Origin of the sequence: Phyllobacterium sp., assembly GCF_037994425.1 — a bacterium.
In the GTDB taxonomy this organism is placed as follows: domain Bacteria; phylum Pseudomonadota; class Alphaproteobacteria; order Rhizobiales; family Rhizobiaceae; genus Phyllobacterium.
Window position 1 is genome coordinate 1 of record NZ_JBBNAM010000105.1, and the last position, 55,768, is coordinate 55,768.

The following is a 55,768-nucleotide window of genomic DNA, read 5'->3' on the forward strand; positions in this document are numbered from 1 at the left end:
GTCTTCATGAGGTAGGTCTTCCCGCCGAGCCGCAATGTCATCTCGCCCGCGAGGACGAAGGCCTGCTCTTCTTCGAGCATGTGATAGTGGTTGAGGCTCGACTCCATTCGGGGCTCGAGCTCTTCAAGCGCCACGCCAACATGGGTCGCGCCGCCATGTCCCGAAAGATAGCGGAAGCGCGTGCCGTATCGGCTACCTTCGGACCACCCCTCCCAGGGAACGTCTTCAGCTGCAAACGGCTCGGAAACACCGTCCGCGTTCATCGCCGCTGGTTTCTCGCTCATGGTTCTCTCCCTGCCTATGTTCTTCCGCCAACCCGTAGGCCTGCCACACTCCGCTCTTCGAGGACATTGTGCCGGAAGCGGTAGAGGGCTGCAGGCCGTCCTCGTGGTTGCGATTGCTCGGCGCCGGTCGGCTCCACCAGTTCCGTGGTTTCGACCAGGCGACGGAAATTCTGCTTGTGCAGGTGGCGGCCGGAAATCGCCTCGACCGTCTCCTGCAATGCGGTCAGTGTAAAGGTGGAGGGCATCAGTTCGAAGACGACCGGCCGGTATTTCAGCTTTGCCCGGAGCCGCGCAATGGCTGTTGCGAGGATACGCCGGTGATCAAAGCTCATCGGAACTCCAAGTGGGCGCGACAGGCCGGTATCGTTGGTACGGCCATCACGGACAACTTCCTCGATCAAACCCGCTTCGTAGAGAAGTTCATACCGCTCGAGCACGCGCTCCTCGTCCCAAGCTATGCCATCTTCACCAAAGGCGAGCCGCAGCCGGCTCAGGCGCGCGGGAATGCCGCCGCTTTCAGCCCAGCTGCGCAGGGCGGGCCGAATGGTCTCGTCGATTAATGCAGGCTTCCCGACGCGCCAATCTTCCCAGGGGAGAAACGAATACCAGCTGCGCCAGCGCGCGCCGGACTTGCGCAAGGCTTCCTTGTTGTCGCCGGTAATTCGCGTGAGGGCGAGATAGCCTACGGAAACGATGTGAAGATGCCGATCTTCGGCGGTTTTGTTCCGGCCCCGATCGCCAAACGTATAGAGTTGCTCGACATAACCAAGCCGCAATGGAGTCAGCTCTGCAACCCAGGCGCGCAGCCCCGTCTCAAGGGTCCGGTGCTCCAAGGGATTGAAGGGGCCGAATGGCAGTTCATCGCGTTCCACGTCGTCGCTGGACGGTGTGGTGAGGATCAATGGGTCGTTTTTTGCGACGGCCGCAATCGCCGCGCTTAAATTGATCTCGACCGCGTTGGGTGTGCCCGTCATATGGTATTGCTCAATGGAAGGATGAAAGGGGTACCCTCGAACGCTTCTTCGCCGCGCCCAATCGCCTTGACGGCATCGACCATGCGGCCCCTGCGTCCGAGCATGTCGTCGGCAAGTGCGATGAGGCGGCTGTTCGGCGTCGCTGAAGGCGCGTTGCGGCGCAGCGTCTGCGCCAACTTCACCTCGTCCAGCGCCGGGTTGAGCGCCAGCGCCGTGATGTATGCGGCAGCAGTCGAGCGCGAGATGCCGGCAAAGCAATGAATAAGCAGCGGCGCCTTCCGATCCCATCGTTTGCCGAACACCAGGAGCTGGTCGACATGGTCGACTGCAGGCAAGGTCATTCCCTCGGCCGGCTCTATAATGTCGTTGAAGCCGAGGAAGAGATGCCGAGCTTCTTCGATCTCGGTGGGGCGCATCACTGGAGTGCCGGTATTGATCAGCGTGACCATATCGCGCGCACCGAATCGGATTGCAGACTCGGCGATGCGGGATAGGGGCGAAACAACAATATGCGGCATTTTATTAACCTCGGTCTTGTGAACGTTGCCCGTCAAGTTCGGCAAAACGTTGCAGAAAAGCATCTTGAACATTTTCCGTCGCCAGTGCCGTCACATCGATGCCCTGTGGGTTGATACCGCGCGGCCGACCGAAGAATTGCACGGCCTCTTTCTCAGCAAATCCGGCAAGCCGCGTCGCCTCGAAATACGCGGCAACCGCATCGGCGCGCTTGATCAGCAAACGTAGATTCTGATGAATGACCGGCGCAAGCGCAAAACGTACGTGAATGGCATGCTGCAGGCGAAGCTCGACGCTCTTGTAATCGCCGCCGACCACCGCCTTGAAAGGTGAGATCATGTCGCCGATCACATATTCGGGTGCATCGTGCAGAAGCGCGATTAGACGCTGTTCCGTCGTCGCCTCCGGCATGATTCTCCCGAAAAGCTCTTCGACCAGCAGCGAGTGCTGCGCTACCGAAAATGCATGGTCGCCGACCGTCTGCCCATTCCATCTGGCAACGCGCGCCAATCCTTGGGCAATGTCCTCGATTTCGATGTCAAGCGGGGATGGATCGAGCAGATCAAGCCTGCGCCCCGACAGCATGCGTTGCCAGGCCCTGAGTTCGGTTCGCTTTGCGCTCTCTGTTTGCGGCTTCGCCGGCATCAAAAAATTCCCGATCACGCTTCCTGCGTCGTTACGGGAAATGTAAAGCGGTGTTCGGGGGGAATGGCAAGGTCGAGAGCAACATCTCCTGCCATTATGGGCGTGCCTTTATCCATCGCATCCTTGACCCGGTCGATGCGGACGAGCGCGAGCCCGATGCTATCCACCACACTGCCCAATGTTCCTATCTCGCGGCCATCCGCCGTAACAGAAGTGCCTGGCACGGGAAGCGCCGCTGCTCCGGTAGCAACCAGAACTCGCCGCCGGGCGGTACCGCGATGCTGCATGCGGGAGACGACTTCCTGACCGACGAAACAACCCTTCTTGAACGAAACGCCGCCCGTCTGGTCGAAATTGATATCGTGGGGAAATGCATCGCCGAGCGAATAGTCGATTGGCGCCTCCGCGACGCCGTAAGCGATACGCAGCGCGTCCCATGCGTCGTTATTGGCGCTAACATCCGATGTGCTGCCATAGTGGCGGCTCACCTTTAGCTCCGCGGGGAAACGCCGGTCAGCCAGCGTTGAATCGAGTTCGGAGGCAACTGAATCACCGTCCCAGGAAACCGCGACAAACGACTCTGTATCCACGGCAAACTGCACCTTGGCCCGCAACCGATAGAGGATGAGGCGTTTCAAAAGTTCGTCAACCGACGACGCATTAAGATCAAGCCGCAGGCCGTTGCCGGTTCGCGAGACAAGGAATTCGAAGAGGATTTTTCCCTGGGGGCTGAGCAGTGCGCCCGGCCTCAAATCGCCTCGATCGAGCATATCTAGATCGGTCGTGATAATGTTCTGGAGAAAATCTTCCGCGTCATCGCCGGTAACCTTGAGGAGGGCGCGTCCATTTAATCTTGCCGATGGCATTGTATTATCCTTGCCTTTCGCATCCCTGTTACCTAATTCGCTGGGAACAGGTTCGCAAGGCTGGATTGGAAAGCAAATGGTGCAGACGTTCGACACGATTTATCGAAGCGGTTTTGTGGTGAACCAGGATGGCGTCGGCCTGCGCGATATCGGCGTTACCAATGGACGGATTGCCGGCATCGGTAATCTCGGCCATGCGTCCGCAGGTGAGATCGTCGACGCGACCGGGCTGCATATTCTCCCCGGTGTCGTCGACAGCCAGGTGCACTTCCGCGAACCGGGTCTCGAGCACAAGGAGGATCTGGAAAGTGGCTCGCGCTCCGCTGTCCTTGGCGGCGTCACGGCGGTGTTCGAAATGCCGAACACCAAGCCGCTGACGACGTCGACCGAGACGCTCGAGGACAAGGTCAGGCGCGGCCATCATCGCATGCATTGCGATTTCGCCTTCTGGGTCGGGGGTACGCGCGACAACGCCGACCATGTGCCCGAGTTGGAGCGCCTGCCGGGTGCGGCCGGCATCAAGGTTTTCATGGGCTCGTCAACCGGCGACCTCTTGGTCGAAGACGACGAAGGCGTTCGCTCGATCCTCAGGAATACCCGCCGGCGCGCCGCTTTTCATTCCGAGGACGAGTTCCGCCTGCGCGAGCGTGAAAACCTGCGCATTCCTGGCGATCCCGCGTCCCATCCAGTATGGCGTGACGAAATTGCAGCGCTCAAGTGCACGGAACGTCTGGTGCGCATTGCGCGGGAAACGCGGGCGCGTATCCACGTATTGCACATTTCGACGGCCGAAGAGATCGAGTTCCTCAAGGATCACAAGGATGTGGCAAGCTGCGAGGCGACGCCGCACCACCTGACCCTTGATGCGAGCCAGTACGCGACGCTCGGAACACTTCTGCAGATGAATCCGCCGGTACGCGACGCGCGCCACCGTGACGGCGTCTGGTCAGGCATCACGCAGGGGATCGTCGATGTCCTCGGCTCCGACCATGCGCCGCACACGCTGGACGAGAAGTTGAAGCCCTATCCGGCCTCGCCATCCGGCATGACCGGCGTTCAGACGCTGGTGCCAATCATGCTCGATCACGTGAATGAAGGCAGGATGTCCATCGAGCGTTTCGTCGATCTGACCTCGCACGGTCCTAACAGGCTGTTTGGCATGGCGAGAAAAGGCCGCATCGCCGTCGGCTACGACGCTGACCTCACCATTGTCGACATGAAGCGGCGCGAAACGATCACCAATGCGATCGTAGGCTCCAAGGCGGGCTGGACGCCCTATGATGGCAAGATCGTTACCGGCTGGCCGGTCGGCACGATCGTGCGTGGCAACAGGGTTATGTGGGAAGGCGAAATCGTCAATCCATCAATGGGCGAACCCGTCCTCTTCGGGGAGGCGTTGCCTCAGGGCAGATAAATCCCAGGCAATCGTGGTAGCAGCGTCAAGCGCTACCGCCGGGTGTTGATTGTGCGAACTGCAGGTGGCGAAGTTTCTCCGGATTGCGGACAATATAGATCGTCTTGATCTTGCCGTCCTCGATTTCGAGCGCCGTCGTTTGCGGAAGGCCATCGAACTCGGTTGTTACGAATCCGGGAAGACCGTCAATCATCCCTTCATACAAGAGAGGCGGAAACTTATAGCTGGCACGGCGGCCAATACCATCGAAGAAGCGCCAGACCTTCGCCATCGTATAGATGGGATTGATCGTAGAGGTACGGTTGCCCCCGCCATCGGCATACATGACGACATCGTCCGCAAGGAGCGCCTGCAATGCCTGCATGTCACCGCTGCGCGATGCGTTGTAAAACGCCTGGGCGATGTTTTTGCCCTGTTCGTCGGAGACCGGGAAACGGGGCTTTGCCTGCTGGACATGGGTACGGGCGCGGCTCGCAAGCTGGCGACACGTTGCCGGGTCGCGGCCGATCGCTTCCGCCACCTGATTGAAGTCCTGGCCGAAAACGTCGTGAAGCAGAAACGCCGCCCGCTCGAGCGGCGATAGCCGTTCCAGCGCCATCATCAACGTCATCGTGATATCGGCGTCCGTTTCTTCCTCGCTCGGATCGAATATGGGTTCAGGCAACCAACTCCCCACGTAGGTCTCCCTTCGAACGCGTGCCGACTTAAGGTGGTCGAGGCAAAGTCTGGTGACAATGCGAACCAGAAAGGCTTCTTCGCTGCGCACTTCAGAACGATCCGCCTGGTGCCAGCGAATGAAGCCCTCCTGCACAATATCCTCCGCCTCCGCGACCGATCCGAGCATGCGATAGGCGATGCGGATCAGTCGCGGCCGAAGGCGGTTGAACGTTGTGGTCGCGTTGTCAGGCTGCTGCGGCACTATCTTTCGATACCGGATGCACCGAGCGGAAGCCGATGGCGAGCCGGTTCCAGCCGTTGATGGTCACGATCAACATGCTCAGTTTGACGATCTCCTCTTCGGTGAACTGGGTCTTCAATTCTTCGTAGACACTATCCGGCGCGTGGGTCTTGGCAATCAACGTCAAGGCCTCGGTCCAGGCGAGGGCAGCACGCTCGCGCTCGCTGTAGAGCGGCGATTCCCGCCATGCGTCCAGCAAATAGAGGCGCTGTTCGGTCTCACCCCGCTTGCGCGCGTCCTTCGAATGCATATCGAGGCAGAAAGCACAGCCATTGATCTGCGATGCGCGCATCTTCACGAGCTCGATGAGGCTCATTTCAAGCCCGCTGCTGACGACGCTTTTCTCCATCTCGAGCATAGGCTTGATCGCGTCGTGATTATAAGGGTTCAGTCTCGGTTTCATCATTGATCTCCTTGTGCGGCATTCCGTTGCTTGAACACAAGACGAGACGGCGTCGTCCCGTGTGACATCAGTCTGATTTTTTTTCGCGGACAGGCGAATCATTGGCGGCAGGAACGTGCAAGGTGCCGATTGATGGCATCCGAAACCTGATTGCCGGCCCTTCTTGACGCGTGCAATCGGCCACCTTACCTTGGCTTTGCTGCTGTAGGACGCGTCGGCTCATGGGGTCGGAGGGGCATTGCCCGCCTACGATCATCTCAACCGTAGCGCGCCCATGCCGAATATCGAGAATCTCAAAAAGCAAGCCAAGCTTTACCTGCGCTGGCATCGGGAGAAGTACTATCCCGTCGCAGCGCAGATCAGATTGTTCCTGCAGCGGCTCAGCAACCTGTCGGACAGAGAAATCCTGGAGCTGGACTTCAAGCTCAGCGATGCTCAGGAACTCGTCGCCAGGCGATCCGGATTTGAGAATTGGCCGGCGCTGATCAAAGGAATCAACACCATGGCAGCATCAGCAAATTCGCCCAGAGCATCCATCATCGTCGCGGCGGAACCGCAACTCTTCGTTTCCGACGTTGAGGCATCCTGCGCCTTCTACGTCCAGAAATTGGGATTTGCCGTTGCATTCATTTACGGAGAGCCAGCGTTCTACGCACAGGTTTTCCGAGATGCAGGCCGCTTGAATCTGCGAAAGGTCGACGGGCCGGTGTTGGATCACGCCTTTCGAGCGAGGGAACACGATGCGCTTTCGGCAACTTTCGTGCTCGACGACGCGAAGCCGCTGTATCTTGAGTTCCAGCAAGCGGGCGTCACGTTCCACCAGACATTGAAATCCGAGCCATGGGGCGCCCGCGCGTTCATCGTTGAAGATCCGGATGGGAACCTGATTGCATTTGCCGGCGAGGGCTAACGCTACCGTTTCCCTTTCGTCTGCACGGCCGTCATCCTCGGGCTTGGTCCGAGGGATCTAGTGCGGCTGCCATTCCAAATTGGATCCCCCGGTCAAACCCGGGTACGGCGATAAAAAAGTTTGGGAGATAAAGGCTTCAGTCGCCCGTGACAAAGAAGCGCCAGCGGCCTTTGGGTGTGATTCCAAGGCGGTAGAACACATAGGTCCCGAACTGCTTCATCTCGTCATAGTCGCCCGCCGTGACGATCTGGAAGAGTTCGACCTTCTGCTTCGCATCTAGCTTGTCGAGCGGATAGGCGAAGAAATAAGGCCAGACATAGAGCTCGTCAGGCGTACCGGCATCAAGATGGACATAGCCGGACTCGAGCACATCGACGAGGATGGCAAGTATCTCCATGCCGTCGGGATCGCCCGCTAGAGACTTCAGATATGCGAGCGGATCACCTTCGACCTCGGTCAGCGAGAGCATGGTGACGTCATCGCCCGAGCCGATCAGCGGCCGCAGCGCCTCGATATTGCCGGACTTCGCCGCGGTCAGAATAAGTTCGTGCATTTTGCGGACAGGGAAGGGCAGCTTGCTGAGGTCGTATTCGACCTGCGCGGCGGCGGCTCCTTCCTTGGCGTTCGGCATGGCGATACTGCTGTCGGGGACAACCGCACCGTCATTGGCGGAAGGGGGTTCCGTATCGCCGTCATCCGGAGTCGCCGGTTTATCAGTCGCGGCAGGCGGGGCCGGCGTCTCGCCAGCCGGCTTTTGCGCCGCGTCGGGGCTGGCATGCTCCGGAGGCTTTGGAAGCTCTTCTTTTTTCAGTTCGCTCAAGGCAAGCTGGATAGGTTCGCGACTGGCGGCTGCAACGGGAAGGCTGAAAGCACAGGAAGCGGCGGCGATAACAAATGCGCGGGCAATCGCGGGCGCGGAAAAGTGCTTCTCAAGCATTGGATCACCGGGCGTTACTGGAGAACGCGATTCGTGGAAAATTCACCCGCGGAAATACGTTCACGCAGCGCGTCAAGCAAGGTCAGAGCGGTGGTTTCGCCATTGTCGCGGATCAATTCCGTCAAAGCGGTTGCGAATGCTGCCTCGGCCATGATTTCCGGTTCGATACCCTCAAGCGTGCCATCTGCCCAGACTTCATTCTGATATTCGATCGCAACCAGTTTTTTTTCTTCTGCAACCAACCTATCAAGGTCCGTCGATGTCATGTTCATGATATACCGTCCTTGGCCGGAGCCAATTCTTAAAACGCCGCTAAACAATATCATAGGTTTTGTCTAAAAAGCGGCCGATCGGCTTCAACAGTTAAAGCATAGTTAATTTAAGGCACTATTGTGCCCTTATTGCCACTACGAGTTCCAGCGCTACTAGCGCAACGGCAAGGAAAATACGTGTTTACAGCAACTTAGAACACGCTTTTGCGAGCAACACCTACCTATGCCTACGAATTTGTTCCGGGATGTACGCTGGACAAGCGAGAAAGGGAGCATGTCACATCGTCGCAGCCTGACTCAAGTTCGTTTCTGTAGCCCGCCAGACCACACGGGGCGGCGCCTGGTTTCAAGCGATTGATTGATTTCTATCGGATATCCAAGGTCATCAACGAATGCTAGTTTCCATAACCGGACACGATTTCGGCTGAGAGTTTCATTCCTTCGGCCTGGTAGCGGTCAATCGCCGCAATCGCCTGGCTGGTGCAAGTCGAATAAGTCTCGTTGAACGTACGGTAACCGCGGTTGAAACTGGCGATGAGACGCGCCCTGCGCGCCGGATCGGGATTCTCTGCCAGAAGCAGCGAATCCATGCGATCTCGCCATTGGCTACTGTTTTCACCGCAGAGATTGCGCAGCGAATGGATCGATCCAAGCACCTCGGCAAGACGCAGGAGCTTCGCCTCATAAAGCGGGTCGACGGCATGGGCAGGCGTAGCATTGGCAAGGGCCGCAAGAAACGCTGTGATCAATGCTGCTCGCCGCACGAAATGTCCCCAAGCCCCTGTTCGCCTTCGCGAACATGTTGCCCGAAAGCAAGGCGCCTTCAAGGCGCTAACGCTGATACCCTCAACTTTCAAAGGAGGAGGCGAGGGCATGTACAACCTCAAGTACACTTTCGGTTACATCGTAAGCGGCCATCTCGTCGGCACGCAGCCAGTGCACTGATGCAGCGTCGTCTGCGGCGATTGCCTCGCCGGTTGCGTCATGCGCAAGGAACACCGCGAGGCGGAACGCTTTTGGCGACGGAAACTCGGGCGTCGAATAGTCGAACGTGTACGTCGTTAAGTAGGTGACGTCGTGCGCGATCATGCCGGTCTCTTCGAAGAGCTCGCGGATCGCGGCTGCTTGCGGCGTCTCGCCTTCCTCACGGCGACCGCCCGGAAAGGCGAGCCAGCCCTTCGATGGCTCGCGGCCGCGCTCGACGAGCAGGAACGCCTTGTCGCGTATGCAAACTGCAGAAACGCCGTCGACGGTCGCGGAAAGGGGAACTTGATCCATATTTCAGGGGTAAGCGGCGACGATGCCTTTGGCAAGGTCGCCTTGACGGCTGCCCGCAAATCGGGAAGATCGCCGCTGTCATTGAAGGCCTCTTGCATGTGCGGACGTTTTTCGCTCCTCGGTACACCTGACGAGATCGAAGCATGGTTCGATCTGATGGAGCTTGAGGATTTTCCGCCGCGCTACAACATCGCGCCGACCCAAGCTATCCTCATGGTCGTCAGTGGAGAGACGCCGCCGCCCGGCAGCAACCGACCGAACCGGCGCGCCCTTCTGGTGCGATGGGGATTTATACCGGGCTGGGTCAAAGACACGGCAAATTATCCTCTGATGATCAATGCCCGCGCCGAGACGGCAATCGAAAAAGCGTCGTTCAAGGCTGCGATGCGCCACCGCCGTGCGCTGATCCCGGCTTCAGGCTTCTACGAGTGGCGCCGCAGCGGCGACCGGAAGGCGCAAGCCTATTGGGTGCGACCCCGCGACGGCGGCATCGTCGCTTTTGCCGGTCTCTACGAACCCTGGGCGAACGCCGAAGGTTCGGAGATGGATACTGGCGCGATCCTCACGACCGACGCCAGCGAAAATCTGCGGTTCATCCACGACCGCATGCCGGTTGTGATCGAACAGAAGGATTTTTCCCGCTGGCTGGATTGCAAGACGCAGGAACCGCGCCATGTTGCGGACCTGCTCAAGCCGGCACCGGAGGACCTTTTCGAGGCAATCCCCATATCCGACAAAGTCAACAAGTTCGAAAATACGGGGCCGGAAATTCAGGATCGCGTTGAAGAGGCGTCGGAAGGCGAACGCAAGAAACCGGCGCGTTCGAAACCGCCGCAGTCAGACGCCCAGATGAAACTCTTTTAGGGCAAACGCCCAAGCGCACTTCAGGACACCGACCAAATGTTTTCAGCCGCTCTTTCCGGTTTTCTCCTTGGCGCGTCGCTTATCATCGCGATCGGCGCGCAAAACGCCTATATCCTGCGGCAGGGTCTTCTGCGCGAACATGTTTTTATCCTCACCTTCATTTGCGCTTTGTCGGATGCGCTGCTCATTGCGGCGGGCGTTGCCGGTCTCGGCACACTGATTGCGCAGTCGCCAAAGCTGATTTCCTTCGTCACGCTCGGCGGCGCGGCGTTCCTCTTCTGGTACGCTTCCGTTGCATTCCGGCGCGCCTTTCATCCTGAGGCTTTGCGCGCGGAGGGTTCTGGTGGAAGCTCGCTAAAGGCTGCCGTCGGCACTGTGCTCGCGCTGACCTTCCTCAATCCGCACGTCTATCTCGACACCGTGGTCCTACTCGGAGGGCTGTCGGCCCGCTTCGAGGGCGTCAACCGCGCGGCCTATGGCATCGGCGCGGCGCTCGCTTCCTTCATCTGGTTCTTCAGCCTCGGCTATGGCGCGAGGCTGCTGCAACCGATCTTCGCCAAACCTGCTGCCTGGCGGGTACTCGATGTACTCATCGGCCTGGTCATGGCCGGCATTGCAACGAGTCTGTTAGTCCGTTTCCTGCACAATTGAAGCAAGCTTCAGCTGTGGGCGCTTGCGGACCGTGCTGAGCACTGCTGCGAGGATCGCAGCCGGGCCGATTGCGTTGTATTTGGAGACGAGGTTCTCGGCACGGGCGTTTTCGCGCGGTGTTGCCGTTTGCTTGACGTTGTTCATGGGTCTGGTCCTGTTACGCGGGGCCTATTCCCCTTTAGTTTAAGAACACAGGATTCCCGGTCAAATGGGCCGGAAAAAAGGCACTTTCCGGGAGGATTTTGGGCTATTCGGTTAATTTGGATTAACCACGAGGAAGCAGGCAATAATGCAACACTCTGGTTTTGCCGCGATGCGCTTGACGATTGGCCCGCAGTCGACCATAAATGCCGCCATGAAAACGTTGCCCGCCATGATCATTATTAGCTGTCGGATCATTATCAGCTAGCACTGTGCTGGCCCGGCCGTTTTCGTCTCAAAATTCAGTAAAGATGTGAAACGCTCCGGTCGCCAGACCAGTGGATGATATGCGTTTGATGTCGAAACCCGAATTTTTGAGCAGACCGCCATGCCGCACCCACTGAGCCTCTACAATACGCTCACCCGCACGAAGGAAGTCTTCGTGCCGATCGATCCGATAAACGTGCGCGTGTATGCCTGCGGCCCGACCGTCTACGACTATGCGCATATCGGCAATGCCCGACCGGTGATCGTCTTCGACGTTCTGTTCCGGTTGCTGCGTCACATCTATGGCGAAGACCACGTCACCTATGTGCGCAACATCACCGACGTTGACGACAAGATCAATGCGCGCGCTGCACGGGATTTTCCTGACCTTCCACTTAATGAGGCGATCCGCAGGGTAACCGAAACGACGAACCGCCAGTTTCAGGCCGACGTCGCCGCACTCGGCAATCTGCAGCCCTCGTCGCAGCCGCGGGCAACGGAATATATCGCCGAAATGGTGGCCATGATCGACCGTCTCGTCGAACTTGGCGTTGCCTATGTCGCCGACGGCCATGTCCTGTTTTCACCCTCGGCCATGAACGCCGCCAAGGGGCCGCGTTACGGTATGCTGGCCCGCCGTTCTGCTGACGACATGCTCGCTGGGGCGCGCGTCGACGTTGCGTCCTACAAGCGCGACGAGATGGATTTTGTTCTATGGAAGCCTTCGAAGGAAGGTGAGCCCGGCTGGCCTTCGCCTGCTGGCATCGCCGGTTTTGGCCGCCCCGGCTGGCACATAGAATGCTCCGCCATGTCGATGGCCAAGTTGCTCGAGCCATTCGGCGGCGGGCTGCAATGCGACGATCCGCAGAAGAATGTCTTCGACATTCATGCCGGTGGCATCGACCTCGTTTTTCCGCATCATGAGAACGAGATTGCACAATCCTGCTGCGCTCTCGGCACGGACCGCATGGCCAATGTGTGGATGCACAATGGCTTCCTGCAGGTCGAGGGCCAGAAGATGGCAAAGAGCCTCGGTAACTTCGTCACCATCAACGAACTGCTCGAAACTGAGACATTCGGCGGACGCAAGTGGCCGGGCGACGTTTTGCGCCTTGCCATGCTCATGACCAATTATCGCGAGCCGATCGATTTCAGCGTCAGCCGACTCGAGGAGGCGGAAAACATTCTTGCCAAGGCGCGCGAATTTGTGGGCGATGCCGAATTCGGCACGATCCCGGAGGAGGCGATCGCCCTCTTGTCTGACGATCTTGCAACACCAAGCCTGATCAACTGGCTGTCTTCCGCCAGGCGCTCGCGCTCTGTCGATCCTGCCGATTACCGGGCGACATTCGCGCTGCTCGGCTTCGATTTGAAGGCCGAGACGGTCTCTTCCGAGCTTGCGGGCGAGATCGAGGCCAAGGTCGCCGACCGGCTGGCCTTGCTTGCCACCAAGAGCTTTGCTGAGGCTGACCGCATTCGCGCCGAACTTCTGGAGCAAGGCATTCAGCTCAAGGACGGCAAGGACCCGCAAACGGGCGAGCGGGTCACCACTTGGGAGGTGAAGCGGTGATGGACAACACCCCTCCCCGCTGCTGCGCAGCCACCCTCCCCACAAGGGGGAGGGAAAGGGCGTCCAAATTTGCTGAGCTCTGCCGCTTTGAACGAGAGGCGGCAACGGTTCTTTCCCTCCCCCTTGTGGGGAGGGTGGCTGCGCAGCAGCCGGGAGGGTCATTCATGCCCCATAGCAACATCGAGCCCAAAACACGTACTCGCGCCAAAGCCCTTCGCCGGCAACTGACAAATGCCGAGTATCGTATATGGAACCTGCTCCGTAGTTTTCGTCGTCGTGGCGCGCGGTTTCGCCGCGAGACGCCGGTTGGTCCATACATTGCCGATTTTGCTTGGTTGTCGGCGCGGATTATCGTCGAAGTTGACGGTGACTCGCATGCCTCCGACGCTGGAATGAAACACGACGAGCGGCGGGATTTGTTCCTAAGCGGCCAAGGTTTCCGCATCATGCGCTTCGATAACAATGACGTAATTTTCGCGGAAGAAGCTATCGACGTCGAACTTGTGGAAGCGCTAACGCCGTTCCTTTTACCGGAGTCCCGCCCATGAGCCTCGACAACAAACCGATTTATACCGGGGGGTGTCAGTGCGGCGCGATCCGCTTTCGCGTCGAGGGCAAGGTAGACGATACGTCCATCTGTCATTGCCGGATGTGCCAGAAGGCGTTCGGCAATTTTTCGGCGCCGCTTGCATCCGTGCGGGACACCCATTTCCAATGGACGCGCGGTGAACCCAAGCGCTATCAATCGTCCAATCACGTCAAGCGCGGCTTCTGTGCCGAATGCGGAACGCCGCTTACCTATGAAGCGCCCGACAGTATAGCGCTGGCGATCGGGGCTTTCGATCATCCGGAGGAACTCGCGCCGGTCGTGCAATGGGGTCTCGAAGGCAAGTTGCCCTATGTCGATGACCTTGGCTCTCTCCCTGGCTACACCTCGGAAGGCGATCCGGAATCGGCGGAATTCCTAAAAACAATGATATCCTATCAGCACCCCGACCATGACACTGACCAGTGGCCGCCGGCGGGGCATGGGGAAGCGAGCAAGTGACCAAGGAACGCATCTACCTCTTCGACACGACATTGCGCGACGGCCAGCAGACGCCGGGCATCGATTTTTCCGTCGAAGACAAGAAGGTCATCGCCACCCTGCTCGATGATTTCGGCTTCGACTATGTCGAGGGCGGCTATCCTGGCGCCAACCCGACCGACACGGCATTCTTCAGCGAAAAGCGCACCAAGCGCGCAAAGTTCGCGGCTTTTGGCATGACAAAACGGGCAGGGGTCTCCGCCTCCAACGATCCGGGCGTCACGGCGCTCGTTCGGTCCGCCGCCGATACCGTCTGCTTCGTCGGCAAGAGCTGGGACTATCACGTCCGGGTGGCGCTGGGCTGCACGAACGAGGAAAACCTTGCGAGCATCGACGCGTCCGTTAAAGCAGCGATCGCAGCCGGCAAGGAAGCGATCGTCGACTGCGAGCATTTTTTTGATGGGTACAAGGCCAATCCCGCCTATGCGCTCGCCTGTGCGCAGACGGCATATGAAGCCGGTGCGCGCTGGGTCGTGCTCTGCGATACCAATGGCGGCACGCAACCGGCTGAAGTGGCGACAATCGTGCGCGAGGTAACGAAGTCGATCCCCGGCGATCACCTCGGCATTCACGCGCACAACGACACGGAGCAGGCGGTCGCCAACTCGCTGGCGGCGATCGACGCCGGCGTGCGCCATGTGCAAGGCACGCTCAACGGTATCGGCGAGCGCTGCGGCAATGCCAATCTCGTCACGATCATCCCCACGCTGATGCTGAAGCCCGCCTGGTCGGATCGCTTCGAGACCGGCATAAGCGTGGAAAAGCTGCAGGGACTTTCGCGCCTGTCGCGCAGCTTTGATGAATTGCTCAACCGGGCGCCCAATCCGCAAGGCGCCTTTGTCGGAACCTCCGCCTTTGCGACCAAGGCCGGGATTCACGCTTCGGCGCTGATCAAGGAGCCGGCGACTTACGAACACGTTCCGCCCGAGACAGTCGGTAACCGCCGCAAGGTGATGGTCTCTGACCAGGGTGGTAAATCCAACTTCATCAACGAATTGGAGCGGCGCGGGATCACCGTGGCAAAGTCCGATCCGCGGCTCGATACGCTGATTGCACTCGTCAAGGAACACGAGGCGGAAGGCTATGCCTATGAGGGCGCCGACGCCAGTTTCGAGCTTCTCGCGCGGCGAACGCTCGGGACCATCCCCGAGTTCTTCACCGTCGAATCCTTCCGCTGCATGGTCGAACGCCGCTTCGATGCCAATGGCAATATCAAGACGGTTTCCGAGGCTGTGGTGAAGGTCGAGATCGACGGCGAGGCCCGCATGTCGGTGGCGGAGGGCCATGGTCCTGTCAATGCGCTCGACCTTGCGCTGCGCAAGGATATGGGCCGCTATCAGAATGAGATCGACGATCTGGTGCTGGCCGACTTCAAGGTTCGTATCCTCAATGGCGGCACGGAAGCCATCACGCGAGTTCTGATCGAGTCGACGGATTCGAGCAATGCGCGCTGGTGGACGGTGGGTGTTTCCGACAACATCATCGACGCTTCCTTCCAGGCGCTGATGGATTCCATCGTCTATAAACTGATGAAAAATCGCGATCTGGCCGGCAAAATCGCGGCAGAATAGCCGAAATCGCCCATATTTTGCGCGAAATGCCGCAAAAAACATCAACTGGCTTGATGTATTGATCAGCCGAATTCAATGGACGTGCTGGGAAGCGAGGACTAGGACTTCCCACACCATGACCGAGCAAATCACCACCAATCGCGCCGTGACCGCGGGCCTTGTCACAACAGAAGTTCCCGGCGGCATGTCCGACGGGAAAAAAGGCTTCATCTTTGCGCTCGCGGCCTATCTTCTCTGGGGTATCCTTCCGTTCTACCTGAAGACGGTCGCTCATATGCCGGCGCTCGAAGTCGTGGCGCATCGTATCATCTGGTCGGTGCCCATCGCCGGGCTTCTGCTCTGGTGGCTCGGCTTGTTCGGCGATCTCAAGGTCGCGCTGACGACACCCCGCATGCTTTTGATGGCAATGCTGACGGCCTCCCTCATCACCCTCAATTGGGGGACGTATGTGTGGGCAATCGGCAGTGGTCACGCTATCGACACTGCGCTCGGTTACTACATCAACCCTCTGGTGAATGTCGTTCTTGGAGGCATTTTCCTTGGCGAAAGGCTGTCGAAGCCGCAGGCGGTTGCGGTCGCCCTCGCTGCCTGTGCCGTGATCCTTCTGACAATCTATTTCGGTGGTTTGCCGTGGATCTCGCTCGTCCTTGCCTTCAGCTTTGGTTTCTACGGGTTCTTCCGCAAGACGCTCCCGATCGGACCGACACAAGGCTTCATGCTTGAGGTCCTGCTTCTGTCGGTTCCGTCGCTCGCCTTCATCGCCTGGACGGTTTCGCAGGGCACCAGCCATTTCTTCAACGGCAGCGCCCACGATGTCGGCCTGCTGCTGTTCGCCGGTCCTGCAACAGCGGTTCCCCTGATTCTCTACGCATTTGGCGCAAAGCTCCTGCGCTACACGACGATCGGCCTGATGCAGTATATTGCACCGACGATCGTTTTCCTGAGCGCGATCTTCGTATTTGGCGAACCATTCTCGCATATCCAGTTCATCGCTTTCGCTTTGATCTGGGCGGCCCTCGCCATCTATACCTGGTCCATGCTGCACGAAGCCCGCAAGGTGAGAGCGGCTTAGGTCGCGCTCGCCTAGCTCCTCGTCCCGCCGATCCTGCGCACCACGAGATAGACGATTGCTGAGATCGCAAGCGCGATGAAGGCGATGATCCAGAAACCATGCCCGCTTTCGGCGAGCGGAAGTCCGCCCGTATTCATCCCGAAGAGCCCGCTGATAACTGTGCTTGGCAAAAGCACAGCCGTCATCACCGACAGAACGTAGAGAAACTGGTTCGACTGGTCGGTGAGCTTCGCCATGAGTTCGTCCTGCAACAGCCGTGCACGTTGCTGCAGCTGGTCGCCCTCGGCATGGAGCGTCTCGGCCCGTCGCGAGAGAGCCTCGATGAGGTCGTCCAACTCTTCCGGGAGTGCTCTGCGGTCGGCGTGGTCGATATGGCGAAACAGGCTGATCGCGGCCGTCAAATAGCGGTGAAAGACCACGATTTGCCGGCGAACCGGTACGAGCCGCGCGCGTTCTCCCTGCCAATTCTCGCCGACAATATGGTCTTCGATCGAGTCGAGCGTTTCCGAAAGCTTGGCAATCTCCGCCTTGAGTAGCTCAAGAAATCGTCGGAAGACTGCATTGAACAGGGTGAGAGGCGATGTCAGCCGGATCTTCCCGCGGCCGATCGCCTGGCGCACATCGTCGACGGACTGGAGCGGGTGGCGCCGCGCACTGATGAACAGCCGCTCATTGAAAGCAAAGCGGAAGTAGCCGAGCTCGCGCGGATCACCGTAATGCTCATGCTGAAGATCCGGCAACTCGCCATAGAGCCACCCATCGTCATAGTTGATCTGGCATTGGTCGCCGGAGGCAAGCAACACCTCGCGCACGGTCTCGGGCAGGGTGTTGTCCGCCTCCAGACTGCGCCGCGCTCTCGCATCGGCGAGAGCATAGCTTTTCCATGTCCATATGGCAGGATTAGAAGCGTTGGGATGTTGGATAAGCGCGCCATCGTCACCGAAGGCGTGGCTTATGACAAAGTCATCGCTTGTGAGTTGTCTGCTATTGGGATCCAAGGCTTTCGTGTCCACCTATCGATCCCTTTCGTTTCTACATCCGTTCGATGATCGACTCATCGCCTTGCCGGTCGCCTCGCGCAGCGGCGTTGAGCACCGCGGGCACGATGTCTACGGGGTTTTCTACCACAAGCGGATTGACCAAATGTGACGTATGCACGAACCCTTCGGCCTTCATATGGTCGATCAGCGCCAGCATCGGATTCCAGAAGCCGTTGATATTTGCGAAGACCATTGGCTTGCGGTGACGTCCGAGCTGTGCCCAGGTCATGATCTCGACGATTTCCTCGACCGTCCCAATGCCGCCCGGCAGTGTGACAAAGGCGTCCGAGCGCTCGAACATCTTGTGCTTGCGCTCGTGCATGTCTTCGGTGACAATCAATTCAGAAAGCTGGCCAAGCGCGTGTTCGGTGGCTTCCTTGTTCATCAGGAACTTGGGAATGATGCCGGTTACCCGACCGCCTGCGGACATGACGCCGTCCGCGACCGCGCCCATGATGCCCTTGGTGCCACCGCCATAGACAAGCTCAAGCCCGTGTTCGGCAATCGACTTGCCAAGCAGCTTGCCGCTTTGCTTGTAGATCGGATCACGGCCCGGTGAGGAACCGCAATAGACACAAATGGATCGAATCTTGCTCATGCGACGAGTGGTGCCTCCTGCACTGCCAAAGGTCAAGGCGGTAGTAATGCGACAAAAGTTTCCTACCCCAGATTTGTTCTTGATAAGTCTAAAGACTAGGCCTGAATCTAAAGGGTTTTCTTGTAGCTTAGCCGAAAAGGCGCTAGACCAAATAGAGAACAATAGGAATGGGGAATGATGTTCGAGAATAAAATTGCGGTCTTGGGGCTCGGTACCGTCGTTGCCGCTGGGCTCGTCGCCGCTGTCGTGGCGCTTCTGCCGGGTGAGCCGACTTCAGACAAATCCGTAGCGCTTGCGACCAGTCCTGCAAAGACGCAGCAGCCAGCTCCCGCGCCGACACCGGCACCGCAACAACAGGGCAAGACCGAGAGCGCGAACCTTCCTGCGGCCAATGCCCCCGCGGTCCAACCCGAGCCAACTGCGCCGCAAGGCGAAGCGACGATTACCTCGAGCGGCCCAACCTTTGACGTTCTGCGCGTCGAACCTTCGGGATCGATCGTTGTCGCGGGCAAGTCGGCGAAGAATGCCACTGTCGATCTTTTGTCGGGGTCGAAGATCATTGGCACCGGTAAGGCCACCGATACCGGCGACTTTGTCATTGCACTCGACACGCCGCTGAAACCCGGTGACTATCAGTTGGTGCTGCGTTCGACGTTGCCTGATGGGAGCGCACTGACATCGCTTGAAACCGCCATCGTTTCCATCCCAGAAACCAAGTCCGGGCAGGTTCTGGCTCTTGTTGAACAATCAGGCCAGCCGAGCCGCATGATCACGACGCCGCAGGCGACCGCCCCCGCCCCGGAGGCACCCGCCGAGGCTCAGACCGCGACCGCAGCCGCACCAACGGGGAACAAGCCGGTCGTAGCACCGGCCGAGAAGGCCCTTGTTGCCGTCGAGGCGGTTGAGATCGAGGGCAACAAGGTCTTCATTGCGGGCACAGCGGAGGCGGGGTCCACAGTGAAGCTTTATGCCAATGACGATCCGCTCGGAACGACAAAGACCGCGCCGAATGGCCGGTTCCTCCTGCAGACCGTGCAAGAACTGGCCGTGGGCGATTACATTATCCGCGCCGAAATGATGGGCCGGGATGGCATCACGATTATCGCGCGGGCGGCGGTTCCGTTCAAGCGCGAGGCGGGTGAACGTGTTGCCGCCGTTGCCGATGCAACGATGCCCGGCGAAACCGGAGACAGCTCTACAGGAGCTGTTCCGCAGGGCACGGATTCCACTGCGCAGGAAGCACCTCTGAAGAATGTTGATGGATCGGTCATTATTCGCCGCGGTGACAATCTCTGGCGAATTTCTCGCCGCACCTATGGGGCGGGGATGCGCTATACGACGATTTATCTCGCCAACAAGGAACAGATCCGCAACCCGAACAAGATCTTTCCTGGACAGGTCTTCACTCTGCCGGAGCAGGATAAATCGACGATTGAATGACAATGATTGTGTTATTCCGGCGTCGCGGCCGGAATAACTTTTTGTATTTCGGCTTGCTTTGGAAAATCATATCGTCTATCGCCGATGGACGATGAAATGCGCTAACCAGTTTGAACGATCCCTGTTGGACGCCGAAACAGCTCGAGTCCTTGCCGCACTTGCTCACCCAGCACGCTTGCGTATCGTGCGGCAACTTGCCTGTCTCGAACAATCCTGTTGCAAGGATATCGTTGCGCAGCTCGATCTCGCCCAATCGACCGTTTCTCAACATCTGAAGATTCTCGTTAAAGCCGGGCTCGTCCGTTATCAGCCATCGGGCCAGAACTCGCATTACAGCATCAATCCGGATGCATTCGTCACGTTTGCTGCGTTCGTCAGCGACATGGCAATCCTTTGCTGTCCTCAAGATAGAACGGGTCGGGACCAAGCCTCGCCGCACCCAGCCGTCCACAAGGATTAAAAGTGGCCAACAAGACCGTTTCCGCCGACTCTGGAAAGACGCTCCAGACAATCCGCAATCTCTGGCCCTATATGTGGCCCATGGAGCGACCAGATCTGCGCATGCGGGTTGTATGGGCATCAGTCTACCTCGTCATTTCCAAAGTCGTCCTGATCCTTGTTCCGTACTTTTTCAAATGGGCGACCAACGCGCTCAACGGCAAGTTCGAGCCGTCCGATCTCGTGCCGGCGTTGCTCGTTGGTCCTCTCATGCTGGTTGCCGCCTATAATTTGGCGCGCATCGTCCAGGCAGGCCTCAATCAGTTGCGCGATGCGCTTTTCGCCAGCGTCGGCCAATATGCCGTGCGAAAACTCGCTTATAAGACCTTCGTCCATATGCATGATTTGTCGTTGCGCTTTCACGTCGAACGGCGCACCGGCGGCCTTTCGCGCATCATCGAGCGCGGTACCAAGGGCATCGAAACGATCGTCCGGTTCACAATTCTGAATACGGCGCCCACGATTCTCGAATTCCTCATGACGGCGGTCATCTTCGCCGTGAGCTATGGTTTTTCCTATGTCGCCGTGGTCGTCGTTACCGTCTGGCTTTATACCTGGTTCACTGTCAGGGCGAGCGATTGGCGCATCGGCATACGCCGCGATATGAACGCGTCCGATACGGATGCCAATTCCAAGGCCATCGACTCGCTGCTCAATTTCGAGACCGTCAAGTATTTCGGCAACGAAGCCATGGAGGCCAAGCGTTTCGACTCGGCGATGGCGCGCTACGAAGTATCGGCAACCCGTATCTGGACTTCGCTCGGCTGGCTCAACTTCGGTCAGGCGGTGATCTTCGGCGTCGGCATGGCCGTCATGATGATCATGTCGGGCAGGGAGGTGCTGGCCGGCACCCAGACGCTCGGCGACTTTGTATTCATCAACGCCATGCTGATGCAGCTGTCGATCCCGCTCAATTTCATCGGCTTCATCTATCGCGAGGTGCGCCAGGGTCTGACCGACATCGAGCAGATGTTCGATCTCCTGGACGTGGAACAGGAGGTCCAGGACAAGCCGGACGCCAGACCGCTCGATGTAGCGCGCGGATCCGTGCGCTTCGACAATGTACACTTTGCCTATGATCCGAAGCGCCCAATCCTGAAGGGCGTCAGTTTCGAAGTGCCGGCGGGCAGGACGATCGCGATCGTGGGTCCGTCCGGCGCCGGGAAATCGACACTGTCGCGGCTGCTTTTCCGCTTTTACGATATTCAGGGCGGCTCGATCAGCATCGACGGGCAGGATATCCGCGACGTCACGCAGGAGAGCCTGCGGTCCGCGATCGGCATGGTGCCGCAGGACACGGTCCTCTTCAACGACACCATCGCTTACAATATCCGCTATGGGCGGATGGATGCGAGCGACCAGGAAATGCGCAACGCGGCAGAGCTCGCGCAAATCGGTCCATTTATCCAGACCTTGCCGGACGGCTACGACTCGATGGTAGGCGAGCGCGGTTTGAAACTTTCCGGCGGCGAAAAGCAGCGTGTCGCCATTGCCAGGACGATCCTGAAGGCGCCGCCGATCCTCATTCTCGATGAGGCGACTTCGGCGCTCGACAGTGCGACCGAACATGAAATCCAGTCAGCGCTCGATCTCGTCAGCCGCAATCGCACAACGCTTGTCATTGCACACCGTCTTTCGACGGTCATCGGCGCCGATGAAATCATCGTTCTCAAGGATGGAGTCATTGCCGAGCGCGGCACGCATCTGACGCTGCTGGCACGCAATGGGCTTTATGCTTCCATGTGGAATCGCCAGCGCGAAGCCACCGAGGCCGAGGAGCGGCTGCGCCGAGTGCGGGAGGAAGACGATCTTGGTGTCGTCCTTCGCGGCGAGCCGGCGGCATAGGCGTTTCGATTAAGCTGCGATCGTAGGGTTTGCCCCAGCCATCAATCTCCGATAAGTAACGCGCGAAACGCATTGGCGAGACTTGCGTTTCGTAAAGTGCCGGCCAAAGCAGGAAACAACGAATGAGCCTTGTCGATTCCATCCGCAATACATTGGTGCCGATTCATCGGGAGGGCTATCCGTTCATCGCCGGTTTTGCCGGCGCGACCATCATTCTTGGCTATTTCTGGGAGCCGCTTTTCTGGATCGGCTTCGTCCTGACTGCCTGGTGCATCTATTTCTACCGCGACCCGCAACGCGTGACACCTATCGACGACAAGCTGGTGATAAGCTCCGCGGATGGGATCGTATCGTCGGTGGGGCCCGCTGTTCCGCCGCGCGAACTCGGCCTTGGCGCCAGCGAGATGACGCGCATTTCCGTGTTCATGAATGTTTTCTCCTGCCACATAAACCGGGCACCAGTGCGCGGACGGATCAAGACCATTGTTCACAAGCCCGGCAAGTTTCTCAACGCCGAGCTCGACAAGGCGAGCGCCGAAAACGAGCGCAACAGCCTTTTGATCGAAAGCCCCAATGGCGAGGTGGCCGTGGTCCAAATCGCCGGCCTCGTCGCCCGCCGCATCGTGTGCTGGGCCGACGAAAACAACGCGCTTTCGATCGGTGAACGCTTCGGCCTTATCCGATTCGGCTCGCGTGTGGATGTTTATTTACCCCAAGGCTTCACACCCCGTGTTGCCATCGGGCAGATCGCGGTCGGCGGTGAGACTGTGATCGCGGAATTTGGCGGTGCTGCAAGTGCCCCTCTGGTGCGGATCAGCTGAGGTGGCGGCATGAACGAATCTGAATCCGACCCGCTGTTCGATGAAAAACCTCGGGCAAACGAGCTTCGGGGCAGACGCATTCCGCTGCGCTATCTGGTTCCCAATGTCATTACCGTCCTCGCCATCTGCGCGGGGCTCACCGGGATCAGGCTTGCTTTCGAAAACCGCTTCGAACTTGCTGTCGCCATGGTGCTCCTGGCGGCGTTTCTTGACGGCATCGACGGGCGCATTGCCCGCATGATGAAGGGATCAAGCAATTTCGGCGCGCAGATGGATTCGCTCGCCGACATTGTCAATTTTGGGGTCGCTCCGGCGCTGGTCCTCTACGCCTACATGCTGGACCAGGCTCGCTCCTTCGGCTGGATAGCCGCGCTGCTCTATTGCATCGCGTGCTGCCTGCGCCTGGCGCGCTTCAATGTCATGCTCGACGCTGTCGGGCAGCCCATCTGGCAAAAGAACTTTTTTACCGGCGTGCCCGCGCCCGCAGGCGCGTTATTGGTGATGCTGCCGGTCTATCTGGGTTTTCTCGGCCTTGCTCCTACACGGGCACTCGCATTCGGTGCCGCCGCCTACACGGTCATGGTTGCAAGTCTGATGATCAGCCGCCTTCCGGTCTATAGCGGGAAGGCCGCGGGTACGAAGCTTCGCTCCGACTGGGTCATGCCGATCTTCTTGTTCATAGTTGTCTATGTGGCATTTCTGATGAGCTATACGTGGGAGACGCTGACGCTGACGACGATTGCCTTCTTCATCAGCCTGCCTTTCAGCACACGCGCATGGAAGCGCTTTGAGGCGGCGGACGCACTCAACGCCGCTGCTGTCGAAAAGGAAGGGTCCGAAGCAGCATCTTGATCCAAGGACCGCTAATCGGCCTTGGCGTCGATCAGCTGCTTGCGGATTGGATACGCCTCGTCGTTTAACTCGGATCGTTGTAGCTCAGGAGCTTGCCCTCGCGCACGTCATAGAGCTTGCCGGTATCGTCGATAGCCGGATCGAGCAGAAGCGCTATCTTCGCGGCGACCTCGCCAGGCGTCGGCAACGTCTCAGGATCCTCACCGGGCATCGCCTGGGTGCGCATGGCAGTACGCGTAGGGCCAGGATTGACCGAGTTGATGCGAAGGCGCGTCTGGCGCGTCTCCTCGGCCCAGCTGCGCGCCATCACTTCGACTGCGGCCTTGGAGGCCGCATAAGGACCCCAATAGGCCCGTGCCGAATGGGCGACGCCCGACGACAGGAATATTGCGCGGCCGGCATCGGAAAGCTTTAGCAAGGGATCGGTGGTACGGATCAGGCGCCAGACACTCGATACGTTGATCGACATCAGCTTGTCGAAGACCTTGGCTTCAACATGACCGATAGGCGAGATCGTGCCGAGAACACTGGCATTCGCCACCATGATGTCGAGCTTGCCCCAGCGTTCATAGATTGAGCCGCCGAGCCGGTCGATGGCCGGCATGTCGGCGAGGTCGAGCGGTACCAGTGTCGCCGTACCCCCGGCCGTCTTGATCTCGTCATCGAGATCTTCGAGTCCACCGACCGTCCGGGCGACAGCGATGACATGGGCGCCACGGGCCGCAAGATCCTTGGCGAGAAAATAGCCAATACCCCGGGATGCGCCGGTGACAAGCGCAAGCTTGCCGTCCAGCCGAAAACTGCCGTCAGAAATCATTGTGTCGTGAACTCAACCGTTATTTGCGAGGAGCGAGAGCTTGTGAACATTGCTCGGCCCGGTCTTGTCAAGAAGCCGGGTCGGATAGTCGCCTGTGAAGTAGTGATCCGTAAACAGCGGCGCACGCGGATCGCGCGTCTGTCCACTGACGGCCTTGTAGAGACCATCGATCGACAGGAACGCGAGTGAATCCGCGCCGATGTAACGGCACATCGCCTCAAGGTCTGCGTACTGATTGGCGAGAAGCTTGTCGGCATCAGGCGTGTCGATGCCGTAGAAATCCGGGTGAAAGATCATCGGGCTCGCAACGCGGATATGGACTTCGCGTGCACCTGCATCGCGAATCATCTGCACGATCTTTACCGATGTCGTACCGCGCACGATCGAGTCGTCGATGAGAACGACGCGTTTGCCCTCGATCACGGCACGATTGGCCGAATGCTTGAGCTTCACGCCGAAGGCGCGGATCGACTGGGTCGGCTCGATAAAGGTGCGTCCGACATAATGGTTGCGGATGATGCCGAGCTCGAAGGGTATGCCGCTTGCCTGGGCAAAGCCGATCGCCGCAGGGGTGCCGCCATCCGGGACCGGCACGACGACGTCGGCCTCGAGCGGAGCTTCCTTGGCCAGGTTGATACCCATGTTCTTGCGCGCAGTGTAGACGTTGCGACCACCGACAATGGAATCGGGCCGGGCGAAATACACATATTCGAACAGGCAGAGCCGTTCCTGCTTGGGATTTTGCGGCTTGAAGACATCGATGCTGATGGAGCCGTCCGGCTGAATCTCGCACACCACCACTTCGCCATTTTCAACGTCGCGAATGAATTTCGCGCCAATGATGTCGAGCGCACAGGTTTCGGATGCGAAGATCGGCTTGCCATCGAGTTCGCCCATCACCAGCGGGCGAATGCCGATCGGATCACGTGCGGCGATGAGCTTGGTGCGGGTGAGGGCAAGCATTGCATAGCCGCCTTCCATCTGGCGGATCGCATCGATGAAGCGGTCGCTAGAGGACGCATGGCGGGAACGCGCGATAAGGTGGAGCACGACTTCCGTGTCGGAATTGGACTGGCAGATCGCGCCATCGGCAATCAGCTGGCGGCGCAATGTCAGGCCGTTGGTGAAATTGCCGTTGTGGGCGATGGCTATGCCGCCGACTTCGAGTTCGGCCAGAAGCGGCTGCACGTTGCGCAGGACCGTATCACCGGTCGTCGAGTAGCGTACATGGCCGATTGCCCTGTCGCCCGGGAGCTGGGCAAGCGTGGCCGGGTTGGTGTAATGGTCGCCGACGAGGCCCATACGCCGCTCGGAACAGAACTGGCGGCCATCATAGGAAACGATACCGGCGGCTTCCTGCCCGCGGTGCTGCAGCGCATGCAACCCGAGCGCAGTCAGCGTGGCCGCGTCGGGGTGCCCCAAAATGCCAAACACACCGCACTCTTCATGCAGTGTGTCGTCATCGAGGGACATCAATTGGGTATCGTCACGAGAAATGTCGGTCATCACCGCCAGCCTTTCGCCGCAGATTCAATTGTGCCTAGTCTGTATTATGCCATAGGAGGCAATCGACTAACAGGGTTGGGTCCAAGCCCAAGTGTCAATCGAAGCCCCTATATGGTGCATAAGCACCAAGACTCCAAGTCACTGGTTTGTCGCACCACCTTCCGGTGGGATATCTTCCTTCGGTTCAGGTGCCGTCGTTGCGTCAGGCGATGCTTCCGGAGCAGCAGGCGTGCCGGGCTTCAACCGCTTCAGGATGGTTGATTCGGGGTCCTCTGGCAGGAGGCCGATGAGCTTCGCCCCGAGTTGGTCGATCATTGGCTTCGACTTGGCCTGGCCGACCCAGGCCGGCTGGTTTTCCGGAACGAGCCAATTGAAGAACAGCATCGCAACGACGACGAGAAGAATGCCGCGCGCCGCGCCAAACAGAAAGCCGAGCGTGCGATCAAGCGCACCGATACGGCTGTCGATGATGAAATCGGCAATCTTCATGGTGATGATCGACACCACAATCAGTGTCACGATAAAGACGAGGCCGGCCGCCGCGATCTGCGCGATGGTCTCATTGCTGATATAGGGGGTAAGGAAGGGAACGACGGGCTTATAGAAAAGATACGCGGCTGCCGCCGCCGCTGCCCAGGAAACGACCGAGAGCACTTCGCGCGAGAAGCCGCGCACCATGGCGAGGACCGCCGAAACGAGGGTGATGCCCAGTAGAATTCCGTCAAGCAACGTAATCGGCATTTATTTTCATCCCCATGTCACCCGACCGATGGCCCCCATCTGGTCAGTCTTCGCGTTGTCTTTTTCCCGGTCCCGAGGCCGCGATTCGGGCCACAAGGTCCGGCAGCGACGCCGTTTCGGTCAGACGAGCATTGCCGTTCTTTGCGACGTCATTGCTTCCCTTGGGAAGAACTGCCTGCTTGAACCCAAGCTTATCTGCTTCTTTCAATCTCTGTACAGCATGTGCAACCGGACGCACGGCGCCCGATAGGCTGACTTCGCCGAAATAGACGCAATCCGCCGGAAGGGCAATACCGGCAATGGAGGAAACCAGCGCGGAGGCGACCGCAAGATCGGCGGCCGGCTCGGCAATCCGATACCCGCCGGCCACATTGAGATAGACGTCATGCTGGCCGAAGCGAACCCCGCAGTGGGCTTCGAGGACGGCGAGAATCATCGACAGGCGATTGCCGTCCCAGCCAACGACGGCGCGCCGCGGCGTGCCAAGGGTCGATGGAGCGACCAGGGCCTGTATTTCAACAAGGATGGGGCGGGTGCCTTCCATGCCTGCAAACACTGCCGCGCCCGGCGATTTCTCGTTGCGCTCGCCAAGGAAAAGTTCGGAGGGATTAGCTACCTCGCGCAAGCCGCGATCCGACATTTCGAAAACGCCGATTTCATCGGTCGGACCAAAGCGGTTCTTCACGGTGCGCAGGATACGGTAGTGATGACCGCCTTCCCCTTCGAAATAGAGCACAGCGTCGACCATGTGCTCGACGACGCGGGGCCCGGCAATCTGGCCCTCCTTTGTGACGTGGCCGACGAGCACGACCGCGGCGCCGGTCTGTTTCGCGTAGCGGATCATGGCCTGCGCCCCGGCGCGCACCTGAGTGACCGTACCCGGCGCCGAATCGGCGGCATCGGTCCACAGCGTCTGGATCGAATCGATGATGATGAGGTCCGGGCGCTTCGCATCGGCGATCGTTGCCAGGATGTCTTCGACATTGGTCTCGGCCGCAAGCTGCACGTCGGTGTCAGCGGCGTCGAGCCGTTGGGCGCGCAGCCTGATCTGCGCAACCGCCTCTTCGCCCGACACATAGACGACCCGGTTGCCACGCCGTGCCAGCGCTGCCGCGGCCTGGGTCAACAGGGTGGATTTGCCGATTCCGGGGTCGCCGCCAACAAGAATGGCGGAACCGCGCACGAAGCCGCCGCCGGTGACGCGGTCGAGCTCTCCGATGCCTGAGCGGATGCGTGGCGCATCCTCGATTTCCCCGGAGAGACTGGTCAAAGCGACAGCGCGGCCTTTGCGCGCCGACAGGCGCCCGGGACCACTTCCGATCCCACCGGACGTTCCCTCTTCGACGAGCGTGTTCCACTCGCCGCACTCGTCGCACTTTCCCGCCCAGCGCGAATGCACAGCGCCACAGTTCTGGCAAATGAATTGGACCCGGGGCTTCGCCATCAAGCGTGCTTTCCGGAATAGAGATAGCGCCGGTGAAAGCGGTTGCCGAGGCTGGTCAACAACTCGTAGCCAATGGTACCGGCGGCTCGCGCCGCGTCGTCCAGCGCAATGTTGGGACCGATCAATTCGATGAAGTCGCCGGGCTTGACGGCGTTCTCGGGAAGATCCGTTACATCGAACGAGGTGAGATCCATGGTGACACGGCCTATCACCGGCACTTTTTGGCCGGCAAGGAAGCCTTCGCCGCCCTTGTGGACGACGCTGCGCAGCGGCACGCCGCTTCCGGATGCTGAGCGCAGATAGCCGTCGGCATAGCCGGCCGAGCAGATTGCGATCCTCGTGTCGCGCTCAAGCGTTGTCGTTGCGCCATAGCCGACGGTTTCGCCTTTACGGCCGTTGCGGATCTGCACGACGCGTGCCTCGAGCGTGACGACGGGCCGCATCGGGTTAGCCACGCCGGAGAGCGGCTCGCCGCCATACATGGCAACGCCGGGACGGCTCAGATCAAAGCCGGCATGCAAGGTATGGAAGACGCCCGGCGAGTTGGCGATACTTGATTCGATGCCTTTGAAAGCCGTCAGAAGCTTTTGAAATGATTCAAATTGCTTTCGGGTCAAAGCATGCGCCGCATCGTCGGCGGTCGCAAGATGGGTGATGAGAAGTACCGGCATGGCCGCCTCCGGATCGGACGCGAAGGCGAGCGCCTGCTCCGGGCTGAGCCCGAGCCTGTTCATGCCGGTATCAACGTTCAGAGCAAATGGCAGCGGATCGGCGCGGCCGGAATTCGCGCGCTTCCAAAGATCGATTTCATAGGTCGATCCAAGCACTGGAATGAGGTCCGATTGTTCGTAGAACGGAAATGCGCCCTCGAAAAATCCATTGAGGACAAAGACCCGCGCATCGGGTGCAACGGCTTTGACGCGCAGTCCTTCCTGGGCGAGCGCAGCGAAGAAGGTGCGGCAGCCGGCCTGCCAGAGCGCCGGCACGACATGGATGATACCGAGCCCATAGGCATCCGCCTTGACCACCGCTGCGGTCTGGGCGGGTTTCGACTTTTCGGCGAGCAGCCGCCAGTTGGCGGCGAGGGCATCGAGATCGACGGTCAAACGCCCACCAGCCAGCCGCGGGTCGGCGCCGGTGGTGGTTACATTAGTCTTACTGTTCAAATCATCACTCGAATCGTTCGGGAAGATGCGAGTCTTCGGCAAGGTCGGTGAAGCGGGTGAATTCCGCTTGGAACGCCATCCTTACGGTTCCTGTCGGACCGTGGCGCTGCTTGGCGATGATGACCTCCGCCTTGCCTGCAGCTTCGTTCAAATCGGCCTGCCACTTGAAATGCTCTTCCGTACCTGCCTTCGGCTCCTTGTTCTTGATATAGTACTCATCGCGATAAACGAAAAGGACGACGTCGGCGTCCTGCTCGATCGAGCCGGATTCGCGCAGGTCCGACAACTGCGGGTGCTTGTCTTCCCGGCTTTCCACTTGGCGGGACAGCTGTGAGAGGGCGATGATCGGCGTGTTCAACTCCTTGCCGAGCGCTTTCAGGCCAGTCGTGATCTCGGTGATTTCCTGAACGCGGTTTTCCGAGGCGCGCTTGGACGAGCCCTGCATCAGCTGAATATAGTCGATGACGAGGACATCGAGGCCGCGCTGCCGCTTCAGGCGCCGCGCTCGCGCCGCAAGCTGGGCGATGGATATGCCACCGGTCTGGTCGATGTAAAGCGGTACGCGCTGCATATGCTGCGAGCAGGCGACGAGCTTTTCGAAATCGGCCTCGCTGATTTCGCCGCGGCGAATTTTCGAGGAGCTGATCTCCGATTGCTCAGAGATAATACGCGTTGCCAGCTGTTCGGACGACATTTCGAGCGAGAAGAAACCGACGACGCCGCCATTCTTGGCCTTGAAGCTGCCGTCCGCCTGCTGTTCGGGTTCATAGGCAGCGGCAATGTTGAAGGCGATATTGGTCGCGAGCGAGGTCTTGCCCATGCCGGGACGTCCGGCAAGGACGATAAGATCGGAGGGCTGCAGGCCGCCCATGCGCGCATCAAGGGCGCGAATGCCCGTCGAGATTCCGGAGAGATGGCCGTCACGCATGAAGGCGGCATTGGCCATGTCGACAGCGGTTTTCACCGCGTCGGTGAACGTCTGGAATCCGCCGTCGTAGCGGCCGGTTTCCGCAAGCTCGAAAAGCCGCCGCTCCGCGTCTTCGATCTGCCCTTGCGGCGCCACATCGACGGGCGCGTCATAGGCAATGTTGACCATGTCCTCGCCGATGGTGATCAGCGCGCGGCGTGTCGCGAGATCATAGATGGCGCGACCGTAATCCTCCGCGTTGATGACGGTAACGGCCTCGGCGGCAAGGCGGGCAAGATATTGCATTACGGTCATTTCGCCGACCTTCTCGTCGGCGGGCAGAAATGTCTTCAGCGTGACGGGATTCGCCATCTTGCCCATGCGAATCATGTCGGATGATATCTCGAAAATCCTGCGGTGCAGGGGCTCGCAGAAATGCGTCGGCTTCAGGAAGTCGGAAACGCGATAGAAGGCATCATTGTTGACAAGAATGGCACCGAGAAGCGCCTGTTCCGCTTCTATATTATTTGGAGCCTCCCTGTAGAACGCATCGCGCGCCTCATTGATCTTGCGTACCGTTGCTTCAGCCATTTCGCCTTTTCCTGTTATCCCTTCACTATGGCCACCGGCTATTTGACGGCGCAATGCGCGGTCGAAACATACATTTCAATCCACAACAAAAGCACACTCGGATTGTTTGAAGCTTGACTCAGAGAGGCAGATTCGGGGCCCGATTCGCCTTGCCGAATCTACACCCGGCACAGCAAATTTAGCAAAGCAATACTCTCCGTCGTCCCCGGGCTTGACCCGAGGATCCACCGAAAAGGCCGCCGTCTGACCCCTCAACAAAAGGCGCAGGAAAATGAATCCTCGGGTCAAGCCCCAGGATGATGGCAACGGATCTGGATGGACGGAAAGTACTGCGGAGGTGGAGGAGGGGCAGCTTACCGCCTCGCCACCGACTCCTTCGTGCTCACCTGGCTGTTGGCGGAGCTGCGCTCGCATTCGAGCCGCTTCAGCCGCTTCTCCGCCTCGCCAATGTAGTCGCGCGTCAATGGCACGGCCTCCTGCCGGTGCGCCAGTTGGATCTGGAACACCACGAGGTTCTGCCAGCGGAAAGCCGCTTCCGAGGCGGCGAGATAGAATTCCCACATCCGGCAGAAGCGCTCGTCGTAAATGGCCTTGGCTTGTTCACGGTTGGCCATGAAACGTTCCCGCCAGATGCGCAGCGTATCGGCGTAGTGGAGGCGGAGTATCTCGATATCGGTGATGACCAGACCGGCTTTCTCGATATGGGGAATGACTTCCGACAGCGCCGGAATATAGCCGCCCGGGAAGATGTACTTCTGGATGAACGCATTCGTATAGGAGGGACCGTCGGAACGACCGATGGAATGCAGAAGGAACACGCCATCCTTCTTCAGCAGCCGCGCCGTATGCTGGAAATACTCGGCGAAATGGCCAACGCCGACATGCTCGAACATGCCCACTGAGACTATTCGGTCGAAACCGTCCTCGAGCGTCCGATAGTCGCGCAGGTCGAAGCGCGCTCTTGTTGAAAGCCCCTCGTCAAAGGAGCGCTTGCTGGCAACGCCATGCTGTTCCTGAGACAACGTTACGCCGGTAACGTCGGCTTCGAGGAATTTGGCAAGGTAAAGACCAAGGCCGCCCCAGCCGCAACCGATGTCGAGAACCTTGTGGCCCTTTCCGGCAAGAAGTTTTGCAGCAATATGCCGTTTTTTGGCCAGTTGCGCCTCTTCGAGGGTCGCGTCGGGCCGTTCGAAATAAGCGCATGAATACTGCATGTCGCCATCGAGGAAGAGACGGTAGAGGTCCTCCGACAAGTCGTAATGCCTCTGCACATTGTTCGATGCTCGGGTAAGCGTATTCATCTGGTGCAACCTGCGGGTCGCGCGGCGAATGCCTTCGATTGCCAGCATCCAGGGTTCCCGGGCGACAGTCGCCCCGGTGTTCTCGAAGATGATCTTGAGGACGTCGTAGATATTCCCATCAAGTACGTCGATTTCGCCGTTCATATATGCTTCGGCAAAGTGCAGCGACGGATCGAAAGCGATTTTCCGTTCAGCAGCGGCGCTGTTGATGCGGAAGGTCATCGGTTCGCCCGTTCCATCGCCAAACGTCCGGGATTTGCCCGAGGCGTCCATTATTATCAATGTACCTGTGTGGATCAGCCGCGATAGTGCAGCCTTTAGAATGGCATTCATGAACAATCTCCATCATTGACGATAGAGCTCGGCCATCAGAGCAAAGGATGTCCAAAAGGTATCAATTCTTGGGCGGGAACCCACGATGCCGTCTAGATTCGGAACAATTCCTGCGGGATCAGGCTTGGTCCGAAGTAATATCGGCCTTGCCTGACCCTTCGACCGTATCCCGAATTTCCTCCGGCGGATTGGTGCCATTTGGATATCCTTTGCTCTAGAAGACTCAACCTTGAGTCTAGGTCGGGCATGGGTAGGACAAGTAAATCTACTCAATTTTTTCATTCTGAAAAGCAAAAAAACACCCGGCATCGCTGCAGGGTGTTTTGCTCAACTGGAATGAAGCAGTCACCAAATGGTAACTGAAGTAAGATCAGGCGTTTTCTTCGCCTTCTTCGTCCTCTTCGAAGAATTCATCCGAAAGCGGAGCTTCTTCAATTCCGTAGATCGCCTGTGCGGAGGTAAGGTCTTCACCCTTTACCTGACGCGTGGCTTCGTCGGCTGTACGAGCGATGTTGATCGTAACCGATGCCTCAACCTCAGGATGCAGGGCAAGAATGACATTGTGCAGGCCGATCGTCTTGATCGGGGTGTTGAGCTCAACCTGATTACGGTTAAGCGAAAAGCCCTCGGCCGTGATCAGGTCAGCAATGTCACGCGTCGATACCGAACCGTAAAGCTGGCCGGTCTCGCCAGCGGAGCGGATGGCGACGAAGGTCTTGCCGTCGAGCTTGTCGGCAATGGCCTGAGCTTCAGATTTGCGCTCGAGGTTGCGGGCTTCGAGCTGGGCGCGCTGGCCTTCGAACTTCTTCTTGTTGGCTTCGTTGGCGCGCAGGGCCTTGCCCTGGGGCAGAAGGAAGTTGCGGGCAAAGCCGTCTTTTACCTTTACGGTGTCGCCCATCTGGCCGAGGCGGCTGATACGTTCGAGAAGAATGACTTCCATTTTTGAGTTTCCTTTCAGTTCAATTGTCGTTGTTGGGTGTTGTATTTGCAGCCTTCGAGACCGGAGCACTGCGCGATGTGTCAAACAGTCCGGCGAGAAGGAAGAGGAATAGTACGAAGACAAAGAGCATGACGGCGAAGTAGGCGAACCATAGCGCCACCGGACGCCAGGGCGCGCCGCGCGTCCGTGCATGCATCATGGCAAAACCCGCCATGATGAAGCAGGCGCCGAGGGCGCCGGCAAAAGCTGTTGCGGCATAGCCGATGCCGCCCGGAAGGAAGCAAGCGGCACAAGCGATTGCGAAGACCGCGAGGGCAGGACGCGGCATGCGCAATGCGCGCGGCCAGTCATCTTTCGGGCGCCGCAGTTTGCCCGATGCCGCCGTGAGGCGCAGCGCGAGGTAGAGATTGGCGACGATGATCATGACCCATACGGCCGGCTGCATCGCCGGCAGAACGCGCACGATGAACAGCGCCATATCCTGAACCGCGTCAGCGTTGGCGGCGAGTTCGGGATTGCTGGCTGCAAGTTGCTGTCCGAGCGACTTCGCGAGCTGCATTGCAAAATCATCACCGAAGCCGATCAAAACGCCGATGGCGACGAAGGTGGCGCCAACGATCAGCGCAAGCCGCAACAGCATGTCGGCGATCGGATACCAGACATAGGCATTCTTCGGCCCGCCAATCTCCTCCGCAGGACGGGCGAGGCCGATAAAATAGGCGGCGGCCGCGGCGGGTAGGGCGGTGATCAGCACGACGACGAGGGCAGCAGTGGGGGCGGCGAGCACGGAAACGGCAACCGCCATCGAGAGGGCGCCAATGAAGCCCGCGCCGGTACCCCAGCCAAGGGCGGCAACGAATATAGGAAGGGGCGAAAATAGCAGCAGCGCCATCGCGAGCGTCGACTGCGTGATAACGCCGACCGAGAGCAGCGCGGCACTCAGCCCCGCCAACACTCCAACGCCAATATCTTTTGCAGTCAGTTTCATCTCGCTCGCTGTCCTGCTTTCTCAGCAGTTAGAGGCGGTCCTTCGACCAAAGCCTCAACTTGGGTTTTCAGAGTCTGCCAGGCCCGCGCCCATCGCGGATGGCAAAAAAGGAAGGCGGCGGCAAAGCGCTGCCGCCTTCGGTGTTGTCTTACTTCACCACGTAGGGCAGCAGGCCGAGGAAACGCGCACGCTTGATCGCCTGGGCGAGTTCGCGCTGCTTCTTCTGGCTCACAGCTGTAATACGCGAAGGAACGATCTTGCCACGCTCGGAAATGTAGCGCGACAGGAGCTTGATGTCCTTGTAGTCGATCTTCGGCGCATTCGCACCCGAGAACGGGCAGGTCTTGCGGCGGCGATGGAACGGACGGCGGGTCGGGATCTGATTGATATCAACCATTTATTCTGCTCCTTCACCGGCTTCGTTGTCACGTGGACGACGCGGACGACGCGGACGGTCGTCATCGCGGCCGCCGAACTTGTTGTCGTCACGGTCACGACGATCGTCGCGGCGTGCGAGCATGGCCGACTGGCCTTCCTCGTGTTCTTCGACGCGGATCGTCATGAAGCGCAGGACGTCTTCATTGATGCGCTGCTGGCGCTCGAGTTCTGCTACAGCCGCTGCCGGAGCAGTGATGTTGAGCAGCGAGTAGTACGCCTTGCGGTTCTTGTTGATACGATAGGTGAGGGCACGCAGTCCCCAGCTTTCGATACGCCCGACTGATCCGCCATTGGTCTCGATGATACCCTTGTACTGTTCTACAAGCGCATCGACCTGCTGCTGCGAAATGTCCTGTCGGGCAAGGAACACATGTTCATAAAGAGCCATTGTCTTTGCCTTTCTTCGTTAGTATTGCCCGGTATCAACGGTAAACCTCTGCGAATCTCTCTGCCGGAAGACCGGGGAAGAAAGGACGCTGATGGAGACGATCGAGAGCGGAGACACGGGAGGCTGAAGCTTTACACTTCGACGGATACTCGATCCGGCCCTCCGTTCAGCCCCCAGCTGACGCCGAGCAATGAACGGGGGGCTTATACGGGCAAAAGGTCGAAGAAGCAACCCGCTCGCCAAGAATATTCGACGAGGCGGAATTTGCGGAGCGAAGGCGAAAGCGACCTCCGCAGCAGAACTACTACCCTTTCCGTCAATATAGCAATAGGCCCAATACTGTGGGCTGTCCTGCCACGGCAGTATCAAAGCTTGACTTCGCGCTTGCCGATAGGCACATCGCGCGTCAGATTGACAAGCGAGCCAACCATTGGAGGCCCCTTCCATGTCCATAGCATTCACTTTCCCGGGTCAGGGGAGCCAGGCCGTCGGCATGGGAAAGGCGCTGGCGGAGAATTTCGCCGAGGCGCGTGCCGTATTCGACGAGGTGGATGAAGCGCTCGGCGAGAAGCTCTCGACGATCATCTGGGAAGGTCCCGAAGAGACGTTGACCCTCACGGCCAATGCCCAGCCCGCTTTGATGGCCGTTTCCATCGCGGTCCTGCGCGTCCTTGAGGCAAAAGGTGTTTCGCTGAAGGAGAAGGTCTCATACGTAGCCGGTCATTCGCTCGGCGAATATTCTGCCCTCTGCGCTGCCGGAACCTTCTCGCTTTCCGATACGGCGCGGCTCTTGCGTATCCGCGGCAACGCCATGCAGAAGGCTGTTCCCGCCGGCGAGGGCGCCATGGCTGCCATCATTGGGCTCGAACATGAGGATGTCGAAGCCGTTTGCCGCGAGGCTTCCGCCGAAGGACCCGTGCAGATTGCCAATGACAACGGCGGCGGGCAGCTCGTGATTTCCGGCGCGAAGGCGCCGGTTGAGGCCGCTGCGGCCCTGGCCACGGCAAAGGGGGCGAAACGCGCCATCATGCTGCCTGTCTCCGCGCCCTTCCACTCGGCGCTGATGGCGCCTGCCGCCGAAGCCATGCGCGAAGCGCTGGCCGCTGTGCATAAGAATGATCCGATTGTTCCGCTCATCGCCAATGTGCGCGCGGCGCCAGTCACATCCGCCGATGAGATTGCGCGCCTCCTCGTAGAGCAGGTTACCGGCCAGGTCCGCTGGCGTGAAACCATAGAGTGGTTCGGCGAGAATGGTGTTACCACGCTTTATGAGATCGGCGCGGGCAAGGTGTTGACGGGCCTTGCTCGCCGCATCAACAAGGACATTTCCGGGGTCGCCGTCGGCACGCCGGAAGACATCGATGCGGCGGTCGCCGTGCTTAACGCTTGAGACAAGAGGAACACACGATGTTTGATCTTACCGGCCGCAAGGCGCTCGTGACTGGTGCGACGGGGGGTATCGGCGAGGCGATCGCGCGTGCGCTGCATGCACAGGGCGCGACCGTCGGATTGCATGGCACCCGCGTTGAGAAACTGGAATCGCTCGCTGGCGAATTCAACGACCGCGTCAAGATATTTCCAGCCAATCTTACCAACAGGGATGAGGTCAAGGCGCTCGGCGAGAAGGCAGAGGCCGATCTCGAAGGCGTCGATATCCTCGTCAACAATGCTGGCATCACCAAGGATGGACTGTTCGTCCGTATGAGCGATGCCGATTGGGACAGCGTGCTCGAGGTCAATCTGACGGCGGTTTTCCGGCTGACGCGCGAACTGACGCACCCGATGATGCGTCGCCGCTATGGCCGTATCATCAACATCACGTCGGTCGTCGGCGTTACCGGCAATCCCGGCCAGACCAATTATGTCGCCTCGAAGGCCGGTTTGATCGGCTTCACCAAGTCGCTGGCGCAGGAAATCGCCAGCCGCAATGTTACCGTAAACTGCGTCGCGCCCGGTTTCATAGAATCGGCCATGACCGACAAGCTCAATGACAAGCAGAAGGAAAGCATCATGTCGGCCATTCCGATGCGCCGCATGGGCACCGGCAGCGAGGTTGCTTCGTCGGTTGCATTCCTTGCCAGTGCCGAGGCTGCCTACGTGACCGGTCAGACCATCCACGTCAATGGCGGCATGGCAATGATTTGAGCCGTTACCGCACGGTATCGGTGGGTATTGGTCCCAATCACATTTATGAGATTGAGGCTGTGAATAAAGCGTGATAAGTCGCGCACAAGTTTGGGCAATCAAACCGATTTGATGCCCTTTCAATTCCGCAAGGAAAAAGCCGCAAGGGTGGGTGTTTTGGCTGCTGAACAGGGTAAAGCAACCATCTTATTGCTTGATTAGAGTCATCCGTGCCGCTAACCAAGGCATAGGGAATAACAACAGGTTGAGGTTTCCACATGAGTGATACTGCAGAACGCGTCAAGAAAATCGTCATTGAACATCTGGGCGTTGATGCCGAGAAAGTCACCGATGGTGCGAGCTTCATCGACGATCTGGGCGCCGACAGCCTTGATACTGTCGAGCTCGTGATGGCTTTTGAAGAAGAATTCGGCGTCGAGATCCCCGACGATGCTGCTGAGACGATTCTGACTGTCGGCGATGCGGTCAAGTTCATCGACAAGGCACAGGCCTGATTTTCGTTCGGCTCGCCACCGCGCGGATGGTGATGTAAGGTGTTCTGCCTTCCTCGTTCATGCGTGGAGCCGGAAATAATCATGTTGCATATGACATTGAAGGATCGGCCATGAGGCGTGTTGTCATAACCGGCCTTGGGCTGGTGTCTCCTCTCGCATCCGGTGTTGAAGCCACCTGGTCTCGGCTGCTTGCCGGGCAAAGTGGGGCACGGCTTGTCACGGAATTCGAAGTTGATGATCTGCCCTGCAAGATCGCCTGCCGGATTCCGGTGGGCGACGGCTCAGATGGGACGTTCAATCCGGATGATTGGATGGAACCCAAGGAGCAGCGCAAGGTCGATCCGTTCATTATCTACGCCGTAGCCGCCGCCGATCAGGCACTTGCCGACGCCAAATGGGCGCCGGAGAGCGATGAGGATCAAATTCGCACAGGCGTGCTGATCGGGTCCGGCATTGGCGGACTGGAGGGTATTGTCGAGGCGGGTTATACGCTTCGCGACAAGGGTCCGCGGCGTATCTCGCCGTTCTTTATCCCGGGCCGCCTGATCAACCTCGCTTCCGGCCACGTTTCCATCAAGCACAAGCTGCGTGGCCCCAACCATGCTGTTGTTACGGCCTGCTCGACCGGTGCGCACGCAATCGGCGATGCTTCCCGTCTGATTGCCTTCGGCGACGCCGACGTGATGGTGGCTGGTGGCACAGAATCGCCAGTCAGCCGCATTTCGCTTGCCGGCTTTGCTGCCTGCAAGGCCTTGTCCACTTCCCGCAACGATGATCCCACGGCCGCTTCGCGGCCGTATGACGAGGATCGTGATGGCTTCGTCATGGGCGAGGGCGCAGGCGTTGTCGTTCTCGAAGAGCTGGAACATGCGCTGGCCCGCGGAGCGAAGATTTATGCCGAAATCATAGGCTATGGTCTTTCCGGCGACGCCTTCCATATTACCGCCCCCTCTGAAGACGGCGAAGGTGCGCAGCGCTGCATGGAAATGGCCTTGAAGCGCGCTGGTATCACACCCAACGACGTCGACTATATCAATTCGCATGGTACCTCGACGATGGCTGATACTATCGAGCTTGGTGCGGTCGAGCGCGTTGTCGGCGATGCCGCGTCGAAGATTTCGATGTCTTCGACGAAATCGTCGATTGGCCACCTTCTCGGCGCGGCAGGTTCGACGGAGGCAGTGTTCTGCGCATTGGCCATTCGTGACAACATTGCGCCTGCTACGATCAACCTGGACAAGCCGTCGAAGGAAACCAGGATCGATCTCGTTCCGCAAAAGCCGCGCGAACGCAAGATCGATATTGCCCTGTCCAATTCCTTCGGCTTCGGCGGCACGAACGCCTCGCTCGTACTGCGGCGTTATCAACAGTGATGGAAGCATGGCGGGGGCGCTCATTCGCGCTTTCGCCATATTCGCAATCGATTCTACCGCCTTTAGGTCCTGACCCTAGAGCAAAGGATATCAAGAGGTGCTTGAGTGAGCTCAGATCAACAATCTGGAGACGCAAACGCCGGCAACCCGCCGGCACGTAAGCCGATTGTCCCGCAATCGGCTTCCGAGGCTTTGCGTCCTGAGCCGGGCACGCCGCCGCCTGCGCCGAAAAAACGCTCGCGCCGCGCCCGCAGTCAGATTGTCGTGTTTGCGAATTTTCTTCTCTCGCTGGTCGTACTCGTCGTTTTGGCCGCTGCTGCTGCGGTGTATTTCGGCAAGATAGCCTTCAACGAGGCGGGACCTACCGAGGTTACAACCAACTACGTTGTAAAGAGCGGTACCGGTTTTGCTGAGATTGCTGACGGGCTTGAACGCCGGGGCATCATTTCAGATGCGCGTGTGTTCAAATATGCCGTGCGCGCCTATGGCTATCAGAACGACATGAAAGCCGGCGAATATGAGATCAAGGCCGGCGCTTCCATGCACGAGATCATGGAGCTGCTGCGCAGTGGCAAGTCGGTTCTTCATTCCCTGACTATCCCTGAAGGCCTGACCGTCGAGCAAATTTTCGAGCGTATCCGCGAGGACGATGTTCTGACGGGCGATCTCCCGGCCGTGTTGCCAGCAGAAGGATCGCTCTTTGCCAATACCATGCGCTTCTCACGTGGCACGACGCGTGAAGAGATCGTGAAGAAAATGCAGGCTGACCAGAAGAGGCTTGTCGAGGACATTTGGGAACGCCGCGATCCTAACGTGCCGCTGAAGACGATCGATGAGTTCGTAACCCTCGCTTCCATCGTCGAGAAAGAGACCGGAAAGGCCGATGAACGCCCGCGCGTTGCCGCCGTCTTCATCAACCGCCTCAACAAGAAAATGCGCCTGCAGTCGGATCCAACGATCCTCTATGGTCTTTTTGGCGGCAAGGGCAAGCCTGCTGACCGTCCGATCCTCAAGTCAGACCTGGAACAGCCGACGCCCTATAACACTTACACGGTGAATGGATTGCCGCCCGGCCCGATCGCCAACCCCGGCCGCGATGCACTCGAGGCTGTTGCCCATCCATCGCATACCAACGAGCTTTATTTCGTTGCCGATGGCACCGGCGGGCACGTATTTGCTGCGACGCTTGAAGAACACAATGATAATGTGAAGCGCTGGCGCGAGGTCGAGAAGAATCGCCTGGATGAAGCCGCCAAGGCTGCGACAGGCGACAAGAACGCCACAACGGACGTCGACAGCAGCAACTAAACTGAAGAGCCCGATTTGAAGCCGGACTCCAGGGGGAACAATGTCACTGCAAAGCATGACGGGATTTGCCCGTCACCTCCGCAATACTGCCGGCGCACAGATTTCCTGGGAGATCAAATCGGTGAATGGCAAGGGCCTGGACGTGCGGTTTCGGCTGCCGACTGGGCTCGAGTCGATTGAGCAGAAAGCGCGCAATTTTTTCGCGCAGCATTTCAAGCGCGGCAATTTTCAGGCTGCGTTGACCGTCGATCGAATCGTCAGCACAGGCCGGACCCTTCTCAATGAAACGCTCCTGAAGGAATTGGCCTCCATCGCGGCACATCTGCGCGAAGAATATGGTCTTGCGCCTTCGACACCGGAGGGTTTGATGGCGTTGCGCGGGGTGCTCGACGTGCCGCAGGACGTGATTGCGCCAGGCGACCAGAGTGAACTCGAGAGCGCCGTTCTTGCAGTGCTCGACGAAACGCTCATCGAACTCGCGCACAATCGCCAGGCTGAGGGCAAGGCGCTTGGCGAGATACTGAGGGTCCAGATCACAACAATAGAGATGCTGGTGCAGCAGGCGCGACTTGATCCGAGCCGCTCGCCCGATGCCATACGTGCCCGGCTTGCCTCTCAGGTCGCGCTTCTGCTCGATGCGGCACCAACGCTCGATGAGGCACGGCTCCACATGGAAGCCGCCTTTCTTGCCACCAAGGCAGACATCCAGGAGGAGCTCGACCGGCTGGAAATGCATGTTGCATCGGCGCGCGCGCTGCTGAAAGAAGGTAACGGCGTCGGGCGCAAGCTCGATTTCCTCACGCAGGAGTTCAACCGCGAGGCAAACACACTCTGTTCCAAGGCGAATGCGGCATCGATCACGACAATTGGACTTGACCTGAAGGCCGTTGTGGATCAATTGCGCGAGCAAATTCAGAATCTGGAGTAATCATGTTCAACAGCATCAAAAGACGCGGTCTCATGCTGGTCCTGTCGTCTCCTTCGGGTGCGGGAAAATCAACGCTCGCCCGGTTGTTGCTCAATGATGCAGGACTGAAACTCTCACTCTCGATCAGCGTGACCACGCGGCCGCGCCGCGCCAGCGAGATCGACGGAGTGCATTACCACTTCATCTCGGTGCGTGAATTCGAACGCTTGCGCGACAGTGACGCGCTGATCGAATGGGCGGAAGTTCACGGCAATTTTTACGGGACGCCGCGGGAAGCGGCCGAAAATGCCCTGGCGGATGGTCAAGACATGCTCTTCGACATCGACTGGCAGGGCGCCTTGCAACTGCAGGAAAAGATGAAGGGTGACGTCGTGAGCATCTTCATCCTTCCACCGTCCATGGCCCATTTGAAGCAGCGTCTGCACCGTCGCGCCGAGGATACGGAAGATGTCATCGAAATGCGCCTGCGCAATGCGCGCAACGAGATCGAACGCTGGCGTTCCTACGACTATGTCGTCGTCAACGAGGACCTCGACGAGGCATTTCATCAAGTTCAGTCGATTGTCATTGCGGAACGGCTGCGGCGGGACCGTTGCCCGGGCCTCTTCGACTTCGTGAGCGGCCTGCTCGAAGAAAAGCTTTAGCCTCGCTCAAACGACATTTGCCAGCGCAACGAATTCTTCGATCGAGAGGGTTTCCGCGCGGCGTGTCGGATCGATTCCCACTTTCTGAAGCAGTGCCTCGCCGCCAAGCGGCTTGATGCTCTGTCGCAGCATCTTGCGGCGCTGTCCGAATGCTGCCTGCGTAACACGGCCGAGTGTTGCCGCATCGCAGGCAAATGGTGACTGTCGCGGGACGAGGTGAACGACCGATGATGTCACCTTGGGCGGCGGAGTGAACGCCTGCGGGGGGACGTCGAACGTGATTTTCGCTTCGGTTCGCCACCCGGCTAGAACGCCGAGGCGTCCGTAAGCGTCGGAGCCCGGTCGCGCCACGATCCGCTCGGCCACCTCGCGTTGGAACATCAGGGTCAGCGACGCATAAAAGGGTGGCCAGGGCTCGCTGAGCAGCCAGCCGACCAGCAACTGCGTGCCGACATTGTAGGGAAGGTTAGCAACGATCTTTACCTCGCGGCCATTCGCCAGTTCTCTGAAATCGACCTCCAGCGCATCACCGGGTATCACCCTCAACGCGCCGGGATAGTGGTCGCCTATTTCCGCAAGGGCGGCCAGGCAGCGCTCGTCGCGTTCGATTGCGACGACATTGGCGCCTTGCGCAAGCAGCGCGCGCGTGAGTCCCCCAGGACCTGGGCCGACCTCGATGACAGTCCGCCCGGCCAGATCGCCGGCCTGGCGCGCAATCTTGGCAGTCAGATTGAGATCGAGCAGGAAGTTTTGGCCGAGCGATTTCTTCGCCATGAGGCCATGGCGTTCAATGACATCCCGCAGTGGGGGGAGGCTGTCTATGCTCATGCGGCCGGGCGCTTCTGTTGTAGGCGCCTGGAGTGAAGCTCGCCGGCCAGCCGCAATGCAGCGATCAGGCTGTCAGGTTTGGCCTTTCCCGTGCCGGCTATGTCGAAGGCCGTGCCGTGGTCCGGTGATGTGCGGACAAAAGGTAAGCCAAGTGTAACATTCACGCTGTCATCGAAACCCAGCGTCTTGACAGGGATCAGCGCCTGATCGTGATACATGCAAATGGCAGCATCATAGGTGGCTCGGGCCGCGGCATGGAACATGGTATCGGCGGGAAGTGGCCCTCGCGCGTCGATCCCTTCGCTGCGCAGTGTTTCGACCGCTGGACGGACGATCGTCTCGTCCTCCACGCCCATGCTGCCACCTTCGCCCGCATGGGGGTTGAGCCCGGCAATTGCCAGCCGGGGATTTGTAATTCCGAACTGGCTTTTTAACGCGCGAGCAGTAATGCGGCAAACGTTAAGGATCGTGGCCGTATCGAGCAGCGACGCGACCTTGCTCAGTGCAATGTGGATGGTGACCGGAACCGCGCGCAGTTCGGGTCCCGCCAGCATCATGACCGGGGTTACCGGATGGCCGAGATGTTGACTGGCGAGATGAGCAAGAAATTCGGTGTGTCCGGGATACTTGAATCCAGCTTCGTAGAGCGGTTTCTTGGCAATTGGGCAAGTGACGACCGCATGGGCGTCGTCGGCAAGCGTCAGGCCCACGGCGCGCTCGATGGCCTCAATCGTCGCCGCTGCATTTGCAACAAGGGGTACGCCGGGCTTGTCAATCTGCTGGTTCCTGAGCGGCACGACCGGCAGCGCCCGTTCGAAGGTTTTCGCAGCCGTTTTCGGGGTCGCGAGCTCCAGCACAAGGTCAACTCCCAACCTCTCGGCTCGCGCGCGAATGAGATCTGGATCGGCAAGGAGGAAGAATGCGGGAACGTGCATCTGTTCACGCAAGAGCCACGCTGCAATGGAAATATCGGGTCCAATGCCCGACGGATCACCGGAACTAACGGCGAGTGCGGCATTCATGCGCGTGCAATCCGATCATTCGTTGACGATTTTCGCCTTGCTGCGCAATTCCTCGATGTATTTCTTGTCGACTGCTTCGGCCGTGGCATCCTTCTTGCCGTCACCGGATGCCTCCGCAGCCTCTTGCGAAAACACCATACGAGCGACGCGGTCGTCAGACACCTGCCGCGAGGAGCAAACGCCGAGAAATTCAACGCCCTTATCCGTATCGAGCGTCGTCGTCGCTTGGCCGACGGGGGTCGCGATGACTTGCTTCGACCATTCCGGCGGCAATTCCTGCTCGACGAACTTGCCGAGATCACGCACGGTCACGTCGAGCGTACCCTTGGCTATATCGCGCGTCGTGTTGCAGCCGTTGAAGCGGGCACGCAAGGCATTTGCTTCGCCGCGTCGCTTGGCAATGATGCCGCGATTGTTGGCAGGAACCACGAAAATCACCTGTTGCAACTGGTATTCCGTCGAAACCGGCTTCTTGCCGCCGTCCTTGAGCATGCGCTGGACCGCATCCTGCTCGGATACGCGCACACCGCCCTGGGAACGATTTCGAGTGGAAAGCGCACGGCCCCAGCTCATCTGAATGCGGATAAATTCCTTGAAGTGGGTGGGCGTAACACCGGCCTTGTCGAGAATCGTATTGAGCTGATCGATCGACATTTTGTTGTTGGTAGCAAAACGCGCATAGGCGTCGTTTACTTCGCCGTCGGAAACGAGAAGATTGAGCCGTTTCAATTCCTGCCGCTTGAGCGCTTCCGTCGTAAGGTCATCCCGTGCTTCCTGATTGAGGTTGCCCTTCCTCTTCTGCAGTTTCAAAAACGCTGCGCGCTTGGAAATATCGTAATCGGTGATCGGGATGCCGTTGACGATAACTTTGACTTCGCTCGCAGCAGCCGGCAACGTTATGCCGCCCAAGAGAGCAGAGCTCAAAGCGGTAGCAATAGCTGCTACAAGAATATGTTTCCTCGCCATCATTCCACTATATCCGATCATAGGCCATTCTTGCCGAATGGATGGTAGTCTTATTGGTTCTCGTGTCACTCTATTGTCGCTCTACTAAGGCAAAAGCATGACTAGCCGCACGTCAGCCAGTCATGCGAGCGATCAGATGCCGCCGATATCAACCGGCTTGCCAAATTCCCACAGCGTCCGGAACGAGATATTGAAGCCGAACTTGGTGGTCTCGTCGCCCTTGTCGCCCGTCGATGTGATGGGCTGCTCCTGCTGATAATACATCACATAGGTGAAACATTCATCGTCGTAGGCGAGGGCGGCCGTGCGCTTGACGAGCGCTTCATGGAAGATGTCATAGGTGCCGGCGCCCAAAAGACGCCAGTTCTGTGTCATCTTCAACGATCCGCCGACTGTTGCCTCGTGGCGATCGTCCTCGAAGCCATAGGTCGGCTGCGCGTCGATGAATGCGTATTTCACGAAGAGCGCGCCATACTTGCCGGTTTCGGTGCTGGCAACTTCGGCGCGACGAACTTCAAACGTCTCCTTGTCGAACCGGCCACCGGTCGTAAGCGTGAAGCCGCCGCGATTGGCGCCGATCATTGCAACATAATCCGAGCGCGCCGATTGAAGGCCTGACTCAGCGCCGGCATTGACGAAATCGGGTCCGGCAAAGGAGTTCAGGCCACCAAGCTGAAAGGACTGCCCGGCGATGCCGTTGAGTGACCAGCCATTATTAAAGGTCCCGGAATAACGCACACCAAGGTTGGCGCGCGTGCCACCCTCGATCCGGTCATAGCCGGAGTATTTGTCACGGTCGAAGAGACTCGATGCATCGAAAACAAAGCTCTGGGCATCTTCGTTCGGCATCTCGCCATTGTAGGGCTCATCATTGCGCACGAAGAGCTGCGCGGTGGGCTCGAGAATATGCGTGGAACTCGTGCTTGAGAACAGGATCGGCCATTTGGTCTCCATGCCAGCCGTCGCCATTCCGCGAAAGGCCTCGGACCTGGTCACGCCGATTGAGTCGGAGTCGACATACATTCCATCGGCGCGGAGCGCGAGAATTGGTGTAATGACCAAGCCATTGTCGGCGATGAATGCGCGTTTCCATTCGGCTTCACCGGTGATACGGCCGTCATTTCCCTCAATGCCGGAAAGGTAGCCGGCACGGGTCAGGCCGATGGGTGTCGTCCCGTCTTCCTCATTGCGATGCAAATTTTGCAAGTTCACGTCGAAACTGAGCTCACCCCCTGCTACGGATTGCGGCAGGTAGTAAGCGTAATCGACGACCGGCAGGACATAGGGCTGCTTCGGCTGCGAAGAACCGTTCGGCGTCCCGTCTGGATTCTCATCCGGAATACTTTCCTGCACATGGAAGCGATACAGCCGTGCGTCGAAATAGTTGCGGTCGTTGAGACCGGTCAGGTAAATCTGATCGGTGATGTTATAGGCCGAATACCCTTCAATCCCGTAGCGATAGGCAAAGGACTTGTCGGATTGGGCCATGGCGTTCCAGCCATAGGACCAGCGCGGATTGATCTGGAACGCGCCAGTAGAACCGATCATGCCACGGTTCGTTTTCTGATCTTCCGGCTCACTGTCGGAGAAAGTGCCCGGATCCTGCTGGCTGATACCAGCGAGCCTGATGGTGTAGGCGCCGTTGGCCAGCCTGTGCCGCCATTCGACGTCGCCGAGGAACCCCTGTTTGGTATAGTACGTGCCCGTCGTCGTCAGATCGTAATTGGGCGCCAAGGCCCAGAAGTATGGAACGGTGATTCCGGAACCGAGCTCGCTCTCATGCTGATAGCTCGGCATGAGGAAGCCGCTCTTGCGCTTCACCGTCGGGTCGGCAATCTCAAATGACGGAAGGTACGCCAACGGCATGCCGAACATCTCGAAGCGTCCGCGCTCGAAGCGAATGGTCTTCTTCTTGCCGTTCCAGACGATTTTTTGGGCGCGAACCTGCCAGAGCGGCGGTCGGTCCGGCTTGGCGCGGCAGGGCTCGCACGCCGTATAGACACCGTTGTTGAAGGTGGTCAGTTCGCCGCCGATACGTTCGGCGCTTTCCGCAGCAAAGCGGGTATTGTCCGCGGCTTCCACGCGCAGGGTATTGACGAAGCCTTCGCGGAAATCGTCGGTGATGTCGAGATTTTCAGCATAGATGCGATTGCCGTCCTTCTCGACGAGTTCGACCTTGCCCATGGCTTTGAGGCGCCCGGTCTTCTCGTCGTAGGTAACCTGGCGCGCGACGAGCCTGTTGCCGTCATAGTCGATCTGCACGCCGCCGACGGCGGAGATCGTCTTGGCATTGATGTCATAGACGAGCTCATCCGATTCCAGCAGCAATTGCGCATTCGGATTCGTCTGGACATTACCGGTTAGCGCATCGGCGCCGCCCATCTGGGCATAGGCTGGGAGCGAAATCCCGCCCGCAAGGCATAATACCGCTGTTCCGCACGCAAGCCGTGCGAACCACGTCGGCAATACCGAGCGCGTTACATTCAATCCCACTCTAACCATCCTCCTTGTGCAATAAAAAGGAGACCCCAAAAAATGTCGCAATCAGCACAGGTGTCCATGCGGCAACGAAAGGCGGGACGAATCCAGCGTTCCCGAATGCCTTGACCACAACAGTGACGACATAAAGCACGAAGCCCGCAAGGACGCCACCCAGAATCATCGTCCCCGATTGTCCAAATCGAACAAATTTCAACGAAACGGTTGCAGCGATCAAAGTCATCGCCATCAGCAGAGCCGGCAAAGCCAGCAAAGACTGGAAATGCATGTCAAAAGCGTTGGCTGGATAGCCAAATGAACGAGCTGCGGCAATTTTGTTACGCAGCTCAAAAAAAGGAATCGTCTCGGGTCTCGCGAGGCTTTCTTCAACGAATTCAGGGCGAAGATGCGTCGGGATTCGAACCTCATCCTGTGAGACAGGCGTCGAGCCAAGGACGAATTTGGTGACGTTGCTGAGTTTCCAATAGCCATCTTCGAGGTCGGCGACCTTGGCGTCGAGACGCTCCAGAATGTCCTGATTCTTGTCGAGGCGGATGAACGTCGCGTCGACGAGACGCAACCCACGATTGACGACCGATTTCGCCCCGATGATGGTCTCCCCGTCCTCTGTTTTCTGCCGCAGCCAGGGTACCCGATCGGCCGACACGTCATTGGCTTTTCCAGCGCGCCAATTCGCCGTGATTTGCTCGCTCCGGTCGAAGCCCCATGCGGCCAAGGGATTGACGACCAGAATTGCCACAAGGCCAAACAGAAGCGCCCCGGTACAGGCGGGCAGGAGAAACTGCCAGGCGGAGACTCCCACGGAGCGCGCCACGACCAGCTCATATTTTCGGTTCAGCGAAATCAGCGTTGCCATCGCGGCAAACAGTGCAAGGAAGGGAAACACCTGCTGCATGATGTAGGGAACACGCATCGCTGAAAGGCCAAAGGCCTGAATCGCCGAATAGTCTGGCAGGGACGACAGCTTGCCGGACAGCTCGGTAAAGTCGAGGATCAAGGCGAGCGCAAAGCTGCCAAGCAGGAAGTACATCGTGATCTGCACATAGCGCAGGAAGAAGTAGCGCCCGAGTGTCCAGCCGATCATGAGCTACGCCCTCCACGCCCGCGACGGAAAAACTTGGCCCCGGCACCGGCAAAGGCAGACTGGGGGGCTGCAAAGAAATCGCGAACCCAGTTACTCCATTTTACCGGCACGCCGATCTGGCGATTGGTGGCGAGGGCATAGGTCGCCAAAATTGCCGCGCCAATCGGGAAGGCGAACAGCAAGGGCAGCACCGAGGCATTCTTGTCGCTACTTAGTCCGGCCGAATATCCAAGCCAGAAGGCGATGAGACTCAGTGTGATCGCGGTAAACGATGCCGAAACCCTGGCTTCGCGGTGCGAACGCGAATCCGCAGCGGCGGCGAGCGAAATCAAGGCAAAAACAATCGGATACATCCAGTCTGTCAGGCGTTTGTTAAGCTCGGACTGATAGCGCAGCGGGTGCTGCTGAAAATACTTGTCATTGGGATCGGGACTCAGGAGATAGGTCAGTGGCCGGTCCTTCGGGAAAAGCGTGACGTTATCGTCGTCCGCCGGCAGCATTGCCGCAAGATCGAGCGCATAGGTATTGAACTTGATGATCGAGACGTTGCCCGTCTGGACATCACGGCGATCGATCTCACCATCCTTCATGATCAACAGGTTCTGCTCGCCCGTATCGAATACCAGGCCGTCCTTGGCGTAATAGATAAGGTCGGTTGTTTTATCGCGGGAGTCTGAAACGAAGAGACCCTTGATCGCGCCATTCGCATCGCGGTTTTCGATTTGGAGGTAAAGGTCCTTGTCGATTTCCTTGAAGGTCCCCTGTTGCACGACGAGGTTGATGACGTCGGTGCGTGCCTCGGCCACCATTTGCCGCATATTCATCGATGAGTAGGGGACGATGAAATTGTTGATCAAGAAAGATGCGGCTGAAATGACCACGGCAAAGAGCAGCACAGGACGGATGACGGCTGAACGTGGCGCACCCGCAGCGTTGATGACGACAAGTTCCGAATCCTGATTCATGGTCGAAAGCGTCTGCGCTACGGCGATTACAAGAGCGAAGGGCATCACGATCGGAAAAGCCGCGGGGAGAAGGTTTGAACTGAATTTCAGGATGTAGAGGAAACTTTGCCCGCTGGTGGTCAGGAAGTTGATGCGGTTAAGAACCTGAACGATCCATGTAATACCGACCGCCGAGAGCAGAACGGAAAAAAACATGACGACGATCCGTCGCAAGATATATATCTCAATCAGGCGCATGTCATGTTTCGCACAAAGAGTTCCGCCACCTTGTTCGACCGACCGGCCGCAAACAACCGGCTGTTCAATCCATGCCATGGGCTACATGGCATTATTTTTGCCGCACTATGGGACGAACCCGTTACATGTTCAACAAACCCGACATATGTTCACTCTAGTCAGGCTTGGCTAAAAATAGGCGAAGAAAGCTGGTTAACAAGGTGTTAGTCAACGCTCTTTGCAACCACCCCTTCTTTCACCAGCTCTGGTGAATAGAATAATCACATTTTTGTTCGATCTGGAGATACCATGTCCAAACGCCCATCCATCAGTTTCGCAAAATATGCAGCCGTCGAAAAGGGCACTGCGATCTTGCTTGTTGCCGCAGAGGGCAAAGCCGCTGCAGAGGCCGAATCTGTCGTCGGGCCGGCACTGCTATCGCGTATCATCAATGTCTCGGATTTCAAGGGAAAACTCGCGGCGACGCTATCAACGGTTGCGCCTGCGGGCGAACTTGAAAGTCTCGTCCTCGTCGGAGTAGGGGATCCAGCCAAGCTCAAGGCCGATGACTGGCTGAAGATCGGGGGCGCGGCATTCTCGAAACTGGGTAAGGCAAAGGATGTCTCGGTGATCCTCGCCCTGCAGGGCACAGACATTTCAGCCGAGAACGCCGCAGAATTTGCCCTTGGCATGGTCCTGCGCTCCTATGCGTTCGACAAGTACAAGACCAAGAAGGGCAAGGGCGACGACGAGGCGAAAGAGAGCAAGTCAGCGGCAAACATCACCATCCATGTTTCCGATCCCCAAGCCGCGAAAAAGGCCTTCTCGGACGCTGACGCCGTTGCCGTCGGCGTAACTCTAGCCCGTGACCTCGTGAACGAACCGGCCAACATTCTTGGACCCGTGGAGTTTGCCGAGCGGGTCGAGGAGTTGAAGAAGCTCGACGTGAAGGTCGAAATTCTTAGCGAGAAGGATATGAAGAAGCTCGGCATGGGCTCGCTTCTCGGCGTGGCGCAGGGCTCTGTTCGGCCGGCGCGCCTTGCGATCATGGAGTGGCATGGCGGCAAGGGGAAGGAGAAGCCGATCGCCTTCGTCGGCAAGGGCGTGACTTTCGATTCCGGCGGTATCTCCATCAAGCCGGCCGCCGGCATGGATGAAATGAAGGGCGATATGGGCGGCGCTGCCGCAGTGACCGGTCTCATGCATGCCCTCGCGTCGCGCAAGGCCAAGGTCAATGCCGTTGGCATCATCGGCCTTGTCGAAAACATGGTGAACGGCGACGCGCAGCGTCCGGGCGATATTGTAACCTCGATGTCCGGCCAGACGATCGAGGTGCTGAACACCGATGCGGAAGGGCGACTGGTGCTTGCCGATGCCCTTTACTATTGCAACGACCGGTTCAGCCCGAAGTTCATGATCAACCTCGCAACACTGACCGGCGCTATAATGGTGGCGCTTGGTACCTATCGTGCCGGACTGTTTTCGAATGACGATACCCTGGCCGCACAGCTTTTCGATGCGGGCGAGGCAACGGGCGAGAAACTTTGGCGGATGCCGCTTGGTGACGAATACGACAAGCTGATCGACACCAAGAACGCCGACATGAAGAACATTGGCGGGCGTCATGGCGGTGCGATCATTGCCGCGCAATTTTTGCAGCGCTTTGTCGGCGATACGCCGTGGGCTCACCTCGACGTTGCCGGTACCGCCATGGGTTCGCCGACGACAGAATATAGCCAGTCCTGGGCCTCAGGCTTCGGCGTCCGGCTTCTCGACCGTCTGGTCAGGGACAATTTCGAGGGGTAAGTCCGGTGGAGGTCACACTCTACGGTTTGGATGAAAGCGTTTACACCCGGATCGTGCGGCTCGTCCTGCATGCGAAGGAGGTCGAGTTCACGCTTGTCGAAGCCGATCCGTTCGAAGGGGACGCACTGCCGGAGGACTATGATCTTCGGCACCCATTCAAGCGCATCCCGGCAATAGATGTCGATGGCGTACGGCTCTATGAGACGGACGCTATCGTCCACTATATCGACGCGACGGTAAGATCGGCGAGCTTGACGCCCGCAGATGCGGAAACGGCGGCGCGCATGCGCCAGCTGATGCGTATCGTCGATAATTACGCCTATCGGCCGCTTGTCTGGGGCATTTATGTCCCGCTGTGGTGGCGCGAGGGCCAGCAACCTTCGCGTGAAAGCATTGATGAAGGGCGCCATGTGCTCCGTGTTGTGGCGGGCTTCGTCAGCGCATCGCCTGGTGCCGGGTTTACTGACTTTACCTTGGCGACGTTCTATCTCGCGAGCGTGCTTGCCGCGACCGATAGTGTACCTGCCGGGTCGAAGCTCATTGACGAACAGCCGCGCTTGCGTGAATGGTGGAATAGTGTTCGAACGTTGCCGGTCATGGCGCTCACCCGTTCGAAACATACGAAATTCTGATCACCGAGATCCAATGACTGAAATCCTGTTCTACCACCTGACGGAATCGACGCTCGAAAACGCGCTTCCCGGCCTGATCGAGCGGTCGCTCGCCCGTCAATGGAAGGTGGTGATCCAGACGGGGTCGGAGGAGCGTCGCGACAGCCTGGACAACCATTTATGGACGTGGTCCGAGGCGTCCTTTCTGGCACATGCCACCGATCAGGAGCCGTATCCGGAGGAGCAGCCGATCATTCTGACGACCGGCGATGGTAATCCGAACGGTGCAACGGTGCGATTTCTCGTTGACGGTGCAACGCCACGCAATGTCGAGAAATACGACCGGCTGGTGCTCATGTTCGATGGCCACGACCAGCAGCAGCTCGAGCAGGCGAGGGCACAGTGGAAGGCCTTGAAGGCCGAGGGGCATACGCTGACCTACTGGCAGCAAAATGCCGAGGGACGGTGGGAGAAGAAAGCGTGAGCGCGTTTCGATGCGATTGATCCTGCTCCTAATTTTGTTGGCCGGCATTGTGCTCGGAGTGGCTTATCCTTGGGCAACGACCAATTTCTCCGGTGAGGAAATAGGGTCGTGGCGTGTTTACGATCGGCCAGGCCCTTACAAGCCGATCACAGTCAGACTCGACTCCAAGGACGCACCGGTCCGAGCCTTTGTCGACATGCAGCCATTACGAAACTTCGTGCCAACACAGGGACGAACTGCGCTTACGGCAGTCGTGACCCGGGAAGGCAAGGACGTTGTCGTCAACACTTTGGATTATCTGAACGCGAGGGTCGCCAACAAGGGCTCGCCGCAGGGGCCGCAGGTCTATCGGGAAAGCATCGGCGATATCGACCCGATAGAGCCCGGCAACTACACGTTCACGATCGGGCCCGGCGACTATGACGGGCTTGAGGTCGCGGGGGTCGACCTGATCCTCCGCCGCGGGGCACGGGCCATCGATTGGCGCATTGTGTCCGGTGGCGTCGCCTTGATCGCCATTGGCATTTTCGGCCTCATTCGCTCGCGAGGCCGTAAAACCGATGAAAAGGTGCCGCCACAACCGAAGTGGGGCCGATAATGGACCCATCGTTTCCGACAATCGTCACGAAGCGACTGCGCTTGCGTCAGTTCGAGCCCCGCGACGACCGCGGTCTCCACGCCTGCCTCGGCAATGAGCGGCTAATGCGCTACTGGGATTTCGTCGCCTGCGAAAACATGGATGAAACGCGGCGCTGGGTTCGCATCCTTTCCAAGACGACGTCGCCCTACGATTCGCTTGCCTGGGCGGTGGCTGATTCCAAAACCGATGAGTGCATCGGCATGGTCAATTATCACCACCGCGAGGCGCGGAACCACCGTCTTGAGATCGGTTATATTCTCAATGCACAATGGCATGGGCGCGGGTTGATGCGTGAAGCGGTGCAGGGACTGATGACCCATTGCGTCGACAATCTCAAAATACGGCGATTTGTGGCCATCATCCATCCGGACAATGCACCGTCGATCAGGCTGGTGACACGGCTCGGATTCGAATGCGAGGGTGGCCCTTTGCGGGATTACTGGCGAACTGGAAACACGTATATGAGCCCCATGCTCTATAGTTTCATTGCCAGTTGAGCCTCATCATTCGCCCTGGGCCTGATCCGATAGGCGCAACGCCGGGCGCCCTTCAGTATGTGTTCATATCGTTCGATCGTTGCGTCAGGACCAAGCGCCGCCTGGAATACCTCAAGCTCAGACCTGCATAGTTTCTGGCAGGCATTGGCGGCGACACAGATCGGGCAGTGGTTCTCAACGAGGATCATGTCGCCGTTCGACTCTCGGCGGGATTCGGCCATATAGCCCTCCGCTGAGCGGATCAAGGCCAGCAGTTCAACCTTCTCTTCGATGGACGAGATCGGATCGAGGGCGGTGCGATACTGGCTCAGCGTCGCTTGCTCGCGATGTGAGATCAGCCGGTCGAGGCCGGTCTCGCCAAATACTGCCGAAACCGACGTCAGTAGATCAGTGGTGAGGCCGGCATGGTTGTCGGGAAATTGCGCATTGCCGGTATCGGTCAAATGCCAGAAGCGCTTGGGCCGGCCAACGCTCTCGCGGCTATCCTCGAACGCGACGAAGCCATCATCTTGCAACCGTCCCAGCATTTGACGGACAGCTACGGCCGTGACATCCAGGCGGTTCGCCAATGCGGCGGCGGTCTGCGGCCCAGCCACTTTGAGCGAATAGAGCATGCGGTTTGTCGTGCGATCCTGCATGGGTGTACCTTACCAACATATATTGCCCTGAACTCGACGGTTGGTATTGGCCTTTGGGTCGTGCTCCTGATGCCGGTGGCGCAAGCATCGACTTCGGTTTACCTGGTGATGACGCTTCAGGATCTCTGGTCCTACGGTCCGACGAAAGCAGGCGCCTTTAATGCGACCTTCGCCATTGCCTGGAGCACTTGCGCGATCCTCATCGCAAATATCCAGAGTCCCACCCGCCGTGCCTTCATGATTCGACTTGGACCAGCGCTGCTTGTTGCCGGGCTCTCCGTGATCGTTGTCGGTTTCTCGCTTGATGTTCCGCTCGTCGTGATGCTGGGCCAGATGAGCATCGGCACCGGCTTTGGCGTGAGCTGGGGCTTTCTCAGCCAGAATGTCATGGAAGCTGCCCGAAGCGGCGAGCGCGATCGCGCTTCCGCGCTGCTCCCGACCCTGCAATCGGCAGGTTATGCGATTGGCGCGGCCGTGGCCGGTCTTGTCGCCAATGCATCGGGCTATCCAGAGGCGGCGACGCCCGACGCCCTGCGCGACGCGACGATCATGATATTCTCGGTTTCGGCGATCATTGGACTTGGTGCGATGATTGCGGGGTTTGCTCTGCCGCTGCGTAGAAAAAATCTGCTGGCGACTGAAATGCACAAGCCGCTATAGATTGCGGATGACAAGCGATGAGAATGATTTGAAAGCCGATCCCGCGATTGTCGGGACCTGGGTGAAGGGATGGGCGCTGACACGGCAAGTGGCGGCGCCGGTTTTCGAAAATGGCGGTTACCGCATTGAGGTCGGCTTGCCCGACCAGAAGCGGCGGCACGTCTTTGCCGCCTATTCCGATCAGGTCCGCCAACAGGCCGAGACGATATCCGAGCCATTCGTATTCTTGAAGGTTTGCGCGCCCCCCGAATTGGTTCGACCGCATCTGCCGGCGCATTGGCGGATTGAAGCCCCGGGATACATGATGCTGCTTTCCGGAGAAATGTCCGGTGGCAGTGCAGGCTTGGCCGATGGGTACAGCTTCTCCAGCCAGGAACTCGACGCTGGCGTGACGCTTCTCAACATTCTGGATTCCGCCGGCGAGGTAGCTGCAACCGGACGCATTGCGTTTCCCGGCGAGCTTGCAGTCTACGATCGCATACGCACGCATGACAATCACCGCCGACGCGGGCTAGGGCGTGCAATCATGAAGCAGTTGGAAACGCTCTCGCACGAGAATGGTTTTCGCCATGCAGCCCTCGTCGCGACGCCGGATGGCCGGGCGCTCTATGAAACATTGGGCTGGA

The 55,768-nt window shown here is 58.7% G+C and carries 58 protein-coding genes and 2 pseudogenes (1 of these 60 cut by a window edge); 28 read left to right on the top strand and 32 right to left on the bottom strand.

The window, feature by feature from the left end; genetic code table 11:
• The 5 genes and pseudogenes from AAAB35_RS07270 to AAAB35_RS07290 form a co-directional block, all read right to left on the bottom strand.
• Positions 1-284 (bottom strand): annotated as a pseudogene (locus AAAB35_RS07270) (cupin); the annotation flags it as partial.
• Between the two features lie 14 nt (positions 285-298).
• Positions 299-1,258 (bottom strand): NAD regulator, encoded by a 960-nt coding sequence (locus tag AAAB35_RS07275; protein ID WP_340667553.1) that lies wholly within the window; start codon positions 1,256-1,258, stop codon positions 299-301.
• Complete coding sequence (locus tag AAAB35_RS07280; RefSeq protein ID WP_340667554.1) at positions 1,255-1,776, bottom strand: tyrosine phosphatase family protein; 522 nt, start codon at positions 1,774-1,776, stop codon at positions 1,255-1,257. The genes AAAB35_RS07275 and AAAB35_RS07280 overlap by 4 nt, the downstream gene beginning before the upstream one ends.
• Before the next feature lie 4 nt (positions 1,777-1,780).
• Complete coding sequence (locus tag AAAB35_RS07285; RefSeq protein WP_340667555.1) at positions 1,781-2,419, bottom strand: HD family hydrolase; 639 nt, start codon at positions 2,417-2,419, stop codon at positions 1,781-1,783.
• A gap of 14 nt (positions 2,420-2,433) precedes the next feature.
• Positions 2,434-3,285: a folate-binding protein YgfZ gene (locus tag AAAB35_RS07290; protein WP_340667556.1), complete on the bottom strand. Its 852-nt coding sequence runs from the start codon at positions 3,283-3,285 to the stop codon at positions 2,434-2,436.
• A 76-nt stretch (positions 3,286-3,361) separates the two neighbouring features.
• On the opposite strand from AAAB35_RS07290, the gene AAAB35_RS07295 reads away from it, so the two are divergent.
• On the top strand, positions 3,362-4,699 hold the full coding sequence (locus AAAB35_RS07295; RefSeq protein WP_340667557.1) for a dihydroorotase: 1,338 nt from the start codon (positions 3,362-3,364) through the stop codon (positions 4,697-4,699).
• Between the two features lie 25 nt (positions 4,700-4,724).
• On the opposite strand, the gene AAAB35_RS07300 is transcribed toward AAAB35_RS07295, so the two are convergent.
• Both AAAB35_RS07300 and AAAB35_RS07305 read right to left on the bottom strand, forming a co-directional pair.
• A complete protein-coding gene (locus AAAB35_RS07300; RefSeq protein ID WP_340667606.1) occupies positions 4,725-5,621 on the bottom strand; it encodes a sigma-70 family RNA polymerase sigma factor in 897 nt (298 codons plus the stop codon).
• Complete coding sequence (locus AAAB35_RS07305; RefSeq protein WP_340667607.1) at positions 5,602-6,060, bottom strand: carboxymuconolactone decarboxylase family protein; 459 nt, start codon at positions 6,058-6,060, stop codon at positions 5,602-5,604. Before AAAB35_RS07305 ends, AAAB35_RS07300 begins: the two co-directional genes overlap by 20 nt.
• Before the next feature lie 274 nt (positions 6,061-6,334).
• On the opposite strand from AAAB35_RS07305, the gene AAAB35_RS07310 reads away from it, so the two are divergent.
• A complete protein-coding gene (locus AAAB35_RS07310; RefSeq protein WP_340667608.1) occupies positions 6,335-6,970 on the top strand; it encodes a VOC family protein in 636 nt (211 codons plus the stop codon).
• A gap of 136 nt (positions 6,971-7,106) precedes the next feature.
• Here AAAB35_RS07310 and AAAB35_RS07315 read toward each other — a convergent pair whose 3' ends face one another.
• From AAAB35_RS07315 to AAAB35_RS07330, 4 genes are all read right to left on the bottom strand, one after another.
• Positions 7,107-7,907 carry a hypothetical protein gene (locus tag AAAB35_RS07315; RefSeq protein WP_340667558.1) on the bottom strand — a complete coding sequence of 267 codons (801 nt, stop codon included), beginning with the start codon at positions 7,905-7,907 and terminating at the stop codon, positions 7,107-7,109.
• Positions 7,908-7,921: 14 nt separating this feature from the next.
• Positions 7,922-8,179 carry a hypothetical protein gene (locus tag AAAB35_RS07320; RefSeq protein ID WP_340667559.1) on the bottom strand — a complete coding sequence of 86 codons (258 nt, stop codon included), beginning with the start codon at positions 8,177-8,179 and terminating at the stop codon, positions 7,922-7,924.
• A gap of 395 nt (positions 8,180-8,574) precedes the next feature.
• Complete coding sequence (locus AAAB35_RS07325) at positions 8,575-8,925, bottom strand: TIGR02301 family protein (RefSeq protein ID WP_340667609.1); 351 nt, start codon at positions 8,923-8,925, stop codon at positions 8,575-8,577.
• Positions 8,926-9,025: 100 nt separating this feature from the next.
• Positions 9,026-9,457 (bottom strand): NUDIX domain-containing protein, encoded by a 432-nt coding sequence (locus AAAB35_RS07330; protein WP_340667560.1) that lies wholly within the window; start codon positions 9,455-9,457, stop codon positions 9,026-9,028.
• 96 nt (positions 9,458-9,553) lie between these two features.
• On the opposite strand from AAAB35_RS07330, the gene AAAB35_RS07335 reads away from it, so the two are divergent.
• Together AAAB35_RS07335 and AAAB35_RS07340 are read left to right on the top strand one after the other, a co-directional pair.
• Complete coding sequence (locus AAAB35_RS07335; RefSeq protein WP_340667610.1) at positions 9,554-10,321, top strand: SOS response-associated peptidase; 768 nt, start codon at positions 9,554-9,556, stop codon at positions 10,319-10,321.
• Between the two features lie 36 nt (positions 10,322-10,357).
• Positions 10,358-10,972 (top strand): LysE/ArgO family amino acid transporter, encoded by a 615-nt coding sequence (locus AAAB35_RS07340; protein WP_340667561.1) that lies wholly within the window; start codon positions 10,358-10,360, stop codon positions 10,970-10,972.
• Here AAAB35_RS07340 and AAAB35_RS07345 read toward each other — a convergent pair.
• Positions 10,949-11,116 (bottom strand): hypothetical protein, encoded by a 168-nt coding sequence (locus AAAB35_RS07345; RefSeq protein ID WP_340667563.1) that lies wholly within the window; start codon positions 11,114-11,116, stop codon positions 10,949-10,951. The two genes, AAAB35_RS07340 and AAAB35_RS07345, sit on opposite strands and share 24 nt — an antisense overlap.
• A gap of 385 nt (positions 11,117-11,501) precedes the next feature.
• Between AAAB35_RS07345 and cysS the strand changes: the two genes are divergently transcribed.
• From cysS to rarD, 5 genes are all read left to right on the top strand, one after another.
• Complete coding sequence (gene cysS, locus AAAB35_RS07350) at positions 11,502-12,950, top strand: cysteine--tRNA ligase (protein WP_340667564.1); 1,449 nt, start codon at positions 11,502-11,504, stop codon at positions 12,948-12,950.
• A gap of 134 nt (positions 12,951-13,084) precedes the next feature.
• On the top strand, positions 13,085-13,498 hold the full coding sequence (locus AAAB35_RS07355) for a DUF559 domain-containing protein (RefSeq protein WP_340667565.1): 414 nt from the start codon (positions 13,085-13,087) through the stop codon (positions 13,496-13,498).
• A complete protein-coding gene (locus AAAB35_RS07360) occupies positions 13,495-13,998 on the top strand; it encodes a GFA family protein (RefSeq protein ID WP_340667566.1) in 504 nt (167 codons plus the stop codon). The genes AAAB35_RS07355 and AAAB35_RS07360 overlap by 4 nt, the downstream gene beginning before the upstream one ends.
• Entirely contained in the window at positions 13,995-15,608 is a 1,614-nt protein-coding gene (gene cimA, locus AAAB35_RS07365; protein WP_340667567.1) for a citramalate synthase, read from the top strand. The genes AAAB35_RS07360 and cimA overlap by 4 nt, the downstream gene beginning before the upstream one ends.
• 115 nt (positions 15,609-15,723) lie before the next feature.
• The gene (gene rarD / locus AAAB35_RS07370) at positions 15,724-16,680 is read left to right on the top strand and encodes an EamA family transporter RarD (RefSeq protein ID WP_340667568.1); all 957 of its coding nucleotides are present in this window, start codon (positions 15,724-15,726) and stop codon (positions 16,678-16,680) included.
• Positions 16,681-16,691: 11 nt separating this feature from the next.
• Here rarD and AAAB35_RS07375 read toward each other — a convergent pair whose 3' ends face one another.
• Positions 16,692-17,693: a CorA family divalent cation transporter gene (locus tag AAAB35_RS07375; RefSeq protein WP_340667569.1), complete on the bottom strand. Its 1,002-nt coding sequence runs from the start codon at positions 17,691-17,693 to the stop codon at positions 16,692-16,694.
• Between the two features lie 19 nt (positions 17,694-17,712).
• A complete protein-coding gene (locus AAAB35_RS07380) occupies positions 17,713-18,318 on the bottom strand; it encodes a TIGR00730 family Rossman fold protein (RefSeq protein ID WP_340667570.1) in 606 nt (201 codons plus the stop codon).
• A 174-nt stretch (positions 18,319-18,492) separates the two neighbouring features.
• Between AAAB35_RS07380 and AAAB35_RS07385 the strand changes: the two genes are divergently transcribed.
• The 5 genes and pseudogenes from AAAB35_RS07385 to pssA all read left to right on the top strand — a co-directional run bounded on the left by AAAB35_RS07385 (position 18,493) and on the right by pssA (position 23,774).
• On the top strand, positions 18,493-19,758 hold the full coding sequence (locus AAAB35_RS07385; protein WP_340667571.1) for a LysM peptidoglycan-binding domain-containing protein: 1,266 nt from the start codon (positions 18,493-18,495) through the stop codon (positions 19,756-19,758).
• Positions 19,759-19,882: 124 nt separating this feature from the next.
• On the top strand, positions 19,883-20,218 hold the full coding sequence (locus tag AAAB35_RS07390; protein WP_340667572.1) for a metalloregulator ArsR/SmtB family transcription factor: 336 nt from the start codon (positions 19,883-19,885) through the stop codon (positions 20,216-20,218).
• A 71-nt stretch (positions 20,219-20,289) separates the two neighbouring features.
• Positions 20,290-22,101 carry an ABC transporter ATP-binding protein/permease gene (locus AAAB35_RS07395; RefSeq protein ID WP_340667611.1) on the top strand — a complete coding sequence of 604 codons (1,812 nt, stop codon included), beginning with the start codon at positions 20,290-20,292 and terminating at the stop codon, positions 22,099-22,101.
• Between the two features lie 119 nt (positions 22,102-22,220).
• Positions 22,221-22,922, top strand: a pseudogene (locus AAAB35_RS07400) (phosphatidylserine decarboxylase); the annotation flags it as partial.
• A gap of 9 nt (positions 22,923-22,931) precedes the next feature.
• Positions 22,932-23,774: a CDP-diacylglycerol--serine O-phosphatidyltransferase gene (pssA, locus tag AAAB35_RS07405; RefSeq protein WP_340667573.1), complete on the top strand. Its 843-nt coding sequence runs from the start codon at positions 22,932-22,934 to the stop codon at positions 23,772-23,774.
• A 64-nt stretch (positions 23,775-23,838) separates the two neighbouring features.
• Here the strand turns inward: pssA and AAAB35_RS07410 are convergent, their stop codons facing one another.
• The 11 genes from AAAB35_RS07410 to rpsF form a co-directional block, all read right to left on the bottom strand.
• Entirely contained in the window at positions 23,839-24,591 is a 753-nt protein-coding gene (locus AAAB35_RS07410) for an SDR family NAD(P)-dependent oxidoreductase (RefSeq protein ID WP_340667574.1), read from the bottom strand.
• 12 nt (positions 24,592-24,603) lie between these two features.
• On the bottom strand, positions 24,604-26,064 hold the full coding sequence (gene purF / locus AAAB35_RS07415) for an amidophosphoribosyltransferase (protein ID WP_340667612.1): 1,461 nt from the start codon (positions 26,062-26,064) through the stop codon (positions 24,604-24,606).
• Positions 26,065-26,235: 171 nt separating this feature from the next.
• Positions 26,236-26,838, bottom strand: a complete 603-nt coding sequence (locus AAAB35_RS07420; RefSeq protein WP_340667575.1) for a CvpA family protein — start codon at positions 26,836-26,838, stop codon at positions 26,236-26,238.
• Positions 26,839-26,881: 43 nt separating this feature from the next.
• Positions 26,882-28,282, bottom strand: coding sequence for a DNA repair protein RadA (gene radA / locus AAAB35_RS07425; protein WP_340667576.1), 1,401 nt, complete (start codon positions 28,280-28,282; stop codon positions 26,882-26,884).
• Positions 28,282-29,448, bottom strand: a complete 1,167-nt coding sequence (gene alr / locus AAAB35_RS07430) for an alanine racemase (RefSeq protein ID WP_340667577.1) — start codon at positions 29,446-29,448, stop codon at positions 28,282-28,284. Before alr ends, radA begins: the two co-directional genes overlap by 1 nt.
• 4 nt (positions 29,449-29,452) lie before the next feature.
• The gene (locus AAAB35_RS07435; RefSeq protein ID WP_340667578.1) at positions 29,453-30,946 is read right to left on the bottom strand and encodes a replicative DNA helicase; all 1,494 of its coding nucleotides are present in this window, start codon (positions 30,944-30,946) and stop codon (positions 29,453-29,455) included.
• A 353-nt stretch (positions 30,947-31,299) separates the two neighbouring features.
• On the bottom strand, positions 31,300-32,580 hold the full coding sequence (locus AAAB35_RS07440; RefSeq protein ID WP_340667579.1) for a cyclopropane-fatty-acyl-phospholipid synthase family protein: 1,281 nt from the start codon (positions 32,578-32,580) through the stop codon (positions 31,300-31,302).
• Positions 32,581-32,950: 370 nt separating this feature from the next.
• Positions 32,951-33,520 carry a 50S ribosomal protein L9 gene (rplI, locus tag AAAB35_RS07445; RefSeq protein ID WP_340667580.1) on the bottom strand — a complete coding sequence of 190 codons (570 nt, stop codon included), beginning with the start codon at positions 33,518-33,520 and terminating at the stop codon, positions 32,951-32,953.
• Positions 33,521-33,539: 19 nt separating this feature from the next.
• The gene (locus AAAB35_RS07450) at positions 33,540-34,508 is read right to left on the bottom strand and encodes a DUF2232 domain-containing protein (protein ID WP_340667581.1); all 969 of its coding nucleotides are present in this window, start codon (positions 34,506-34,508) and stop codon (positions 33,540-33,542) included.
• 148 nt (positions 34,509-34,656) lie between these two features.
• Positions 34,657-34,905, bottom strand: coding sequence for a 30S ribosomal protein S18 (rpsR, locus tag AAAB35_RS07455; RefSeq protein WP_027229803.1), 249 nt, complete (start codon positions 34,903-34,905; stop codon positions 34,657-34,659).
• A complete protein-coding gene (rpsF, locus tag AAAB35_RS07460; RefSeq protein ID WP_340667582.1) occupies positions 34,906-35,334 on the bottom strand; it encodes a 30S ribosomal protein S6 in 429 nt (142 codons plus the stop codon).
• 445 nt (positions 35,335-35,779) lie between these two features.
• On the opposite strand from rpsF, the gene fabD reads away from it, so the two are divergent.
• The 7 genes from fabD (at position 35,780) to gmk (ending at position 42,226) form a co-directional block, all read left to right on the top strand.
• Positions 35,780-36,724, top strand: coding sequence for an ACP S-malonyltransferase (fabD, locus tag AAAB35_RS07465; protein WP_340667583.1), 945 nt, complete (start codon positions 35,780-35,782; stop codon positions 36,722-36,724).
• 17 nt (positions 36,725-36,741) lie between these two features.
• Positions 36,742-37,479, top strand: coding sequence for a 3-oxoacyl-[acyl-carrier-protein] reductase (gene fabG / locus AAAB35_RS07470; RefSeq protein ID WP_340667584.1), 738 nt, complete (start codon positions 36,742-36,744; stop codon positions 37,477-37,479).
• Positions 37,480-37,736: 257 nt separating this feature from the next.
• Positions 37,737-37,973 (top strand): acyl carrier protein, encoded by a 237-nt coding sequence (locus AAAB35_RS07475; protein WP_008128530.1) that lies wholly within the window; start codon positions 37,737-37,739, stop codon positions 37,971-37,973.
• A gap of 110 nt (positions 37,974-38,083) precedes the next feature.
• A complete protein-coding gene (fabF, locus tag AAAB35_RS07480; protein WP_340667586.1) occupies positions 38,084-39,346 on the top strand; it encodes a beta-ketoacyl-ACP synthase II in 1,263 nt (420 codons plus the stop codon).
• A 105-nt stretch (positions 39,347-39,451) separates the two neighbouring features.
• A complete protein-coding gene (mltG, locus tag AAAB35_RS07485) occupies positions 39,452-40,654 on the top strand; it encodes an endolytic transglycosylase MltG (RefSeq protein ID WP_340667587.1) in 1,203 nt (400 codons plus the stop codon).
• A gap of 40 nt (positions 40,655-40,694) precedes the next feature.
• Complete coding sequence (locus AAAB35_RS07490; RefSeq protein ID WP_340667588.1) at positions 40,695-41,582, top strand: YicC/YloC family endoribonuclease; 888 nt, start codon at positions 40,695-40,697, stop codon at positions 41,580-41,582.
• A 32-nt stretch (positions 41,583-41,614) separates the two neighbouring features.
• The gene (gmk, locus tag AAAB35_RS07495; RefSeq protein ID WP_340667613.1) at positions 41,615-42,226 is read left to right on the top strand and encodes a guanylate kinase; all 612 of its coding nucleotides are present in this window, start codon (positions 41,615-41,617) and stop codon (positions 42,224-42,226) included.
• 6 nt (positions 42,227-42,232) lie between these two features.
• On the opposite strand, the gene rsmA is transcribed toward gmk, so the two are convergent.
• The 6 genes from rsmA to AAAB35_RS07525 form a co-directional block, all read right to left on the bottom strand.
• A complete protein-coding gene (rsmA, locus tag AAAB35_RS07500) occupies positions 42,233-43,054 on the bottom strand; it encodes a 16S rRNA (adenine(1518)-N(6)/adenine(1519)-N(6))-dimethyltransferase RsmA (protein ID WP_340667589.1) in 822 nt (273 codons plus the stop codon).
• The gene (pdxA, locus tag AAAB35_RS07505) at positions 43,051-44,076 is read right to left on the bottom strand and encodes a 4-hydroxythreonine-4-phosphate dehydrogenase PdxA (protein ID WP_340667590.1); all 1,026 of its coding nucleotides are present in this window, start codon (positions 44,074-44,076) and stop codon (positions 43,051-43,053) included. Before pdxA ends, rsmA begins: the two co-directional genes overlap by 4 nt.
• A 15-nt stretch (positions 44,077-44,091) precedes the next feature.
• A complete protein-coding gene (locus AAAB35_RS07510) occupies positions 44,092-45,045 on the bottom strand; it encodes a peptidylprolyl isomerase (protein ID WP_340667591.1) in 954 nt (317 codons plus the stop codon).
• A gap of 129 nt (positions 45,046-45,174) precedes the next feature.
• Positions 45,175-47,535, bottom strand: coding sequence for an LPS-assembly protein LptD (locus tag AAAB35_RS07515; RefSeq protein WP_340667592.1), 2,361 nt, complete (start codon positions 47,533-47,535; stop codon positions 45,175-45,177).
• A gap of 1 nt (position 47,536) precedes the next feature.
• Positions 47,537-48,625 (bottom strand): LPS export ABC transporter permease LptG, encoded by a 1,089-nt coding sequence (gene lptG / locus AAAB35_RS07520; protein ID WP_340667593.1) that lies wholly within the window; start codon positions 48,623-48,625, stop codon positions 47,537-47,539.
• Positions 48,622-49,905: an LptF/LptG family permease gene (locus AAAB35_RS07525; protein WP_340667594.1), complete on the bottom strand. Its 1,284-nt coding sequence runs from the start codon at positions 49,903-49,905 to the stop codon at positions 48,622-48,624. Before AAAB35_RS07525 ends, lptG begins: the two co-directional genes overlap by 4 nt.
• Positions 49,906-50,115: 210 nt before the next feature.
• On the opposite strand from AAAB35_RS07525, the gene AAAB35_RS07530 reads away from it, so the two are divergent.
• Genes AAAB35_RS07530 through AAAB35_RS07550 form a run of 5 tightly spaced genes read left to right on the top strand, consistent with a single transcriptional unit; the run spans position 50,116 to position 53,844 of the window.
• Positions 50,116-51,612 carry a leucyl aminopeptidase gene (locus AAAB35_RS07530; protein ID WP_340667595.1) on the top strand — a complete coding sequence of 499 codons (1,497 nt, stop codon included), beginning with the start codon at positions 50,116-50,118 and terminating at the stop codon, positions 51,610-51,612.
• A 5-nt stretch (positions 51,613-51,617) separates the two neighbouring features.
• Positions 51,618-52,244, top strand: a complete 627-nt coding sequence (locus AAAB35_RS07535) for a glutathione S-transferase family protein (RefSeq protein WP_340667596.1) — start codon at positions 51,618-51,620, stop codon at positions 52,242-52,244.
• Positions 52,245-52,257: 13 nt separating this feature from the next.
• On the top strand, positions 52,258-52,707 hold the full coding sequence (locus tag AAAB35_RS07540; protein ID WP_340667597.1) for a DNA polymerase III subunit chi: 450 nt from the start codon (positions 52,258-52,260) through the stop codon (positions 52,705-52,707).
• Between the two features lie 10 nt (positions 52,708-52,717).
• On the top strand, positions 52,718-53,305 hold the full coding sequence (locus AAAB35_RS07545; RefSeq protein ID WP_340667598.1) for a hypothetical protein: 588 nt from the start codon (positions 52,718-52,720) through the stop codon (positions 53,303-53,305).
• Positions 53,305-53,844 carry a GNAT family N-acetyltransferase gene (locus AAAB35_RS07550; protein WP_340667599.1) on the top strand — a complete coding sequence of 180 codons (540 nt, stop codon included), beginning with the start codon at positions 53,305-53,307 and terminating at the stop codon, positions 53,842-53,844. Before AAAB35_RS07545 ends, AAAB35_RS07550 begins: the two co-directional genes overlap by 1 nt.
• Here AAAB35_RS07550 and AAAB35_RS07555 read toward each other — a convergent pair.
• Positions 53,823-54,482, bottom strand: coding sequence for a metalloregulator ArsR/SmtB family transcription factor (locus tag AAAB35_RS07555; RefSeq protein WP_340667600.1), 660 nt, complete (start codon positions 54,480-54,482; stop codon positions 53,823-53,825). The two genes, AAAB35_RS07550 and AAAB35_RS07555, sit on opposite strands and share 22 nt — an antisense overlap.
• Before the next feature lie 69 nt (positions 54,483-54,551).
• On the opposite strand from AAAB35_RS07555, the gene AAAB35_RS07560 reads away from it, so the two are divergent.
• Together AAAB35_RS07560 and AAAB35_RS07565 are read left to right on the top strand one after the other, a co-directional pair.
• The gene (locus AAAB35_RS07560; protein WP_340667601.1) at positions 54,552-55,142 is read left to right on the top strand and encodes a hypothetical protein; all 591 of its coding nucleotides are present in this window, start codon (positions 54,552-54,554) and stop codon (positions 55,140-55,142) included.
• A 28-nt stretch (positions 55,143-55,170) separates the two neighbouring features.
• A protein-coding gene (locus tag AAAB35_RS07565; protein WP_340667602.1) for a GNAT family N-acetyltransferase crosses the window boundary here: on the top strand, positions 55,171-55,768 show its 5' portion. 47 nt of this gene lie beyond the right edge of the window; 598 of the gene's 645 nt are visible here — the first part of the coding sequence; the start codon lies at positions 55,171-55,173; its stop codon lies beyond the right edge, outside the window.

What these genes read in the sequence shown, in the direction of transcription:
- AAAB35_RS07310 (WP_340667608.1), top strand. Translation starts at nt 6,335, where the DNA reads ATGCCGAATATCGAGAATCTCAAAAAGCAAGCCAAGCTTTACCTGCGC.
- lptG (WP_340667593.1), bottom strand. Translation starts at nt 48,625, where the DNA reads ATGATCGGCTGGACACTCGGGCGCTACTTCTTCCTGCGCTATGTGCAG.
- AAAB35_RS07385 (WP_340667571.1), top strand. Translation starts at nt 18,493, where the DNA reads ATGATGTTCGAGAATAAAATTGCGGTCTTGGGGCTCGGTACCGTCGTT.
- cysS (WP_340667564.1), top strand. Translation starts at nt 11,502, where the DNA reads ATGCCGCACCCACTGAGCCTCTACAATACGCTCACCCGCACGAAGGAA.
- AAAB35_RS07275 (WP_340667553.1), bottom strand. Translation starts at nt 1,258, where the DNA reads ATGACGGGCACACCCAACGCGGTCGAGATCAATTTAAGCGCGGCGATT.
- AAAB35_RS07555 (WP_340667600.1), bottom strand. Translation starts at nt 54,482, where the DNA reads ATGCAGGATCGCACGACAAACCGCATGCTCTATTCGCTCAAAGTGGCT.
- AAAB35_RS07290 (WP_340667556.1), bottom strand. Translation starts at nt 3,285, where the DNA reads ATGCCATCGGCAAGATTAAATGGACGCGCCCTCCTCAAGGTTACCGGC.
- rarD (WP_340667568.1), top strand. Translation starts at nt 15,724, where the DNA reads ATGACCGAGCAAATCACCACCAATCGCGCCGTGACCGCGGGCCTTGTC.
- AAAB35_RS07450 (WP_340667581.1), bottom strand. Translation starts at nt 34,508, where the DNA reads ATGAAACTGACTGCAAAAGATATTGGCGTTGGAGTGTTGGCGGGGCTG.
- gmk (WP_340667613.1), top strand. Translation starts at nt 41,615, where the DNA reads ATGCTGGTCCTGTCGTCTCCTTCGGGTGCGGGAAAATCAACGCTCGCC.
- AAAB35_RS07340 (WP_340667561.1), top strand. Translation starts at nt 10,358, where the DNA reads ATGTTTTCAGCCGCTCTTTCCGGTTTTCTCCTTGGCGCGTCGCTTATC.
- AAAB35_RS07560 (WP_340667601.1), top strand. Translation starts at nt 54,552, where the DNA reads ATGCCGGTGGCGCAAGCATCGACTTCGGTTTACCTGGTGATGACGCTT.
- AAAB35_RS07420 (WP_340667575.1), bottom strand. Translation starts at nt 26,838, where the DNA reads ATGCCGATTACGTTGCTTGACGGAATTCTACTGGGCATCACCCTCGTT.
- AAAB35_RS07475 (WP_008128530.1), top strand. Translation starts at nt 37,737, where the DNA reads ATGAGTGATACTGCAGAACGCGTCAAGAAAATCGTCATTGAACATCTG.
- rplI (WP_340667580.1), bottom strand. Translation starts at nt 33,520, where the DNA reads ATGGAAGTCATTCTTCTCGAACGTATCAGCCGCCTCGGCCAGATGGGC.
- AAAB35_RS07380 (WP_340667570.1), bottom strand. Translation starts at nt 18,318, where the DNA reads ATGAGCAAGATTCGATCCATTTGTGTCTATTGCGGTTCCTCACCGGGC.
- AAAB35_RS07295 (WP_340667557.1), top strand. Translation starts at nt 3,362, where the DNA reads ATGGTGCAGACGTTCGACACGATTTATCGAAGCGGTTTTGTGGTGAAC.
- AAAB35_RS07280 (WP_340667554.1), bottom strand. Translation starts at nt 1,776, where the DNA reads ATGCCGCATATTGTTGTTTCGCCCCTATCCCGCATCGCCGAGTCTGCA.
- AAAB35_RS07410 (WP_340667574.1), bottom strand. Translation starts at nt 24,591, where the DNA reads ATGATTTCTGACGGCAGTTTTCGGCTGGACGGCAAGCTTGCGCTTGTC.
- radA (WP_340667576.1), bottom strand. Translation starts at nt 28,282, where the DNA reads ATGGCGAAGCCCCGGGTCCAATTCATTTGCCAGAACTGTGGCGCTGTG.
- AAAB35_RS07440 (WP_340667579.1), bottom strand. Translation starts at nt 32,580, where the DNA reads ATGAATGCCATTCTAAAGGCTGCACTATCGCGGCTGATCCACACAGGT.
- AAAB35_RS07335 (WP_340667610.1), top strand. Translation starts at nt 9,554, where the DNA reads ATGTGCGGACGTTTTTCGCTCCTCGGTACACCTGACGAGATCGAAGCA.
- pssA (WP_340667573.1), top strand. Translation starts at nt 22,932, where the DNA reads ATGAACGAATCTGAATCCGACCCGCTGTTCGATGAAAAACCTCGGGCA.
- AAAB35_RS07345 (WP_340667563.1), bottom strand. Translation starts at nt 11,116, where the DNA reads ATGAACAACGTCAAGCAAACGGCAACACCGCGCGAAAACGCCCGTGCC.
- rpsF (WP_340667582.1), bottom strand. Translation starts at nt 35,334, where the DNA reads ATGGCTCTTTATGAACATGTGTTCCTTGCCCGACAGGACATTTCGCAG.
- AAAB35_RS07315 (WP_340667558.1), bottom strand. Translation starts at nt 7,907, where the DNA reads ATGCTTGAGAAGCACTTTTCCGCGCCCGCGATTGCCCGCGCATTTGTT.
- AAAB35_RS07510 (WP_340667591.1), bottom strand. Translation starts at nt 45,045, where the DNA reads ATGATGGCGAGGAAACATATTCTTGTAGCAGCTATTGCTACCGCTTTG.
- AAAB35_RS07525 (WP_340667594.1), bottom strand. Translation starts at nt 49,905, where the DNA reads ATGGCATGGATTGAACAGCCGGTTGTTTGCGGCCGGTCGGTCGAACAA.
- rsmA (WP_340667589.1), bottom strand. Translation starts at nt 43,054, where the DNA reads ATGAGCATAGACAGCCTCCCCCCACTGCGGGATGTCATTGAACGCCAT.
- AAAB35_RS07490 (WP_340667588.1), top strand. Translation starts at nt 40,695, where the DNA reads ATGTCACTGCAAAGCATGACGGGATTTGCCCGTCACCTCCGCAATACT.
- AAAB35_RS07545 (WP_340667598.1), top strand. Translation starts at nt 52,718, where the DNA reads ATGCGATTGATCCTGCTCCTAATTTTGTTGGCCGGCATTGTGCTCGGA.
- AAAB35_RS07320 (WP_340667559.1), bottom strand. Translation starts at nt 8,179, where the DNA reads ATGAACATGACATCGACGGACCTTGATAGGTTGGTTGCAGAAGAAAAA.
- fabF (WP_340667586.1), top strand. Translation starts at nt 38,084, where the DNA reads ATGAGGCGTGTTGTCATAACCGGCCTTGGGCTGGTGTCTCCTCTCGCA.
- AAAB35_RS07330 (WP_340667560.1), bottom strand. Translation starts at nt 9,457, where the DNA reads ATGGATCAAGTTCCCCTTTCCGCGACCGTCGACGGCGTTTCTGCAGTT.
- AAAB35_RS07435 (WP_340667578.1), bottom strand. Translation starts at nt 30,946, where the DNA reads ATGGCTGAAGCAACGGTACGCAAGATCAATGAGGCGCGCGATGCGTTC.
- AAAB35_RS07540 (WP_340667597.1), top strand. Translation starts at nt 52,258, where the DNA reads ATGACTGAAATCCTGTTCTACCACCTGACGGAATCGACGCTCGAAAAC.
- AAAB35_RS07530 (WP_340667595.1), top strand. Translation starts at nt 50,116, where the DNA reads ATGTCCAAACGCCCATCCATCAGTTTCGCAAAATATGCAGCCGTCGAA.
- AAAB35_RS07360 (WP_340667566.1), top strand. Translation starts at nt 13,495, where the DNA reads ATGAGCCTCGACAACAAACCGATTTATACCGGGGGGTGTCAGTGCGGC.
- AAAB35_RS07305 (WP_340667607.1), bottom strand. Translation starts at nt 6,060, where the DNA reads ATGAAACCGAGACTGAACCCTTATAATCACGACGCGATCAAGCCTATG.
- pdxA (WP_340667590.1), bottom strand. Translation starts at nt 44,076, where the DNA reads ATGAATGCCGCACTCGCCGTTAGTTCCGGTGATCCGTCGGGCATTGGA.
- purF (WP_340667612.1), bottom strand. Translation starts at nt 26,064, where the DNA reads ATGTCCCTCGATGACGACACACTGCATGAAGAGTGCGGTGTGTTTGGC.
- AAAB35_RS07395 (WP_340667611.1), top strand. Translation starts at nt 20,290, where the DNA reads ATGTGGCCCATGGAGCGACCAGATCTGCGCATGCGGGTTGTATGGGCA.
- AAAB35_RS07550 (WP_340667599.1), top strand. Translation starts at nt 53,305, where the DNA reads ATGGACCCATCGTTTCCGACAATCGTCACGAAGCGACTGCGCTTGCGT.
- rpsR (WP_027229803.1), bottom strand. Translation starts at nt 34,905, where the DNA reads ATGGTTGATATCAATCAGATCCCGACCCGCCGTCCGTTCCATCGCCGC.
- AAAB35_RS07285 (WP_340667555.1), bottom strand. Translation starts at nt 2,419, where the DNA reads ATGCCGGCGAAGCCGCAAACAGAGAGCGCAAAGCGAACCGAACTCAGG.
- fabG (WP_340667584.1), top strand. Translation starts at nt 36,742, where the DNA reads ATGTTTGATCTTACCGGCCGCAAGGCGCTCGTGACTGGTGCGACGGGG.
- fabD (WP_340667583.1), top strand. Translation starts at nt 35,780, where the DNA reads ATGTCCATAGCATTCACTTTCCCGGGTCAGGGGAGCCAGGCCGTCGGC.